Annotated in this window: 54 protein-coding genes and 1 other RNA gene (1 of these 55 running past the window's edge); 28 read left to right on the top strand and 27 right to left on the bottom strand. The window is 67.5% G+C overall.

Annotated features, from left to right (window positions below; all coding sequences use genetic code 11):
• The 7 genes from moeB to argC form a co-directional block, all read right to left on the bottom strand.
• Positions 1 to 784, bottom strand: the 5' portion of a protein-coding gene (gene moeB / locus KF709_07305) for a molybdopterin-synthase adenylyltransferase MoeB (protein MBX3174203.1). The gene continues 344 nt to the left of window position 1, outside the view; the window shows 784 of its 1128 coding nt (coding positions 1-784); the start codon lies at positions 782 to 784; the stop codon falls past the left edge of the window.
• Between the two features lie 141 nt (positions 785 to 925).
• Positions 926 to 3061 (bottom strand): M20/M25/M40 family metallo-hydrolase, encoded by a 2136-nt coding sequence (locus KF709_07300; protein MBX3174202.1) that lies wholly within the window; start codon positions 3059 to 3061, stop codon positions 926 to 928.
• A gap of 14 nt (positions 3062 to 3075) precedes the next feature.
• Complete coding sequence (locus tag KF709_07295; protein MBX3174201.1) at positions 3076 to 3978, bottom strand: aldo/keto reductase; 903 nt, start codon at positions 3976 to 3978, stop codon at positions 3076 to 3078.
• Complete coding sequence (locus KF709_07290; GenBank protein MBX3174200.1) at positions 3979 to 5559, bottom strand: alkaline phosphatase family protein; 1581 nt, start codon at positions 5557 to 5559, stop codon at positions 3979 to 3981.
• 113 nt (positions 5560 to 5672) lie between these two features.
• Entirely contained in the window at positions 5673 to 6833 is a 1161-nt protein-coding gene (locus KF709_07285; GenBank protein ID MBX3174199.1) for an acetylornithine transaminase, read from the bottom strand.
• A 17-nt stretch (positions 6834 to 6850) separates the two neighbouring features.
• On the bottom strand, positions 6851 to 7621 hold the full coding sequence (gene argB / locus KF709_07280; GenBank protein MBX3174198.1) for an acetylglutamate kinase: 771 nt from the start codon (positions 7619 to 7621) through the stop codon (positions 6851 to 6853).
• Positions 7618 to 8583 (bottom strand): N-acetyl-gamma-glutamyl-phosphate reductase, encoded by a 966-nt coding sequence (argC, locus tag KF709_07275; GenBank protein ID MBX3174197.1) that lies wholly within the window; start codon positions 8581 to 8583, stop codon positions 7618 to 7620. Before argC ends, argB begins: the two co-directional genes overlap by 4 nt.
• Before the next feature lie 200 nt (positions 8584 to 8783).
• On the opposite strand from argC, the gene KF709_07270 reads away from it, so the two are divergent.
• Both KF709_07270 and argH read left to right on the top strand, forming a co-directional pair.
• Positions 8784 to 9140: a hypothetical protein gene (locus tag KF709_07270; GenBank protein ID MBX3174196.1), complete on the top strand. Its 357-nt coding sequence runs from the start codon at positions 8784 to 8786 to the stop codon at positions 9138 to 9140.
• Between the two features lie 111 nt (positions 9141 to 9251).
• Entirely contained in the window at positions 9252 to 10637 is a 1386-nt protein-coding gene (argH, locus tag KF709_07265; protein MBX3174195.1) for an argininosuccinate lyase, read from the top strand.
• 835 nt (positions 10638 to 11472) lie between these two features.
• Here argH and KF709_07260 read toward each other — a convergent pair.
• Positions 11473 to 11682, bottom strand: a complete 210-nt coding sequence (locus KF709_07260; protein MBX3174194.1) for a cold-shock protein — start codon at positions 11680 to 11682, stop codon at positions 11473 to 11475.
• 152 nt (positions 11683 to 11834) lie between these two features.
• Between KF709_07260 and ispG the strand changes: the two genes are divergently transcribed.
• Positions 11835 to 13223 carry a flavodoxin-dependent (E)-4-hydroxy-3-methylbut-2-enyl-diphosphate synthase gene (ispG, locus tag KF709_07255; protein MBX3174193.1) on the top strand — a complete coding sequence of 463 codons (1389 nt, stop codon included), beginning with the start codon at positions 11835 to 11837 and terminating at the stop codon, positions 13221 to 13223.
• 15 nt (positions 13224 to 13238) lie between these two features.
• Here the strand turns inward: ispG and KF709_07250 are convergent, their stop codons facing one another.
• The 4 genes from KF709_07250 to KF709_07235 form a co-directional block, all read right to left on the bottom strand.
• On the bottom strand, positions 13239 to 13835 hold the full coding sequence (locus tag KF709_07250) for an HD domain-containing protein (GenBank protein ID MBX3174192.1): 597 nt from the start codon (positions 13833 to 13835) through the stop codon (positions 13239 to 13241).
• A 32-nt stretch (positions 13836 to 13867) separates the two neighbouring features.
• Entirely contained in the window at positions 13868 to 14305 is a 438-nt protein-coding gene (locus KF709_07245; GenBank protein MBX3174191.1) for a hypothetical protein, read from the bottom strand.
• Complete coding sequence (locus KF709_07240; protein ID MBX3174190.1) at positions 14305 to 15954, bottom strand: hypothetical protein; 1650 nt, start codon at positions 15952 to 15954, stop codon at positions 14305 to 14307. Before KF709_07240 ends, KF709_07245 begins: the two co-directional genes overlap by 1 nt.
• A 96-nt stretch (positions 15955 to 16050) precedes the next feature.
• Positions 16051 to 16554, bottom strand: coding sequence for a hypothetical protein (locus KF709_07235; GenBank protein MBX3174189.1), 504 nt, complete (start codon positions 16552 to 16554; stop codon positions 16051 to 16053).
• A 239-nt stretch (positions 16555 to 16793) separates the two neighbouring features.
• Here KF709_07235 and KF709_07230 point away from each other — a divergent pair, with 239 nt between their 5' ends.
• Both KF709_07230 and KF709_07225 read left to right on the top strand, forming a co-directional pair.
• The gene (locus KF709_07230) at positions 16794 to 17525 is read left to right on the top strand and encodes a 1-(5-phosphoribosyl)-5-((5-phosphoribosylamino)methylideneamino)imidazole-4-carboxamide isomerase (protein MBX3174188.1); all 732 of its coding nucleotides are present in this window, start codon (positions 16794 to 16796) and stop codon (positions 17523 to 17525) included.
• On the top strand, positions 17522 to 18283 hold the full coding sequence (locus KF709_07225; GenBank protein ID MBX3174187.1) for a histidinol phosphate phosphatase: 762 nt from the start codon (positions 17522 to 17524) through the stop codon (positions 18281 to 18283). The genes KF709_07230 and KF709_07225 overlap by 4 nt, the downstream gene beginning before the upstream one ends.
• 30 nt (positions 18284 to 18313) lie before the next feature.
• On the opposite strand, the gene KF709_07220 is transcribed toward KF709_07225, so the two are convergent.
• Positions 18314 to 19675 carry an insulinase family protein gene (locus tag KF709_07220; protein ID MBX3174186.1) on the bottom strand — a complete coding sequence of 454 codons (1362 nt, stop codon included), beginning with the start codon at positions 19673 to 19675 and terminating at the stop codon, positions 18314 to 18316.
• Positions 19675 to 21036 (bottom strand): insulinase family protein, encoded by a 1362-nt coding sequence (locus KF709_07215; GenBank protein MBX3174185.1) that lies wholly within the window; start codon positions 21034 to 21036, stop codon positions 19675 to 19677. Before KF709_07215 ends, KF709_07220 begins: the two co-directional genes overlap by 1 nt.
• Before the next feature lie 136 nt (positions 21037 to 21172).
• On the opposite strand from KF709_07215, the gene murB reads away from it, so the two are divergent.
• A complete protein-coding gene (murB, locus tag KF709_07210; GenBank protein ID MBX3174184.1) occupies positions 21173 to 22138 on the top strand; it encodes a UDP-N-acetylmuramate dehydrogenase in 966 nt (321 codons plus the stop codon).
• Here the strand turns inward: murB and KF709_07205 are convergent.
• Entirely contained in the window at positions 22125 to 22682 is a 558-nt protein-coding gene (locus tag KF709_07205; protein MBX3174183.1) for a hypothetical protein, read from the bottom strand. The two genes, murB and KF709_07205, sit on opposite strands and share 14 nt — an antisense overlap.
• An 8-nt stretch (positions 22683 to 22690) precedes the next feature.
• Positions 22691 to 24874, bottom strand: coding sequence for a hypothetical protein (locus tag KF709_07200; GenBank protein MBX3174182.1), 2184 nt, complete (start codon positions 24872 to 24874; stop codon positions 22691 to 22693).
• Between the two features lie 79 nt (positions 24875 to 24953).
• Here KF709_07200 and KF709_07195 point away from each other — a divergent pair, with 79 nt between their 5' ends.
• Genes KF709_07195 through KF709_07185 form a run of 3 tightly spaced genes read left to right on the top strand, consistent with a single transcriptional unit; the run spans position 24954 to position 27656 of the window.
• Complete coding sequence (locus KF709_07195) at positions 24954 to 26462, top strand: SLC13/DASS family transporter (GenBank protein ID MBX3174181.1); 1509 nt, start codon at positions 24954 to 24956, stop codon at positions 26460 to 26462.
• Positions 26463 to 26493: 31 nt separating this feature from the next.
• Positions 26494 to 27015 (top strand): hypothetical protein, encoded by a 522-nt coding sequence (locus tag KF709_07190; GenBank protein ID MBX3174180.1) that lies wholly within the window; start codon positions 26494 to 26496, stop codon positions 27013 to 27015.
• Positions 27012 to 27656, top strand: coding sequence for a DNA-3-methyladenine glycosylase I (locus KF709_07185; protein MBX3174179.1), 645 nt, complete (start codon positions 27012 to 27014; stop codon positions 27654 to 27656). The genes KF709_07190 and KF709_07185 overlap by 4 nt, the downstream gene beginning before the upstream one ends.
• 57 nt (positions 27657 to 27713) lie before the next feature.
• Here the strand turns inward: KF709_07185 and KF709_07180 are convergent, their stop codons facing one another.
• Both KF709_07180 and KF709_07175 read right to left on the bottom strand, forming a co-directional pair.
• Complete coding sequence (locus KF709_07180; protein ID MBX3174178.1) at positions 27714 to 28709, bottom strand: TerC/Alx family metal homeostasis membrane protein; 996 nt, start codon at positions 28707 to 28709, stop codon at positions 27714 to 27716.
• A complete protein-coding gene (locus KF709_07175; protein ID MBX3174177.1) occupies positions 28706 to 29065 on the bottom strand; it encodes a hypothetical protein in 360 nt (119 codons plus the stop codon). The genes KF709_07180 and KF709_07175 overlap by 4 nt, the downstream gene beginning before the upstream one ends.
• Before the next feature lie 83 nt (positions 29066 to 29148).
• On the opposite strand from KF709_07175, the gene KF709_07170 reads away from it, so the two are divergent.
• The 3 genes from KF709_07170 (at position 29149) to KF709_07160 (ending at position 32327) form a co-directional block, all read left to right on the top strand.
• Positions 29149 to 30129 carry an alpha/beta fold hydrolase gene (locus KF709_07170; protein MBX3174176.1) on the top strand — a complete coding sequence of 327 codons (981 nt, stop codon included), beginning with the start codon at positions 29149 to 29151 and terminating at the stop codon, positions 30127 to 30129.
• 71 nt (positions 30130 to 30200) lie between these two features.
• Positions 30201 to 31391: an acyl-CoA desaturase gene (locus KF709_07165; GenBank protein ID MBX3174175.1), complete on the top strand. Its 1191-nt coding sequence runs from the start codon at positions 30201 to 30203 to the stop codon at positions 31389 to 31391.
• Positions 31392 to 31481: 90 nt separating this feature from the next.
• Entirely contained in the window at positions 31482 to 32327 is an 846-nt protein-coding gene (locus tag KF709_07160; GenBank protein MBX3174174.1) for a dienelactone hydrolase family protein, read from the top strand.
• A 12-nt stretch (positions 32328 to 32339) separates the two neighbouring features.
• On the opposite strand, the gene KF709_07155 is transcribed toward KF709_07160, so the two are convergent.
• On the bottom strand, positions 32340 to 32630 hold the full coding sequence (locus KF709_07155) for a hypothetical protein (protein ID MBX3174173.1): 291 nt from the start codon (positions 32628 to 32630) through the stop codon (positions 32340 to 32342).
• A gap of 40 nt (positions 32631 to 32670) precedes the next feature.
• Between KF709_07155 and mnmG the strand changes: the two genes are divergently transcribed.
• The 12 genes from mnmG (at position 32671) to KF709_07095 (ending at position 45471) form a co-directional block, all read left to right on the top strand.
• Entirely contained in the window at positions 32671 to 34578 is a 1908-nt protein-coding gene (gene mnmG / locus KF709_07150) for a tRNA uridine-5-carboxymethylaminomethyl(34) synthesis enzyme MnmG (protein MBX3174172.1), read from the top strand.
• Complete coding sequence (locus KF709_07145) at positions 34563 to 36572, top strand: hypothetical protein (protein MBX3174171.1); 2010 nt, start codon at positions 34563 to 34565, stop codon at positions 36570 to 36572. Before mnmG ends, KF709_07145 begins: the two co-directional genes overlap by 16 nt.
• Positions 36573 to 36649: 77 nt before the next feature.
• Complete coding sequence (locus KF709_07140) at positions 36650 to 37369, top strand: SIMPL domain-containing protein (GenBank protein ID MBX3174170.1); 720 nt, start codon at positions 36650 to 36652, stop codon at positions 37367 to 37369.
• Positions 37370 to 37498: 129 nt separating this feature from the next.
• On the top strand, positions 37499 to 38266 hold the full coding sequence (locus tag KF709_07135; GenBank protein MBX3174169.1) for a ParA family protein: 768 nt from the start codon (positions 37499 to 37501) through the stop codon (positions 38264 to 38266).
• Between the two features lie 29 nt (positions 38267 to 38295).
• The gene (locus KF709_07130; protein MBX3174168.1) at positions 38296 to 39312 is read left to right on the top strand and encodes a ParB/RepB/Spo0J family partition protein; all 1017 of its coding nucleotides are present in this window, start codon (positions 38296 to 38298) and stop codon (positions 39310 to 39312) included.
• Positions 39309 to 39764: a hypothetical protein gene (locus KF709_07125; protein ID MBX3174167.1), complete on the top strand. Its 456-nt coding sequence runs from the start codon at positions 39309 to 39311 to the stop codon at positions 39762 to 39764. Before KF709_07130 ends, KF709_07125 begins: the two co-directional genes overlap by 4 nt.
• 37 nt (positions 39765 to 39801) lie before the next feature.
• A complete protein-coding gene (locus KF709_07120) occupies positions 39802 to 40242 on the top strand; it encodes a polymer-forming cytoskeletal protein (protein ID MBX3174166.1) in 441 nt (146 codons plus the stop codon).
• 106 nt (positions 40243 to 40348) lie between these two features.
• Entirely contained in the window at positions 40349 to 41371 is a 1023-nt protein-coding gene (locus KF709_07115; GenBank protein ID MBX3174165.1) for a BMP family protein, read from the top strand.
• Positions 41372 to 41391: 20 nt separating this feature from the next.
• Positions 41392 to 42165 (top strand): Nif3-like dinuclear metal center hexameric protein, encoded by a 774-nt coding sequence (locus tag KF709_07110; GenBank protein MBX3174164.1) that lies wholly within the window; start codon positions 41392 to 41394, stop codon positions 42163 to 42165.
• A complete protein-coding gene (locus KF709_07105; GenBank protein ID MBX3174163.1) occupies positions 42162 to 43616 on the top strand; it encodes an ATP-binding cassette domain-containing protein in 1455 nt (484 codons plus the stop codon). The genes KF709_07110 and KF709_07105 overlap by 4 nt, the downstream gene beginning before the upstream one ends.
• A 2-nt stretch (positions 43617 to 43618) precedes the next feature.
• Positions 43619 to 44569, top strand: coding sequence for an ABC transporter permease (locus tag KF709_07100; GenBank protein ID MBX3174162.1), 951 nt, complete (start codon positions 43619 to 43621; stop codon positions 44567 to 44569).
• Positions 44569 to 45471 carry an ABC transporter permease gene (locus KF709_07095; GenBank protein MBX3174161.1) on the top strand — a complete coding sequence of 301 codons (903 nt, stop codon included), beginning with the start codon at positions 44569 to 44571 and terminating at the stop codon, positions 45469 to 45471. The genes KF709_07100 and KF709_07095 overlap by 1 nt, the downstream gene beginning before the upstream one ends.
• 19 nt (positions 45472 to 45490) lie before the next feature.
• On the opposite strand, the gene KF709_07090 is transcribed toward KF709_07095, so the two are convergent.
• The 5 genes from KF709_07090 to KF709_07070 all read right to left on the bottom strand — a co-directional run bounded on the left by KF709_07090 (position 45491) and on the right by KF709_07070 (position 51353).
• Positions 45491 to 45823 (bottom strand): hypothetical protein, encoded by a 333-nt coding sequence (locus tag KF709_07090; GenBank protein MBX3174160.1) that lies wholly within the window; start codon positions 45821 to 45823, stop codon positions 45491 to 45493.
• 8 nt (positions 45824 to 45831) lie between these two features.
• A complete protein-coding gene (locus KF709_07085; GenBank protein ID MBX3174159.1) occupies positions 45832 to 46221 on the bottom strand; it encodes a prepilin-type N-terminal cleavage/methylation domain-containing protein in 390 nt (129 codons plus the stop codon).
• Between the two features lie 261 nt (positions 46222 to 46482).
• Positions 46483 to 49443, bottom strand: coding sequence for a DNA polymerase I (gene polA, locus KF709_07080; GenBank protein MBX3174158.1), 2961 nt, complete (start codon positions 49441 to 49443; stop codon positions 46483 to 46485).
• Positions 49444 to 49452: 9 nt separating this feature from the next.
• Positions 49453 to 50130 carry a hypothetical protein gene (locus KF709_07075; protein MBX3174157.1) on the bottom strand — a complete coding sequence of 226 codons (678 nt, stop codon included), beginning with the start codon at positions 50128 to 50130 and terminating at the stop codon, positions 49453 to 49455.
• Complete coding sequence (locus tag KF709_07070; protein ID MBX3174156.1) at positions 50067 to 51353, bottom strand: GWxTD domain-containing protein; 1287 nt, start codon at positions 51351 to 51353, stop codon at positions 50067 to 50069. Before KF709_07070 ends, KF709_07075 begins: the two co-directional genes overlap by 64 nt.
• Positions 51354 to 51562: 209 nt before the next feature.
• On the opposite strand from KF709_07070, the gene KF709_07065 reads away from it, so the two are divergent.
• Entirely contained in the window at positions 51563 to 52468 is a 906-nt protein-coding gene (locus KF709_07065) for a serine/threonine protein kinase (GenBank protein ID MBX3174155.1), read from the top strand.
• 40 nt (positions 52469 to 52508) lie between these two features.
• On the opposite strand, the gene KF709_07060 is transcribed toward KF709_07065, so the two are convergent.
• Complete coding sequence (locus tag KF709_07060) at positions 52509 to 53411, bottom strand: hypothetical protein (protein ID MBX3174154.1); 903 nt, start codon at positions 53409 to 53411, stop codon at positions 52509 to 52511.
• A 48-nt stretch (positions 53412 to 53459) separates the two neighbouring features.
• Between KF709_07060 and pyrE the strand changes: the two genes are divergently transcribed.
• Positions 53460 to 54011, top strand: a complete 552-nt coding sequence (pyrE, locus tag KF709_07055) for an orotate phosphoribosyltransferase (protein MBX3174153.1) — start codon at positions 53460 to 53462, stop codon at positions 54009 to 54011.
• Between the two features lie 37 nt (positions 54012 to 54048).
• Here the strand turns inward: pyrE and KF709_07050 are convergent, their stop codons facing one another.
• Positions 54049 to 54957, bottom strand: coding sequence for a helix-turn-helix domain-containing protein (locus KF709_07050; protein ID MBX3174152.1), 909 nt, complete (start codon positions 54955 to 54957; stop codon positions 54049 to 54051).
• 142 nt (positions 54958 to 55099) lie between these two features.
• On the opposite strand from KF709_07050, the gene rnpB reads away from it, so the two are divergent.
• Positions 55100 to 55482: RNase P RNA component class A (rnpB, locus tag KF709_07045), an RNA gene on the top strand.
• 66 nt (positions 55483 to 55548) lie between these two features.
• A complete protein-coding gene (locus KF709_07040) occupies positions 55549 to 56421 on the top strand; it encodes a hypothetical protein (GenBank protein ID MBX3174151.1) in 873 nt (290 codons plus the stop codon).
• 56 nt (positions 56422 to 56477) lie between these two features.
• On the opposite strand, the gene dnaN is transcribed toward KF709_07040, so the two are convergent.
• Complete coding sequence (gene dnaN, locus KF709_07035; GenBank protein MBX3174150.1) at positions 56478 to 57584, bottom strand: DNA polymerase III subunit beta; 1107 nt, start codon at positions 57582 to 57584, stop codon at positions 56478 to 56480.
• Positions 57585 to 57671: the final 87 nt, after the last annotated feature.

The raw sequence follows: 57671 nt of genomic DNA, 5'->3' as shown, positions 1-57671 counted from the left end.
AGAAGGCGGCGTAGTCGGCCAGCAACTCACGCTGGCTGCGCCTCGCGCACCACGGACAGTTTGGATCGCGTGCGACGGCGACCTCGCGCATACGCAACGAGAGCGCGTCGAGCACAATCAGACGTCCGCCCGCAGGCGTGCCGATCCCGAGAATGAGCTTGATGGCCTCGGCGGCTTGCAGCGTCCCCAGAATGCCGGGCACCACACCGAGCACGCCGCCCTCCGCGCAGCTCGGCACCGAGCCCGGCGGCGGCGGCTCCGGATGCAGACAGCGGTAGCAGGGTCCGTCGCCGTGGTGGAAGACGGAGAGCTGGCCCTCGAACCGGTGCACGCTCGCGTGCACCAACGGCTTGCCCTCCAGCACGCAGGCGTCGTTCACCAAGTAGCGCGTACTGAACACATCCGTGCCGTCGATCACGACGTCGTAGTCGGCGACGATGCCACGGGCGTTGTCGCGCGTCAACGCGAGCTCCCAGGTGTCGAGGCGCACGTCCGGGTTGAGCGCCTCCAGCCGCGCGCGCGCCGAGGCGGTCTTCGCCGTGCCGATCTCGGGCGTGCCGTGCAGGATCTGGCGCTGGAGGTTGTGCACGGCCACGCGATCGTGGTCGACCAGTCCAAGGCGACCGACACCGGTGGCTGCGAGATACAACGCCGCCGGCGACCCCAGTCCGCCCAACCCAATGATGAGTACCGAGGCCTCGTGCAGCCGACGCTGCCCATCCGCGCCGACCTGCGGAAGCGAGAGGTGGCGCGCGTAGCGCCCTGGGTCGAAGGCTTCGGTCATACGCGCGGAATATAGGCGAAGGGGCAACGCGGTCCTGTCGTCGCGTTGCCCCTTCGTTCCTGCGGGAGTGGTCCCGGAACCACCCCCGCATCTTCCCTTCGGACGCGCCAAGCGTCGCGAAGGGAACAACCGCCTGTGCCGCTACCGCCCGCCGCGCAGCGCTCGCGTGGCACGTTCGACTGCCGCCGTCGCCGCATCGAAACGCGTGACGAGATCCTGCAACTCCGCCGCAAAACTTTCCGCGCTGCCATACCGCAGCGCCTCGTTCAGCGAAGGGAAAACCATCGTGCCGTAGCCGTTATCGACATCTGACGCGTATATGAGATTCCTATACCACGCGCGCGAACGCAAGCCCTCCGGTCGCGTGAGCGCGCGCTCGACGTCGCGCAGCGCGGCGTTGGTGGCCACTTGTTGCGCGCGCGGCAGCGTGGTCTGCAACGCGGCATCACGTGCCGACGCGAAGCCGCGCGCCGCCGTTTCCATGCGATCGATCGCCGCCGCGAGTGGCGCCGGCGTGGCCGACCATCCGCGCGCCGCGAGCCCACGCTCGAGCGGCGCGAGGTAGCGGCGCATCGTCTGCGCGAACTCCACGTAGTCGTAGGGCAGGACGTCGGCGTTGGCGAGCCGCATCATCATCGCTGTGCCGATGCGCGCGGCCGTCGCGTGGTAGCGATACCCGGGATCGCCGAAGCGCTCCATGAACGTCCAGGAGTCGTAGTTCGAGTGGTAGATGCCGTTGCCGCCACCAAAGCCCCAGTCGCTGTGCGGGATCCCGAGGTGGTTGTAGAAGCCGGCGAAGTCCGAGCCACCGCCCGGGTCGCCCATCGCCGGCTCGGCCCCGTCCGCCACGCGCGCACGACGCCGCCACACTTCATAGACGGATCCATCACCGCTCGGATCGGCGACACTGCGCGCCACATCACGCAGAACGCCGCGCAGCGACGGACTACCACCGCCGCCGAATGACGGGCCGCTCGCGGCCACGTCCTGGTTGAGATACGCCACCGCTCCGCGCAGGAGGCGCAGCGAGTCGTCCTCCACGTACTCCGTGCTGCCGACCAGCCCCCACTCCTCGGCGTCCCAGGTCGCGAAGACCAGTGTGCGTCGTGGCCGCCAGCCGGCGCGCATCTGCGCGGCGACGGCGCGCGCGGCTTCCACCACGCTCACGGTGCCCGAGACGTTGTCCACCGCCCCGGGACTCCAGGCATCGCGGTGCGCGCCGATGATCACCATCTCATCCGGGAACTCGCTGCCCCGGATGATCCCGTAGGTGTTCCAGATCGGCTTGTAGGCAGCCGTTGCCGAGTCGCTGAAGACCTGCACACGTGCACGCACTGGGCCCGGGCCGGCGTGGTAGCGGAACGGGAGTCCGCCCTGCCACGACTGCGGGATGTCGGCACCGCGCACGTCGCGCAGCAGTTCGATCGCGTTGCCGTACGAGAGCGGCAGTACGGGAATCCGCGGCACCGGCAGCGACTCCAGCGGCTGCCGCAACGCGCCACGCACGGAGGCATAGCCCGGCGTGGTCGGGTCCCCGGCACCGTTCATCACGCTGCCGCGCTGCACGCCGCGCGAGTTGCGGTACGGGCCCTCGGGGTACACATCGCCGCGCGCGTAGCCGTCGTCCGCCGGATCCGAATACATGAGGAGCGCCAGCGCGCCGCGCCGTTCAGCCTCGCGCGCCTTGATGCCGCGGAACGACCGCCCATAGCGCGCAATCGCAATCTTGCCGCGCACGCTGACGCCGAGCGAGTCGAGCTGCGCGTAGTCCTCGATCAGCCCGTAGTTCACATACACGACCTCGCCCGTCACGTCGCCGGTGCCGCTGTAGCCGTTCACGGTCGGATACTCGGGATACGCAACTGTCGTCGGATCCTCCGGCACCGATCCCTCGCGTAGGTCGAGTTCGCGCGGATCCGGATGCACGCGCCACACCCCGTACTGCACCGTGTGCGGCAGCCACACCTCGTACTCGCGCACTTCCGTCTCCAGTCCTGCCTCACGCAGGGCGGCAATCACCAGGTCACGCGTGCGGGCCTGCGCCGCCGTGCCGGCGATGTGCGGTCGGTCGGCGAGCGCGCGCGCCAAGGCCTGTGCCCGTGCCGTGTCCGGTCTGGCAATCGCGGCGCGCTCAGCGGCGCGTTGCCGCGCGGCGTGGTCGCGCGCGTAGCCATTGAGATCCTGCGCCGCCGATGGGGTCGCGCCGAGAAACAGCACGCACGCGAGCGCCAGCAGGCGACGCGCCTGGCGCGACGCCAAAGATGTCTGCGAGGGCATATGCTCTGGAGTGATCAGTAACCGTGCGCGGCGAGACCCGCCGCCGTGTCGAATTCCTGTGTGGTCTTATAGCGCTCGAATCGCCCGTCGCCGGCCATCGCGCGTGCCTTCTGGCGCACGGCGTCCATGGTCCCGGCGTGCAGGGGCGTGTAGCCCGCCGCGAGCTTCACCGTCTTCTTCAGTGTGGCGAGGTCGTCGATACCACCGAGCACCGTGCTCACCGGCAACGACCAAACGTAGCGGTAGGCATCCTCGACCTTCACCACGCGACAACCAGGTATCGCGCCTCCGGCCAAGGGCTTGGTCCCGATCACCGCACCACCATTGCGAATCACCTCGGGCAGCACCTGTCGCTCAAACGAGCGGAACGAGCCGTCGAAGGGGTTCAGCGGCATCAGCACCACGTCCCAGGCGAATCCGCGGCTGAGCAGCTTGAGGGCGATGTGCGGCGACTTCTCTCCGTGGAAACCGATCCAGCGCGCCCTTCCCTGTTCCCGCGCTTCCTGTGCCGCATCGAGGCCGCCGTGGTCGTACATCCAGTCCGGATCGTTGTCGTAGATGACCTGGTGGAAGGACCACAGGTCAATCCGATCCGTCTTCAGCAACGCGAGCGTCGACTCCAGCTGCGCCATCGACGTCTTGTAGTCGCGCTGGTACGCGGCACACTGCCATACCAACTGCACGCGCTCGCGGTACCCGTCCTTGAGCGCCATCGCGACCCATCGCTCGGCACGCCCGTCGCCGAAGCCCGGTGAGAGCTCCAACACATTCACACCCAGGTCGATTGCCTCGCGAATTACCTTGATCGTTGCCTGTTGGCCCTTGTCCGCCAGCCGCCGCGTACCAAGGCCAAGGATGGTCGTGGCACCACCGTGGCGATCGATGGCTCGCTGCTCCAGCGGAGGCGGGGCGCGCATTCAGTCCTCGGGGATGAGGGGAAGCGGTCGCCCGTCGAGTCGCTCGCGGGCCCGGATGCCGAGGTGCACGGCCAGCGTGGGCGCGATGTCCACGACGCGCGCCTCGCCCGGCCGGATGCCGGCGGGAATGCCGGCGCCCCAGAAGATGATGGGCACCCGCGCATCGTACTCGTGCGGGGAGCCGTGCGTCGCGTAGGTGACCGACGCGTTGTACGAAAACGGCGTCAGCGTCACTACCGCCCGCACCGCGTCATCGGGCCCGAACATGTGCAACCAGCGTCGGGCCACACGGTCCTGCACGGTGTCGGCCGTGACGAGGCTGGACACCATGTCGGCGCGCTGGACGCCGTTGAAGCGGCGCATCTCCTCGACCCACATCTGCGCGTAGGTGTCCGGGTCGCGGCCCGTGCGCTGGAAGGCATCAGGATCCACGACGCGGAAGCCGTCGTCGTAGATGACCGCCATCGAGTCCACGCCGTCGCGCTGCATCGCCCGGCGCACCCACGACAGCGCGCGACTGAAGTCCACGCGCTGTGCGAGCATGTTGTCGTAGTACGACGAGCGCAGGTCTGGATAGGGCGCGATGCCGTGGTCTGCCGTCAGCACGACCAAGAGCTTTTCCGACCCGCGCAACGACGCCAACGAGTCGAGGAAGGTGCCAAGGTAGCCGTCGAGGCGCAGCAATTGGTCGTGGATCTCGCGGGAATCCGGCCCGTAGCGGTGTCCGACGGCATCCGTGGTCGACAGCGAGACCGCGAGGAGGTCCAGGCGGCGATTCGAGGTCCCGAGCGCCAGCTCGCGCACGCCGTCGAGGGCAAAGGCGAGCGTGAGGGAATCCATCCACGGGTACTCGACCAGCTGCGCCGCCGCGCGCGCCGGATCGGTGGACAGGCGGTGCGGGAACACAACGTCTGCACCATCCGCTTCACGCGGCACCGAGTCGGGCGCGGGATAACGCAGCGGCGACTCGAGCAGCAGCGGCCATTCGCGCCCGGCGAGTGCCTGCGGCGCGCGGCGCTGGTTGAAGTCGTTCACCCAGCCAGGCAGGGCGTCCCGATAGTACGTGCTGGTCGTGAACGTCCCGTTCGACGCGTACCAATAGACGTCGGTCTTCGCCCGCCCGATCGGGAGGATCGCCCCGCGGTCCTTGCGCGAGACGCTGAGCGCGCGGGATGACGCGTCGGCGGCTCGCATCCAGTCGTAGAACGCCGTGCCGCGAAAGCGGAAGGGGGATGCACCCAGGCTTGTCGCGCCCAGCAGCGGCGCCTCGGTGGTGTTCACGCCCTGCGAGTTGCTGGAGATGCCCGTGTGCACGGGGAAACGGCCGGAGAGAATGCTTGCGTGCCCCGGCGCCGTCTCGGTGATCGCGTGGTCGTGCACCCCTCGCGGCCACACGGCGCCCTCGTCGAGGAGCCGGCGGAATCCGTGCGTGAAGGTTCCGCCGTAGCGTTCGAGGTAATCGCTGCTCAACTGATCAACGGTGATCACCACCAGCAGCGCCGTGCCGCTGCCCTCGGCCGTCGGCCTGCCGCCCACCGCAACGCCGCCGCAGGCCTGCACGACCACACTCGCCACGAGCATCGCCAAAACCAGTGGCGACCGCGGCGAAGCGTGGAGCCTGCGTCGAATCATCGAGAGTGCTGGCATCGGGCCCTACGTTGCGCCGGGAACCCGAATCCCACCAGAGGGGCCATCTATCCGATTGCCGTCTCGAGCTTGGCGAGGCCTTCGGCGAGCTGCTCGCGGGTCATCACCAGCGGCGGCAGGAGGCGAACCGTGTGGTCGCCCGCGGCGACCACGATCAGCCCCTGCTCCAGCGCCATTGAGACCACGTCCTTGGCTGGCACGGTCACGTCCACGCCCCACATGAGGCCGCGTCCACGCACGGCACGCACCTTCGGCAGGCGCGCCTCCATCGAGGCCAGCTGGTCACCCAGCCACTGGCCTTCGCGCCGCACGTGTTCCAGCAGCGCGGGGTCGTGCAGCCGGTCGAAGACGTGGTTGGCCACATGGGCTACGAAGGGGCCACCACCGAAGGTCGTGCCGTGGTCGCCAGGCTGGATCGCGTCCGCCACGCGCTGCGTGGCGAGCACGGCGCCCATCGGCAGCCCGGCCGCCATCGGCTTGGCCACCGTCAGCAGGTCCGGCTCCACGCCGAACTGCTCGTACGCAAAGAACGTCCCCGTGCGACCATAGCCGCACTGAATCTCGTCGAGGATCAACAGCACGCCGCGTTCCTGGGTCAACGCCCGCAGCTCGCGCACGAAACCGGTATCCAGGACGCGCATGCCTCCCTCTCCCTGCACCGGCTCGGCAATCACCGCCGCCGTCTGCTCCTCGCCAATCACGCGCGAGAGCTCCTCGATGTCGCGCTCGTGGATGTGGATGCCACCGGCCAGCGGGCGGTACGGATTCCGATACTGCGGCCGATCCGTCGCCGCTACCGTCCCGAAGAGCCGACCGTGGAAGGCACCGCGCAGTGCGATGATTTCGTGCTTGGCCGGCCCACCGACCTGTCGCGCCCACTTGCGGGCAAACTTGAAGGCGCCTTCGTTGGCTTCGGCGCCCGAGTTGCAGAAGAACACCCGGTCCGCGAACGACGCGCGCACGAGCTTCTCCGCCAGCAGCTCGCCCGCCGATGTGCGGAAGAGGTTCGACGTGTGGACCAGTCCCGACTGCATGGCTTCCTGCATCGCCTGTCGCACGCCGGCGTCGTCATAGCCCAGGGCGTTGACCGCAATGCCCGACGCGAAGTCGAGGTAGGACTTCCCTTCACTGTCGTAGAGGCGCACGCCCTCGGCACGCACCAGCTCCATCGGGGCACGGCGATAGGTGGCGAAGAGGGCGTCGGTCATGGCAATCGTCGCGGTGGTCACGGGGTTTCCTGTTGGGCGGAGACAGCGGGGACGATGGTTGTTCCTGCGTTCGCGTCGGCGATGGCCTCGAGCGTGCCGATGCGCACGGCACCGACGCCCGCGTCGAGGGCGGCGAGAGCGGCCTCGAGCTTGGCGAGCATACCGCCCTGCACCACCCCGCGATCGCCGAGCACCTTGATGCTACCGTGGTCGAGTCGGGGCAGCACGGCACCATCTTCCAGTACGCCTGCCACGTCGGAGACGAAGAGCAGCTCGTCGGCGTGCAAAGCGACGGCGAGCGCCGTGGCGGCGTCATCGCCATTCACGTTGAGACCGACGCCGTCGGCCTGCTCGCGGTCGCGCGCGACAGGGGAGACGACTGGCAGCCAGCCGGCGTCTAGCAGCGTGCGCAACAGCGACGCGTCGGCGAGCACCTCGCGCCCGACGCGACCGAAGGTTGGGTCCACAACGCGTGCGGTAATGAGCCCACCGTCTTCACCGCTGATGCCGACCGCGCGGGCACCGACGCTGAGCAGCTGCGCGACAAGACGCTTGTTGACCGTACCGGAGAGCAGCATGCGCACGACCTCAAGGTCTGCGGGGCTCGTGACACGACGACCGCCGACGAATTGCGGCTCGAGCCCGAGGCGTCGCTGCATCGCGCTCACCTCATCCCCGCCGCCGTGCACCACAACCACCGCACTTGCGGCCGAAGCTGCGGTGAGCGCCGCCGGCAGCTTCGGATCCGCCTGCGCGCGGCCACCGAGCTTGATGACGCGCGTCCTCATGCGGGCAGCCCGGCGGACTCCTCGAGCCCGAGCATCAGGTTTGCGTTCTGCAGCGCCTGGCCTGCGGCGCCCTTTACGAGGTTGTCGATGGCGCTGAACACCTGGAGGGTTGGCACGCGCACATCCTGCACCGCGCGCACGGCAATACGTGCGACGTTGCGATGCTGGACCTGTCGCAGTTCTGGCAGCGCCTCAACGACTTCGATGAAGCGCTCGCCAGCGTAACGCTTGCGATACAGCGCCAGCGGATCTGGCAGTGCCGATGCCAGCGGCACCGTGATCGTGGCCAGGATGCCGCGAGCCGTCGGTAGCAGGTGCGGCGTGAACAGGAGGTCCACGTCGGCGCCTGCTTGCGCGACGGCAGCGCGCATCTCGTTGAGATGTCTGTGCGTGTTGCCTACGCCATAGGCGCGGAAGTTTTCGGTCACTTCTCCAAAGAGCAGGTCGAGGCGTGGCGTGAGGCCCGCTCCGGTGACGCCGCTGGCGGCGGAGATGTGCGCGGTGGCGCCGCTGGCGATCAGTCCATTCTCCAGCAGCGGCAGCAGTCCCAGCAGTGCAGCAGTCGGATAGCAGCCAGGGTTTGCGACGAGCTCGGCGTCTCGCACCGCGTTTCGCTTCCACTCAGTGAGGCCGTACGGCACACCGTCGCTTGCCCCGTTGCCGATGCGAAGGTCGGTGGAGAGATCGACCACGCGCGCGCCGGCCTCGCGCGCGCGCGCGACCCACGCGGCGCTGGCGCCGTGAGGCAGCGAGGAAAAAATCAGCTTGGCGTCGCCAAGCGCGCAGTCCTCGGCCGCCTGGAACGTGACCGAGCTTCCGCCCGGAAGTTCAAGGCGTTCACCACGTTGCGCGTTCGCCGAGGCAAAGGCGAGCGACAACGAGGGATGCTGCGCGACGAGGGCGCAGAGTTCGCGTCCCGCGTAGCCGGAGGCTCCGAGGACGCCGACTGGAATCTTATGCACATTTAATGCATACTAATGCGTAGGCGGAGTGTCAACGGCCAGCTTCCTTGCCTGTGCGGACGGCGCTACTCTCCGAGACTTCGACTCTTCCATTTGTGACCATCAGCAAGCGGCAGCGCCAACACGCCATCCTGGAGCTCATCGGCACCCGCGAGATCGGGAGCCAGGAGGAGCTTCGGCAGTTGTTGTTGAAGCGCGGCATGGACGTCACGCAGTCGACGCTCTCCCGTGACCTGCGCGACCTCCGCGTGGCCCGCGTGCCGACGCCCCACGGCTTGCGCTACGTCGTTGGCGAGAGTGCTGGCGACGACAGCGCGCGTGCCCCGCTTGCAGCGATCCTGCCGCAGCTGTTCAGCCGCCTCGACGGCGTGGGCCCACTGCTCGTGCTACGGACCGTCATCGGCGGCGCGCAGCCCGTCGCGTCGGCCATCGACGCGGAGTCCTCACCTGACGTGCTGGGCACCATCGCCGGTGACGACACCATCCTGATGATCTGCCGCTCCGAGCAGGCCCGCGAACGTGTCGCTCGACGCCTCGCAGGGCTCGCGAAACGGTGAGCCGTTTCGCGCTCTGACTGACCGCTTTATTCGCATACATATGCATACCGAGACCTTGATGACTCTCGCCTTCACGGGCGGCCTGACTCGCGTCCTGCGCCTGGAGCTGCGATGAGCGACCAGACTGGCGGCCACAAGCTCTGGGGCGGGCGCTTTAGTGGTGGCCCAGCACCGGAACTCGAAGCGGTGAACCGTTCGATCGGGACCGATATCCGTCTGTGGCCCTTCGACATACGCCTGTCGCAGGCTTGGGCACGCGGCTTGGTCTCGGCCGGTGTGTACTCCGCTGCGGAAGCTGATGAGGTGGTGGCTGGGCTGGAGCGTGTCGCTGCGCGCGTCGCGGCTGGCGAGCAGCCGCAGGCCGCGGACGAGGACGTGCACACGTTTGTGGACCGACTACTTCACGAGGAAGCGCCGGGGCCTGCGGGACGCCTGCACACGGGTCGCAGCCGGAACGACCAGGTAGCAACCGATACGCGGCTCTGGACGATGTCCGCGCTTGATCGGATCGCGGGAATGGTGCGCGACCTGCAGCGCACAATGCTCGAGCAGGCCGAGCCGCACCAAGGCGTGCTGATGCCGGCTTACACGCATCTGCAGCGTGCCCAGCCCGTATCCGTTGCACACTGGATGCTCTCGCATTTCTGGCCCCTGGTGCGTGACCGAGAGCGCTTGGACGCGGCGCGGCGCCGTACGGCGGTCATGCCGCTGGGATCTGGCGCCATCGCCGGGTCTGCCTTCCCCGTGCCGCGCGAGAAGATTGCGGCCGACCTCGGCTTCGATGCGATCTCGCAGAACTCGATCGACGCCGTTGGCGACCGCGACTTCGTCGCCGACTCGCTCTTTGCGCTCACTATGCTCGGCACGCATCTCTCCAGGCTCGCCGAGGACCTCATTCTGTTTGGCTCCAGCGAGTTTGGGTTTGTCCGCTATGGCGACGCCTTCTCGACTGGCTCGTCGATGATGCCCCAGAAACGGAACCCGGACGCGCTCGAGCTGGCCCGCGGGTCCGGCGCGCGGATGCTGGGCGACTTGGTCGGCCTTGTGGCCACCCTGAAGGCGCTCCCGAGTGGCTACAACAAGGATCTGCAGGAGGACAAGCGGGCGCTGTTCGATGCGGTGGACGGTATGGAGCTGTTGCTCCCGGCAGTTTCTGGCTCGTTGGCGACGCTGCGATTCGAGCCCGAGGCAATGCGCCGTGCACTAAGTGGAGCAATGATGGCGACGGATCTTGCAGACTACCTCGTACGCAAACAGGTGAGTTTTCGCGAGGCCCACGGTGCAGTTGGTCGCCTTGTGCGAGAAGCCGAAGAGCACGGCGTTGATCTTTCGGCCTTGCCGTTCGAGTCGTTTTCTGCTGCGCACGAGTCCTTTTCAGAGGATGTCATGGCCGAGCTGAGTGCGGGTCAGTCTGTTTCGCACCGAAACATCCCTGGAGGAACCGGTCCAAGCGCCGTTGTTGCTCAGCTGGAGGCAGCTCGAGTTGCGCTTCGCTAAAGTCAATATTTTCAAATAGATACGATTGTTTTTTTGTTTAAGGTTATTTACCGCGGTCTTGTTGAGGCGACCGGCCGCGCCGCGCTGTTCGTCTCCCACTCATCCTGTTGCTGCTAGCGATTCCCTGGGAGTCCGCTCACGCTAGTCTCAGAAACGATCCAGTCGTTTGATTCACGATGCCTGGTCGTAAGCTCAGCGCAATCCGAAACCCGAGGCAGTTGCGCGAGGATTCGCTGGATATTGGGAGACCTGGCCGCAAAGCTGGAATTATTTCGCCTCGACTACGATATTATGATATCCTTGACAAAGAGGATATTTGCGGGCGCTCACAACCGCGACTGCTGCGGTCGTTCTCGGACTCGAACGCAAGGCGTTCGATAATCTCATCGTTCGACTCGGACCAGATGTGCTTCCGCCAGGCCGTCAGGGCGTGGAGCGGCGGGTACCGGTGACTCTAGTTGAGGAGCTGATGCTCTGCCTCGAGCTGTCAGCGGGCCTCGGGATCCCCGCCAGAGCCGCACTCGCTATCGCTCAGCGCTTGATGGGGCGCCATTCTCAGGCTTCGGCCTCCGAAGGCTTCACCGGAAGTTTGGAGGTCGGCCCCTTTGTGCAACTTGGGGCGGACTTGGCGGCACTTCGGGCGGAGACGCAGCGGCGATGCGCCGTCGCCATCGAAAGTGTCGTTCGCCGCCCGCGCGGCCGGCCCGCCGCGCGGCGACCGGCCTTGCCTGACCTCGGCGATGCCTGAGCGCGGTGGCACTCACACCATCCTGAACGTCAAACGGGCGCCCAGAGCATTGCTCCGGGCGCCCGTCCGATTGTGCCGGCTCTGTGGTTACGAAACCTTGGAGACGTTCTCGGCAGCCGGACCCTTGGCCCCCTGCACGATGTCAAACTCGACGCTGTCACCCTCGGCCAGCGACTTGAAGCCGGTGCCCTGGATCGCGCTGTAGTGCACGAAGCAATCCTTGGTGCCGTTGTCGGGCGTGATGAACCCGAAGCCCTTCGCATCGTTGAACCACTTCACCTTGCCGGTCGTACGCATTCCCTACTCCTGATGATGTTGATTTATGCTGGGAGCGGAACGCGCCGCACCTGCACAATCGGACTCGCGAGACCATAGAGATCCCTCGCGTTGGATCACCCCTCGACATTCCGAGGGATGTACAAAGCTAGGGGGACCGGGGAAGTGCCGCAATGGTCCCCTCCCCGCCACCGGAAGCCTTTCCCCGCCCCCTGCTGGACCCGTCAGCGGTTCCGGGGCGTTGGGTCATCGTTCTGCGGCCGCTAGTTTCCCCTCGGTCGGGGGACGCGTCCCCCGGCCACATCCCCTGCCCCAACCGCGCCCCAACGCCCGTGTCCCCCTTCAAGCAGCGCCGCAGATCGGTCACCGCCGACGTGGGAGGAGTCCTCGTCGGCTCCGACCAGCCGATCGTCGTCCAGTCGATGACGAACACTGACACGGCCGATGCCGCCGCGACGGCAACCCAGGTCGCCGCCCTCTGGCGCGCGGGCTCGCAGATCGTGCGCGTGACCGTCAACAACGACGAGGCCGCGGCCGCTGTGCCCGAGCTCATGTCGCGCTTGGCTGACAAGGGCGTTCCCGTGCCCGTGGTCGGTGACTTCCACTACAACGGGCACCTCCTGCTGCGGAAGTATCCCAAGGCCGCGGAACTGCTCGCCAAGTACCGCATCAACCCCGGCAACGTCGGTACGCGACACCGCGATGACAACTTCCGGACGATTGTCCAGGTCGCCGTCGACAACGACAAGCCGGTGCGTATCGGCGTGAACTGGGGTTCGCTGGATCAGGACCTCCTGACGCAGCGCATGGACGAGAACGCCAAGCGCAGCGAGCCACTGGACGCGAAGGAGGTCTACTTCGAGGCGATGCTCGAGTCCGCGTTGCGCTCGGCGGCGCTCGCCGAGGAAACCGGACTACGGCACGACCAGATCCTGATCTCGGCGAAGATCTCGCAGGTGCAGGATCTCGTCACCGTGTATCGACGGCTGGCGACGCGCTGCGACTACCCGCTGCACCTCGGGCTGACGGAGGCCGGACTCGGCACCAAGGGCGTCGTCGCCAGCACGGCGGCGCTGGCCATCCTGCTGAGCGAAGGCATCGGCGACACGATTCGCGTCTCGCTGACACCGCGGCCCGGCGGCGACCGCACCGAGGAAGTGCTCGTCGCCCAGCAGATCCTGCAATCGCTCGAGCTGCGGTCGTTCACACCGCAGGTCACCGCCTGTCCCGGCTGCGGGCGTACGACATCCACCTTCTTCCAGAAGATGGCCGAGGACATCCAGGGATATCTGCGTGATCAGATGCCCATTTGGCGCGAGTCTCACCCCGGCGTCGAGGAGATGAAGGTCGCCGTCATGGGCTGCGTGGTGAACGGGCCGGGGGAGTCCAAGCACGCGAATCTTGGCATTTCCTTGCCCGGCACCTTCGAGGAGCCCAAGGCACCGGTCTACGTCGACGGCAAGCTGCGCGTGACGCTGAAAGGAGAGCGCATCGTCGAGGAGTTCCTCGAGATTCTGAACGAGTATGTGGAGCGCAGCTACCCGGCGGCGGCGGCTCACTAGTCCAGCGCGAGTCGCTCAGCGCGTCACGAGCTCGTCAACAAGTGTCGAAAGCTCCGCGAGGATCGGGGCGGTGAAGCCGAGCTCGCGAAGCCGGTCGCGCACACCGACGTACCACTGCAGCGTGCCGTCGCGACCACCGTTGAAGCGGCCCCATACACTGTCGGGGTCGATCGTACGCCGGAGATCGGCAAGCAAGCTTCCGGCGTTGTGGACCTTGTCGGCGGCACAAACCCAGCGCGCCGCCTCGCCCGCCTCGGAGAGCCGTGTGAGATAGTCCGCCTTGGCCTCGTCGCGCGAGAGCTCGACCCCGTCGTCATCGGTACGGCGCTTCGTGACGGCCAGGACGGTATCCAGCACCTCGGCCCCGAACTTCGTTGCGATGCGGTCCTCGAGCATCTCCTGTGTCCAGCCTTCGCGCACGCAGTCTTCGATGACGTCGTGGAGGATGCCCGCGATGATGGTGTCCTCGTCGCGACCGTAGCGCGTGAGGATGAGCGCCACGTTGGCGGGATGCGTGAGGTAGGGCAGGCGGGTGCCCTTGCGCACCTGCCGGTCGTGATGCTTCGCCGCGAAGGCGAAGGCGTGGTTGATGCGGTCGGAGTATCCAGTCATGGCGGCCGCCGGAATATGGGCATCGACCCGCACTAACGCACCAGCGCGCCAGCAAGTTGAAGGTCTAGGACGGCGAGCGCGATCCCTTGCACTGCAATGCCGAGCCCCGCGCCGACGAGCCCGAGGCGTCGCCCCAGCTTCCAGCCGCAGGCAGCCAGGGTCAGGCCGACCAGCAGGTATCCGAGATCGAGGCCGATGTTCAACCACAGCAGGCGGTCGAGCTGCGTCGCGCCGGCGAGGTCACGGAGCGCGAGTCGTTGCCACGACCAGCCCGCGATGAGGAGGACAAGGAGCCCCCACGCTGCCGTCTGTATCCCGAAGTGCTGGAGCATTGCCGACCTGAGTCTCCTCACCTGCAGCAGTGTGAGCAGCGCGGTGCCGGTGACAACGTTGAGCAGCGCCCAGACACCCAGTCTCAACAGGTGCAGCCGCTCGATCTCAAGCAGATCTGAAGCGTATTGATGCTCCATCAGTGTCCTGTTGATGTCTTTTTCGTGGCCGCTTCGACAGCCTTGAACGATCCGCCCGGCGTGCGGCCTTTGCGCTTCGACAGGTGCGCGGCGAGCTCCGCCCGAGACGGCAGGTTCGGAAGCGGCGCGTCCCAGAGCACGACGCTGTGCAGTCGGTCGCCGGTCGCCTCGAGTGAGCCACCGTCGCGAGCGAACACCTCTACGGGTGTGATCCCTACGACGCCGCAGAGCACTTGCGGCGCCGACGGTAGGAGTTCTCGCGCCCGCTCTGCGTCTGCCACCCCGACGGTGACGATCGTGAGCTCGTGACGCTCGCGGAAGTCTGCGAAGCCCTTCAGTGCCGTCGCACGCGCTGCCTCGGGGAGTTCGGCGTCGGGCGTAGAGCCTGCAGGAATCATCTGCATATTGAGCCCGTCGCTCGAACCCACCGGGCGAGCGACGTCGCGCCACGCAAATCGCCCGGCCAGTGCGTCGGTGAAGCCGGGTTCCGCGTGGTCGCGGAAAATGCGCGACAGCGCAATCACGTCGGCGTTGAGTTCCAGCACCAAGGTGCTGCGGTGGTCCGCCGCGGCTGCCACAGCCAGGCGCGCCGCCACCGCCGCAGACACGACCGGATCATGACCGGCGACAATCACGGATCGCGAGCGCGTGCCGGTCGACGTGAGGGCAAGGTAGAGAACGCGGAACGGATCCACGCCTCGCGGCCGGAAGCGTAGCGCGCCTTCCGGCAGGGGATCTCGCACGAGCGAGAGCACCGATGCGCCAACCGAGCGCTCTGCCTCCTCCACGCTGGCCAATGTCGGCGCGCGCATTTCGTGCAACAGTGCAGCGCCGACCCGTCCGAGCACCCCGAGAACCAACACCAGCAGCACCAATGGGGCAGGGGAGATCGGCGTGCTGGCTTCGCGCGCTCGATCCAGGCCTGCCGCGGCACGTGCCACGGCGCTTCGCGACAGCTCGTGCCGCGACGTCGCCGCGCGCACGGAGTCGGCCAGTCGGTCCCGCTCCGCACGAAGGGCCGCCGTGTCAGCGGCCGGCACCCGCAGCTCCGGCGCCGGCTCACGCGGCGCCGCGGACTCGAGCTCGGCACGCCGATAGTCCGCGATCGCCATCACGGTGCGCCCGATGCGTTGGCGCTCCGACTCCTCGCCCGTCGAGCGCAGTGAGTCGGCCAGCGCCAGCATCCGCGGTCCGTAGCGCACCGCCTCGGCGTCCGCCAACGCGAGGTACGCGGCGGCGCTGCGCTGCGCGCGTGCGGTAGCCAGCGCCTCCACCAACGCTCCCAGCACCGGGTCTAGCGGTCGCGAGGACGTCGCCGGCGCCATGCGCGACGCGTCCGTCCCGCGCCCGGCCTCGCGCAGAAGCGAGTCGGCCACCTCGGTCGCGCGTTCTGCCGCCTGCAATCGCGCCCAGCTGCGCAAGGAATCGGCCGCGGCGCGTTCCAACACCGCACGCGCCGTCGCGCCGGGGTCGTCGGTCGCGACCGGAATCAGCAGTACCGCGACGGCAATCGTGCCGCCGACCGCCAGCCACCAGCGGAGGAACCCTCGTGTCCGTCGTACTGCCAGCGACGCGCGCGCGTACCACCACGCGGCTCCGGTGAGTGGCCGTCGTGGCGGACGTTGGCGTGGGGCGGCGGGAGCTGTCATCGAGGATGGACGAGGCCTAAGAGGCGAACGGGCGGCGACGAGTCTCGCTCGCCGCCGCCCGTCGTGATCCTGCGGCGCGCCGTGGCGCGCGGCGACTTACTGGACCGTGATGACGCCCTTCATCCCCATCGCGAGGTGCGGCGTGCAGTTGTACTCGTACTTACCAGCCGGGATGTTGCCGAAGGACAGCGTGAAGCCCTCGTTCGGCATCATGTACATGTTCGACGACAGCTCGGCCATGCGCGCGGTGCCGAAGTTCATGTCGAGCTGCTTCTTCACGTCGGCCGACAGGCCCGTCGCGGTGAAGGCGACATTGTGCGGGAAGCCGGACACGGCGACGAACTTGATGGCGTCACCCGTCTTGATGGTCAGGTTCGCGGGCTCGAAGCGGAAGCCCTTCTCGTCACCAAGCATCTTGATCTCGTGCGTCGTGCCAGTGATCGGCGCGGCACCCATCATGTCACCCGCGGGCGCGGCGGCCGGGGCGGCGGCCGGAGCAGCGGCCGGCGTGGTCTCGGCAGCCGGCGCGGAATCAGCCGAGCCACCGCAAGCGGCGAACGAAAGGACAGCAGCGAACAGCGCCAGACGATTGAACTGCATTGCGAGTAGCCTCCAGGCCGTGCAAACGATTTGTGATGTGAGCTCTACGGCAGCTGATCCGTAGGTTGTGAAAAGTATCACAAGGCGGCGCGGCTGCCAATGGCGGCGGTCGTTGTTGGCCCTGTCGCTCACATTGAGTGCCGCAGCGCTTGGACCCCCGGGCCAAGGGGGTGCCTAGCCCTCAGGACGGCCCGCTCGCCAGTTTCCCTCGTTCCCACCCGCTCCCGAACCCCCTCGCGATGCTCGCCATCCCTAGCATTCGCCTTCGTGGCGGCCACACAGTGCCTTTGGACGAGGGCGACGCCGGCCGAGATGCCACCTGGCTGCACGACCCGCTCGAGACGGCGATGCAATGGGCAGCCGCGGGCTTCCGTCGACTCCACGTGCACGATGTCGACGCGGCCGCCGGGAGACCGAGTAGCCGCGAGGCCACGCGTGACCTGATTCAGCGTGCCGGCATTTCCGTGCAGATCGCTGGCGGCTTGCGGGACGAGGAGCTGATCGACGAGCTCGTCGCGGACGGTGCGAGCGCCGTGGTGCTGGACTCGCGCGCCTTCGACGACCCACGCAGGCTTGAAGATCAAGTTGACCGACAACCCGGCCGCATCCTGTTGGCTCTCGACGTGCGGGACCGCAACGTTGTCTCGCGCGTTCGCGCACGGGCGATCACGCGACCCGCGCTCTCAGTCATCGACGAGTTGCGAGACCTGCCGCTCGCTGGCCTTTTCGTCGCGACGCCAATGCGCGAGTCCGGGGTGCTGGGAAGCGAGCTTGCGTTTCTGGCCGATGTGGTCGACGAATCCCCGTGGCCGGTGATTGCCGCAGGTTCGATCACAACCCCGAACGACCTGCGCGTGCTTGAGGACCGCGGCCTATCCGCCGCCGTCTTCTCCTTGCCTTTCGCGACGGAAGGAATCGATTTCTCGGCGCTGGCCGAGGAGTTCGGCGATGCCATGGGGATTCGTTCATGAGTGCGACTCTGCTACGCTCCGCTGAGACGCTGGCCCGCCACATCGGCACGGTCGCGCTCCGCCACTATCGATCGATCTTGACCGTCGAGACCAAGGGCGATGGCTCACCCGTGACCGCTGCCGACCGAGAGGCAGAGACAGCCGCTCGCACCTGGCTGTCCCAGCACTTTCCGGAGGACGGAGTGCTTGGCGAGGAGCGTGGCGAGCAGGAAGGCCGCAGTGGGCGCCGCTGGATCATCGACCCCATCGACGGGACGAAGAGCTTCGTGCGCGGGGTCCCGCTTTGGGGTTCATTGGTCGCGCTCGTCGAAGGCGAGGAGGTGCTGGCCGGGGCGGCGTTCTTTCCGGCAGTCGACGAACTGGTGGCCGCAGCACCGGGCGAAGGCTGTTGGTGGAACGGCAACCGCGCATCCGTGAGTCGCTGCTCCACGCTGGCAGGCGCGACGATGCTCATCAACGACGAACGTGGATTCACGCGCGCCGCCTTGCGGGAGGGCTGGCGCACGCTGTCCGGTGAGGCGAACCTCGTCCGCGGATGGGGTGACTGCTTCGGCTACCTGCTCGTCGCGACCGGTCGCGCCGAAGTGATGGTGGATCCGGTGGTGAATCCCTGGGACACTGCGTGCTTCCAGCCCATCATCGAGGAGGCCGGTGGGGTGTTCACCGACCTCAAGGGACGTCGCACCGCGTTCGCTGGCTCGGCCATCGCCACCAACGCGAGTTTGGCCGAGCAGGTGCGGGAGTACTTCGAGGGCTGACGGTCTCGCGGACCGCCGGCGGGCGAGATCCTAGAACGCCATCAGCCGGAAGCGATTCACCGCCCTCGGGTCCCCGATGTACGCGAAGCGCACGCCCTTCATGTATTGGCCCACCACACGCCGGACGTCATCGCCCGTCACGGCCCGCAGGTCGGCGACAAACCGCTCCGCCGCGCGATAGTCGCCGCGATACAGCTCCGCACGGGCGAGGAAGTCGGCCTGCGCTCCCGATGTCTCGTTGTCGAGAAAGTATTCCGTGAGGAACTGCGAGATCAGCGGAGCCAGCGCCTCGGTAGGCAGCGTCACGGTGGAGAGGTTGCGAATCTCGTTTCGCATCAATGCCAGCGTCGTGTCGGGCCGCGTGGTGCTGACGTAGAGGCCACCAGACGTGACGGCACGGTCGCGGAACCTCGCCTCGACGGCGTACGTGAGATTGCGGCGCGACCGGATCTCCCCAAAGAGCCTGCCCGAGAGGATTGCCGAGGCCACCCGCAGCGCGGGCACGTCCGCGTGGTTGGCCGGTGGGCCCTCCCACCATCCGAGGATGTAGTTGGTCGGCAACCGGCGCGGCTCGATGACCACATTGGAACCCGGGCGCTCGGCTCCCGTCGACGGTGACGACCAGGTGTAGTCGCCAGCCGGCAGCGTGGCGAGACTCGTGCGCAGCATCCGCTCCAGCCTTTCCCGGCTGACGTCGCCGACGACCACGAGCAGCAGCCGTGACTTCACCAGGTGCTGTTTGTGGAACGCCGCAAGATGGGCCAGCGACAGGCCCGCGATGGACTGCTCCGTACCGACCGGCGAGAGGCCATACGGCTGGCCCACGAACGCGATGCTGTCGGCGAGGTACTCGAGTTGCGCCTCTGGACTGTCCACGCGCTGGCTCAGGCCAGACAGCAGGTTGTCGCGGACGAAGGTGAAATCCTCCTGCGCCAAGGTCGGCCGCAGCAGTCGGTCCGTGTACACGCTCCACGCCGAGTCGAGCTGCGTATTGGTCGTCCGGAGGGCGTAGACCGTCCAGTCCTCGTGCGGCACCACGCCGATTTCCGATCCGGTGCGGGCGAGTGCGCGCCGCAGTTGCTCCCCCGGATACTTCGCCGACCCGCGCTCGGTGACGCCGAGCAGCAAGGGTTCGAGTCCAGCGGTGGCCGGCGTCGCCAGCGACGTGCCACCGAGTAGGTACAGGTTCGCCACCACAAGTGCATTGGATGTCTGGCGATGGATGACGCGGATGCCGTCGACGTCAAAGCGCGTGGTCTCGGACGTCTCGGCCGCGGGCGCGCGACTGGCGGCGGGCGTCGCCGCTTGGCCTGTCACCACACGCGCCAGCGAACACAGTGCAAGGGCAGCGACGCAGACGTGTTTCGCTGCCAAGTCGCGGAAGGTGTGCATCAACGGGGCCCTCCGATCGCGGCCAGCTCCGACTCAGTGAGCTGCAGCGCGCGCATGGTCCCTCGCGGCAGCATGACGCCGGTCACGTGCGGCTTGCCCACGATGTATGTGCGCGCATAGCGCTGCAGGTCGGGCGGCGTCTGCTCGGCCATGGCGTCGATGTACCGGAAGTAGTAGTCCACGCCCACGACGCTCCACCAGAAGCCGATGGTGTGGGAGTTTTCCGAGGCGCGCTCCATCCCGAAGGCGGTGCTGACCGCGCGGTGCGCCTTGGTCGCCTCGAGCTCCTCGTCCGTGAAGTAGCCCGGCTCAAGCGTGGCACGCAGTTCACGGTGCAGCGCCACGAGCGCCTCGCGCAGTTGCTCGGGCGTCGTCTGCCCACTGACCGTGATGGGCCCCACGTGGTTCAGCGTGTAATAGTTGACGATGACGCCCTGCCAGAGACCGGACTCCACCAGGCGCTGCTGGAAGCGCGAGCTCGCCTGGTTCAACACGTCCGAGTAGACGTCCGCCGCAAACGTGGCGGCCTCGTCTTTCGAGGCGCTGGGCCCGTGCCACTGGATCTGCACGGTGACCGCATTCACGTCTTCCTCGACAATGATGCCCTGATTGCCATCAAGCGGCGGCACCGTCGGAATCGGTGCGCGGACGAAGGGATCCTCGCCGCGCGGCCAGCTTCCGAGTACCCGCTCCGCGAGCGCAAACATCGGCGCCGCCTCGACATCACCGGCAATGATCAGGGCCGAGTTGTTGGGCACGTAGTAGAGGTCCCGGATGCGCCGCATCTGCTCGGGCGTCACCGACTGGAGCACTGCGCGGTCGCCGATGGTGTTCTTCCGGCTCCAGAATGTCCCCCACAGTTTCCGGCCCACGGCTTCGTCGAGCCTGAACCACGGCGACGACTCCGCGCGGTCGTACTCGCCGAGGACTACCTGTTTCTCGCGGGCGAGCTCGTCCGCGCGGAACTGCGCACCGCGCAGGGCGGCATCCAGGAACCGCAGGCCACCCTCGACCGAGTCGGCGAGCACCGTGAGGTAGTAGCTCACAAGCTCCTCGCGCGTCGTGGCGTTGAAGAGTGCCCCGAGGTCCGCCGCGCGGTCGATGAACGCGTCGGGCTGCGGATAGCTGTCGTTCGCCTTGAAGAACATGTGCTCGAACAGGTGCGCCAGTCCCGCGTACTCCGGCGTCTGGGTGAACGCGCCGTTCTTCACCACGAGTTCGATCGTCGCGATCGGCACGCCGTGGCTCGGCGCCACGATCACCTCGAGACCGTTCGGCAGCACGCGCCGTTGGATCGTGCGCTCGAGCTCGGCGCGCAACTGCGCCTCGCTAGGGCGGGGCAGCAGGCCCGCAAGGACCATTGCGAGTGTCACGCCTGCGCGGAACAGTGCGCGGCCCGACAGGGCTTGAGGGACCCGCCGGCCCCTGTGCGCCGTCGTCCCGGTGTCCGCGCGGCTGGCGATGGACCGAGAGCGTGGATTGATTACGCGCATTCCTATGGTTGATTCGAGTTCACGGGTGTCAGACATCGTCGGAGCGTTGGCGCCGGCGCTTGGCGCCGACCGCCTGCGCCGGGGCGTGCCGCTCGCTCCGTACACCACCTTCAAGATTGGTGGTCCGGCCGACGTCCTGTACGATGCCACATCGGCGGACGAACTCGCCAGCGCCGTGACGGCGGCGCGACACGCCGGCGTGCCGCACTTCGTCCTCGGACTCGGGGCCAACATCCTTGTGGGTGATGGGGGCGTACGTGGACTCGTCATTCGCAACCGTGCGGAGCGCATCGCGGTGCGGGCTGACGGACGCGTGACCGCGGAGAGCGGTGCCACGGTTGCCGCACTAATCCGAGAGGCGGTCGCTGCGGGATGGTCGGGGCTTGAGCACTACGTTGGCATCCCCTCGACGGTGGGCGGCGCCGTGTGGCAGAACCTTCACTTCCTCTCGCCGGCGCCGGAACGCGAGCGCACGATGTTCATCGCGGAGGTCGTGCGCGAAGTCGAGTTGCTGTTGCCCGACGAAAGCCGGCAACGCGTTGACGCGGCGTCGATGCAGTTCGGATACGACACCTCGCGCCTACACGGCAGCGGCGAGGTGGCGCTCACGGTCGAGTTCGCGCTGGAGCGCGGGGAGCAATCGACGCTGCAGCGCATTCTCCAGGAGAACCTGGCCTGGCGCGGCGCGCGGCACCCGTGGCTGGAGTACCACCCCAGCGCCGGTTCGATCTTCAAGAAGATCGAAGGTGTCGGTGCGGGGCGACTGGTTGACCAATGCGGACTCAAGGGACACCGCATCGGGAACGCGCAAATCTCGCACATGCACGCGAACATCATCGTGAATCTCGGTGATGCCACCGCGGCTGATGTGCGGGCCTTGATAGCCCACGCGCAGGCGGCCGTTGCCGATCGCTTCGGGCAGCAACTCGAACCGGAGATCGGATTCGTCGGCGACTTCAGCGCCGCCTGAGTTCGTCGGGGTCCGCTGGGGGGTCGTTGCAGGGCACAGTGAACAACTGGCGCCCGAGCGAGCGAAGCGCCAACGGCACGGGCCCCCCGCGCGGAATCTCCCCACGCTCGGCGCGCCTCGACAACCCGCGCGAACCCTCACGCCACCAGCTCGAATACGTGCGGTTGCGCTCCGCATCCCACACCAAGCCGCGCTGTCCGCTCCCGACTGTGCGCCGAATGAACTCCACGCGGTCCAGCGCACCCGATCCGCGATCCGCGACGGCATAGAGCACCACCACCGCGCCATCGGACAGCCTCAGCTGCAGCCGCAGTCGCTGGAGGCCGGCGTCGGGAGAATCCAGTTCTCGACACTCGGCGAATGGCAGTTCGGCCCGCGCCTCGGGCGCCAGCAGCGGCCGCACGTCGAGCCAAGGGGCGAGCGCGGGGGGGAGGGTGGCGAAGGCCGCCGAGTCCGACGCGGCCGAGTCCAGCGCGAGCTGCTCAAAGGGGGTGCGCGCTGCCTCCGCGTGGCGAGGCCCCTCACAGGCGAGGCCGATTGCCACCGCGAGCGCTAGAACCGTTGCCCGAACTCGAAGACCCATCGCCATCCTTCAGGATAGTCCAGCGGGCGGGCGACGCCCACCCCGAGCGACTGCCCGAAGATGCGCAGGGTCAGCGCGACGGAGGAGCGCACGTGGCCCGTGGACTCGGAGCCCAGTGCCTGCACCGTGGCCAGCGCATCGGCCGTCGACGCGCGTGTGTATCCCGCCTGCACACCGAGGGCCAGACCCGGTGCTGCGGGCGGAAGCCAGAGCCGCGGCGTGAGCCGAATCGGCGCGCCGAGGACGCCGAACCCGTAGAACGCCTGTCCCCGAAGCACAGCCGCCTGGTCGCCCGCAAACTCCTTGTAGCCGTAGCCGGGAAGATTCTGGTTGGCCCCAAGCTCGAACAGCTGCTGGGGAGGCGCGTCGGGGTTCGTGATTCCGACGTCGAGGCGCGACCCAAAGGCGAACTTGCCGGCATTCGTGCGCCAGGTGAATCGGCCTTCGGCGCGTTGGTAGGAAAGCGCACCGTCCGCACGTTCATAGCTGAAGCGCAGGCCGAGTCCCGTGCGGAGGAACTCCAGGGTCACGTCGGGACTCCATTCGAGGATCGCTGCGTTCCGGTAGTAGCGACCGGACTGTAACGCGCGGTTGGCGCGGAACGGGCCGCCCCATCCGATCGGGCTTTCGTCCCAATGCTGCGCCGGCGCGGCGTCCTGCACGAAGCCCGACTCGAGTCGCAGGTTTCCCGCGTTCGCCATCCCGAGCCGCCGCACGAGCTGCAGTTGCAGGGATCGACGGTCCACGTAGTCGTAGTCGTCACTGCCGAGCAGCGCGGCGATGGTGGATCCCGAGTCGTATGGGTTCCTGAAGTCGTTCGTGAGGTCCAGCGAGCGCACCGCGCGCAGCGCAGTAGTCGTTCGCCCGCGGCGGTACTCCATGACGGCGCGTCCGCGCGCCGTTCGCTCGTGCCACGCGTAGCCCGCGGCCGTCCGGAAGGTCCACCCCGGCGCCGCATCACGAAATCGATAGACGGTACCAACGCCCGTGAACACGCCTTGAATGCGGTCCGCGCGCATCACGTCCAGGAGTCGCTCGGTCTCAACCGAGAATCGCGGCGGCCCATCGGCACGCCAAGCGCGAGGTGCGATGTCGTTGAAGTCCTCGGCGCTGACATCGGCGGTGGCGGCGCCCAGTTCGCTCTGCCAATCGCGATAGGCGGACACGGTGTCGGCCGGCAGCACGCGCAGCCTGAAGGGCTTCACGGCCAACGTGTCCGATGCCGATCCCACCAGCACGCCTTCCGGCGGTGGCAGGAACTCGCGATCGCGATACCGCGTGATGATGCGGAAGATCGCGCGGCCTTCACCCACGAGGTTGGAGGTGGCGTGCGCTTCGAAACGCTGGTAGGCCGGTAGCCAGAAGCTGCCGTCGATCTCGGCGTTCACGGCCTCGACGTAGGCCACGCCCTGCAGTCGCGCCTCGCGTAGCAGGTCGAACTTCGGCTTTGGTCCACCGACCACGGCAAAGTGTCCACGCAGGCGCACTAGCTGACGCCGCGAGGCGTCGAGATCCAGCTCGCCCACGAAAACGACGGTGCGGTCGGGCACGTCGTCGCGCAGCGTCACCCCGACGCGAACGATGGGGATCTGGCGACCGTCCACGTGCATTGTCACGACCGTGTCGCCGCCAGAGTAGCGGTAGAAGCCATCGCGATCATCCGCCAGCGGATGCACCGCATACATCGGATCGCCACCGCGGCGATCGCGCCGCCTCCTGACCGCCTCGGACGTGTCCCGCCCGAAGAGCAGGGCGAGCCGGTTGCCGTAGAGCGAGGGGATCGCCCATCCGACGCGGAAGAACCCAAGCGTCGCGAAGCTCGCGCCGATCGATTGTGAGCGATATCCCGTCACGACCTGCGTGTAGGCGCCACTGCGATCCCAGGTCAGTTCGCTGGCTATTTGCTCCAGCTGGACGGCCATCTCCATGCCTTCCGAGCGGCGATTGCCGATGGACACCTCGGACTCGAGCTGGGCGCGGTATCCACCCAGCTGCTCCGGCACGCGGCGGTTGATTGCCGCGGCCTCCTCAATCAGCGCACGCAACGCCGCGGTCTCGTACTGCAGCGTATCGGCGCGCGGCGCGGCGATGCCCTGGGCGGACGCCGACGAACGGGCGAGACAGCTGGCGAGCAGGAGGGCGCGAAAGACCAAGGCGAATCGTCGAAAGGCGTGGAGAGTGTGTGTCGGGGCGTGTCGTACCCTAACGACCAAACAGGCATTCTGGATTCTGATGCGCCTTGCTCCGCAGCGGCGGTCGGTGGATCTTGCCGCGATGCTGTCCGAGCCGAACTCCGCAACAGCGGGCGAACCGCGCCAGCGTCCCATGCCGCTGCTGCTCGGCCCGATCGCGTTTCTTGTGCTCCGAACGCTCGCGCCGGCGGGCTTGGAGCCCGCAGCGGCCTCGGTACTCGCGGTCGGTGTGTGGATGGCCATCTGGTGGATCAGCGAGTGTCTCCCGCTTGCCGTGACGGCGCTGCTACCGCTCGTGCTCTTCCCGCTTCTCGGGGTGTCGAGCACGCGGGAGGCCGCAGCCGCCTTCGCGAATGAGGTGGTGTTTCTCTACCTCGGTGGATTTCTGCTTGCGGCCGCACTGCAGCACTGGCACGCGCACCAGCGCATTGCGCTCGCCGTCATCGGGAAGGTCGGCACGGACTCGCGCCGCCTGGTCTTCGGCGTGATGCTGGCCACGGCGCTGGTCTCGATGTGGATCTCCAACACGGCCACCGCCGCGATGATGTATCCCATCGCACTCGCCATCGGTTCGCTGTTCGGCTCGGGGCCGGCCGCGCGCAGCCAGCGCGTGGCGATGCTCCTCGGTGTGGCCTTCGCCGCCAGCATCGGTGGCATGGCGACGCTGATCGGGACACCGCCGAACCTGATTCTCGCCGGCGCCGCGCGGGAGATGCTCGGGGTCAACCTCGACTTCTTCTACTTCCTGAAGTTCGGGTTGCCGATTGCGCTGATCATGCTCCCGGCCTGCTGGGCCATCCTCGTGTTTGGGTTTCATCGTGAGCGCCTCACGCTCGACGCCGCTGGACTGCAGGCCCTCGCCGACCGCCGCGCGGCCCTCGGCAAGATCACGCAGGGCGAACGGCGTGTGCTCCTCGTCTTCTCGTTGGTTGCGCTCGGCTGGCTCTTTCGGGAGCCAAAGGTCATCGGCAACCTCACCGTCTTCGGCCTGACCAGCGTGGTACCGGCGCTGACCGACGCCAGCATCGCCGTGATGGGGGGCATCCTCTTGTTCCTGCTGCCGGCGGACTCCGCGCGTGGCCGACGTCCACTGATCACCTGGCGTGAGGCCCGCGAGATCCCCTGGGACGTGCTGCTGCTGTTCGGCGGTGGACTCTCCCTCGCGGCAGCGATGGAATCCAGCGGACTCGCGGCGCGGATCGGCGAGTGGATGGGTGGCCTGAATGGCCTGCCGCTGCCCGCCGTGCTCGTTGGCGTGGCGGTCGTGACGGTCATCATCTCTGAGCTGGCGAGCAATGCCGCCACGGCCTCGATGGGAATGCCCATCGCCGTCTCGCTTGCCGCGGCGCTGGACCAACCGCCAATGCTGATGATGCTCGTCATCGGACTCAGCGCCTCGGTGGGCTTCGCGCTGCCGATGGCCACCCCGCCGAATGCGATCGTCTTCGGCTCTGGCGAACTGACGGTCAAGGAGATGGCGCGCGCCGGCCTCGCGCTGGACGTGGTCGGTATTGCTGTCGTCATCACCGTGCTGCGGCTCTTCTTCTAGGCGGCCGGCGGCGGTCCGCTAGATTTCCGGCGTGAGCGCGCTGCGGACCTACTCGTTCATCGCCGACACCGACTCCTTGGAGGCGCTGCGGCGGCTTCGGCGCGGCTGGGCCGGCTGGGAGATGGCCGAAGGCGAGTTCCGCGTGCGCCTGCGCGAGGGCGGCACGGTGCGCGCGCACGTGGACCGCGCCGAGATCGAAGAGGGCTTTGAGGTCTCCTGCCTCGTGGCCGATTTCCTGCCGGAGCAAGCCACGCTCCCCGCCCGCGACTCCGCGTTCTCGTCACACGGCAACGAGGTGGCCGTGTTTCGCGGCGTCACCTGGCTGGAGCCGCGTCCGGATCTCGGCCCGACGCACACCATCCAGTACAGCACCATCCCGGGCATCGAGCTGCCGGACACCGCCGTGGCCAAGTGCGACTTTACCGACGCCGTCGCGATTGTCGCCGAGGGAGGATCGATCGCGGTTCGCCTCGCACTTCGGCCGGGCTGGCTCGAGGTCGTTGAGGACGCCGAGGAAGTGGCCAAGTTCCTCTCGCTACGCGGCTACACGTGAGCGCTCGCGCCGACGCGCGCCGACAGGCGCCGCTTGCGGACGGACTACAGCGCGCGGCGGACGGCATCGTGCGCTGCTGGTGGTGCGGCGACCTCGAGGACTACGTGCGCTACCACGACCAGGAATGGGGCGTGCCGGTGGTGGATGAGCACCGGCTCTTCGAGAAGCTGGCGCTGGAGGGATTCCAGGCCGGACTCAGTTGGCTGACCATCCTCCGCAAGCGGGACAACTTCCGCGCCGCCTTCGCCGGCTTCGATCCCGCGCGCGTGGCACGCTTCGGCGCGCGCGATGTCGCGCGACTCTTGGCCGACGCCGGCATCGTGCGCCACCGCGGCAAGATCGAAGCGACCATCCAGAACGCGCGCGCGTATCTCGAGCTCTGCGAGCGCGAAGGCTCGCTGCGCGATTTCGTCTGGGGGTTTGCGCCTCAATCGGCGCCCGCACCGCGCCGCAAGCAGGATATCGTGAGCACGAGTGCGGAGTCCGCCGCGCTGTCGAAGGCGCTGAAGGCGCGCGGATGGCGTTTTGTCGGGCCGACGACGGTCTACGCCTTCTTCCAGGCGATGGGCTTGGTCAACGACCATCTCGAGGGTTGCCACAGGCGGGGCATCGTGGCGGCAATGCCGCGCCCCCAAGGCTGAGGCGCCGCCGAGCGAGCGTTTGACGCGAGCGTTAGACGCGAGCGTTGGGCGCAAGCACTAGGCGCGGGCCGCGGCGCGACGATCCGCCAGCCAGCTGGCGAGCCCGCCGCCCAAGAGGATTCCAAAGATCAGGGCGAGGAGCCAGAAGTTGGTGTCGTCCCCCAGCCAGCCCTTGATCCACTTCATGCCGAGCATCTTCACGCCAACCAAGCCCAGCACCAGGGCCAACGAGATGTTCAGGTAGCGGAACTTCTGGATGAGTCCGGCCAATCCGAAGTAGAGGGACCGCAGGCAAAGAATGGCGAACACGTTCGAGGTGAACACCAGGAACGGATCCGCCGTGATCGCGAAGATCGCCGGAATCGAATCCACCGCGAAGATGAGGTCCGTTGTCTCGACCAGCACCAGCGTCACGGCAAGCGGCGTGAGGAACTTGCGCCCATTGAGCTCGACGAGGAACGCGTGCTCGTGAAAACGATCCGTCACCGGGAAGTGTCGGCGTAGGAACCGCACCACCGCGCTCTCGACTTCCGCCTCCTCCTCCTCTTCCTTGCGCCACAGCATCCGAACCGCCGTGACGACCAGGAAGGCGCCGAAGAAGTAGAGGATCCAGTGATAGCGAGCCACGAGCTGCGCCCCGACGCCGATCATCGCGCCGCGCATGCCGAGCGCGCCGAGGATCCCCCAGAACAGGACGCGGTGCTGATAGATGTCCGGCACACGCAGGTGCTGGAAGATCAACGCGATCACGAACACGTTGTCCATCGACAGCGACAGCTCGACGACGTAGCCCGTGAGGAACTTCACTGCGGCGAGGCGACCGTCGTTCACTTGCTGGTCCACGGCGTCCACGCCCGCACCCAGTCCGAGCCAATGCCCGTTGTATGCGCCGTAGATGAACGACGCAAAGCCGAGGGCCAGGATCACCGTGCCCAGCGTGAACAGCAGTGCTTCCTTCAGTGACGGGGCATGCGGCGTCTTGTTGAACACACCAAGGTCCAGCGCCAGTATGACGCCGACAAACGCCAGGAAGCCCATCCAGATCAGGATCATCCGCTTCGCGCCGCCTCGACCCAGCCGCGCCACTCATCCTCGCGCACGCCGACGGTCAGCTTGGCCCCCCACCTCGTGAGGGGCTGCGCGAGCAGCAGGGGCTCATCGACCAACGTCTGCAGCCATCGCTCATCCGAAAGCCGGGCAACCGACAAACCGAGGTCCTGGTAGCGCCGGGAGGCTTTGTCGATCAACGGCGTGAGGCCGAACTTCTGCACGAAGCGCTGCAGCTCGCCCTTGCTGGCGGCGCGCTCCTGGAGGTTCACGAAGTGCACCCGCACCCGCCGCTCGCTCCAGAATCGAAGCGCCCGCCGCGTGTCCTGGCTCTTTTGGGTCCCGAAGACCTGCACTTCCACCCGTGCACCCCCCGATATTGCTCGCGTGCGGATGCCGTGTGGCTCCGCACGCGCGCCGACGCGTGGAATCTACCGAGTCACGAGTGACGCACCAATCCGACTTCCGGCCCGCGTGGTGGCTGCCCGGCCCCCACCTGCCCACCATCTACGGCAAGCTGCTCCGGCGCGTCCCGCCGGCCGGCGAGCGCATCGAGCGCTGGGACACACCCGACGGCGATTCGGTCAGTGTCGCCCGCGTGGACGCAGCGCGCGCTGAAGCCCCGATACTGGCGATCCTGCACGGGCTCGAGGGCACGGTTCGGTCCACCTATGCGCAGGCCCTCATGCACGAGGCGAGGCAGCGAGGCTGGGGCGCAGCGATGCTCATCTTCCGCACCTGCGACGGCCGCGTGCCGGCGGCCCCCCGGATGTATCACTCGGGAGAGACCACCGATACCGACCTCTTTCTGCGACGGCTGGCGGCGGAGCAGCCCGGGCGGCCTATCGTCGTGGTGGGGGTGTCGCTCGGCGCGAACGTCTTGCTCAAGTGGCTGGGCGAGCAGGGGACTGGCGTCCCACCCGAGTTGCGGGCGGCGGCCGCGGTCTCGACGCCGTTTGATCTCGCGGAGGGTTCGGCGCACCTGAATCATGGATTCTCCCGGGTCTACGTGCGCCATTTCGTGCGCCAACTGCAGGCGAAGGCGCTCAAGGCCCTCCAGCGGCATCCGACCCTTCCTGTAGTGGGTCCGCGGATGCTGGCGGCACGAAGCTTCTGGGAATTCGACGATGCGTTTACGGCCCCGGTGCACGGGTTTGCCGGCGCGGACGATTACTACGCCAGGAGCAGTTCCTTGCCGTTCCTGGACCGGGTTCGCGTTCCCACGCTTCTCTTCTCGGCAGAGAACGACCCCTTTCTGCCACGGCAGGTGCTCGACCGGGTCCGCACGGTAGCGGCCGCGAACCCCGCCCTGCACCCGAGCTTCACCGGCGCAGGCGGACACGTGGGCTGGGTCGGCGGCAGCCCGTTCGGCCCTACCTATTTCATGGAATCCCACGTGACGTCATGGTTGTCCGCTTTCGCGTGACACGGATTTGGCCCAAACCGTCTTAGATTGTCTAGACGTTCGCTCCCCATCGCTTTTCAGCTGACTGCCCCGTGAGCCAGACCGCCGAGTACCACGACGACATCATCTATCCGAACACGATCGCCTTCGTGTTCGTCCACCTTGCCCCGTTGGCGGCATTCTGGAGCGGCGTCACGATGACGTCCGTGATCATGGCGATCACGCTTTATGTGGTGCGGATGTTCGGTGTCACGGCCGGCTACCACCGCTACTTCTCGCACCGCTCCTTCAAGACGTCGCGGCTCGGCCAGTTCCTGTTTGCCTTCCTCGCCCAGAGTTCGGCGCAGAAGTCCGTCCTCTGGTGGGCCGCATTGCATCGGCACCACCACCGCCACTCGGATCAGGAAGAGGATGTGCATTCGCCGCTGCACCGCGGCTTCTGGTACTCGCACCTCGGCTGGATCTTCGACGCCAAGCACGACAGCACGCGCGTCGAGGACGTGCCGGACCTCGTGAAGTATCCCGAGCTGCGCTTCCTCGACAAGCACCAGCTCCTGCCCGCCATCGTGCTGGCGATTGGCTGCTTTCTGATCGACGGCTGGCCGGGTCTGTTCATCGGGTTCTTCCTCAGCACCGTCGTGTTGTACCACGGCACCTTCTTCATCAACTCGCTGGCGCACGTGCACGGCTCGCAGCGCTACGTCACCGGCGACACCTCGCGCAACAACTGGTGGCTCGCGGTCATCACGCTGGGCGAGGGCTGGCACAACAACCATCACGCGTATCAGCGGTCGACCCGTCAGGGGTTCCGTTGGTACGAGATCGACCCGACCTACTACGTGCTGAAGGCGCTGTCGTGGTGCGGTGTCGTGTGGGATCTCGGCGAGCCACCGGCGGAGGTCGTGCGCAACGAGCGCCGCGTCGGCGCGGCCGTCCTGGAGCGTGTCTCCCGACAGCTCGCCGAGCAGTATGCGGCCAAGCGCGCCGAGGCCGCCTCTGCGGTCGCACACGCACGCGAGGCGTTTGACGCGCACCCGAAGGTGCGCGAGTTGCGGGCGCGTCTTGCCGCGAAGCAGGCGCGCGCCGAGGAAGCCTGGCACGAACTGCAGGAGCATCTGCCACAGCTCCCGCATTTGCCGAGCGCCGCGGAAATTCGAACACAGGTACTTCGCGTGTATGCCGACTCGCCGTCGACGGATGAGATTGTCGCCCGCGTTCGCCAGATGCTGGCCGAACGCATGAGCATCGAGCTCTTCCCAGAGCTGCAGGCCTCGCCCGCGTAGGCGCGAACACCAACGGGGCGCAGTGCGTTCTACGGGGGGCGGCCGCGGCCGTCCCCCGTCTTTCGTTCCCGACTCCCAGGAGCTGCTGCGATGCGCCGTGACACCGCCACCGTCCTGTTCCCGCTGTTGATCGCTACCACTGCTTGCGTCGTGCAGAGCGCGACCGCCGGCCAGCAAGGCAGCGGCGTCCCCGCTGGCGCCGCCACCGTGGCCGAGCGCCTGCAGAGCAGCCCGCGGCACGCGGAGTGGGCGATGGTTCCCACCTCCGCCGGAGCCGCAGATTCCATCGCCACGTGGGTGGTCTATCCCGAGCGTCGGGACAACGCACCGGTCGTCGTGGTGATTCACGAGATATTCGGCCTCTCGGGCTGGGTGCGTGGCGTCGCCGACCAGCTCGCCGCCGATGGCTACATCGCTGTCGCGCCGGACCTGCTGTCGGCGGAACGAGGCGGCGCCACCACGGACTCGCTGCCATGGGACCAGGCGCGCACGATGATCCGCAACGTCACGCCTGAAAAGATGAACGCGATGGTGGCGGCAGTGGCGGCCTACGGGATGAGTCTTCCCGCGGCGAAGAAGGCCTACGGCGTGGTCGGCTACTGCTGGGGCGGCAGCGCTTCGTTCAATCACGCGGTCTTCGATGCGCCGGGACTCAAGGCCGCCGTCGTGTATTACGGCTCCTCACCGGACGCTGCGGACCTTGCCAAGGTGCGCGTACCCGTGCTCGGGCTTTATGGCGAGAACGACCAGCGCGTGAATGCCACGATTGCGCGTGCTGATTCCACGCTGCGCGCGACGGGCGGCACATTCGCCCAGCACGTGTACGCCGGCGCCGGGCACGGCTTCCTTCGAGCGCAGGAGCAGGCGGCGAACGCGGATGCTGCGCGGAAGGCCTGGCCCGAGACGATCGGTTGGTTCCGGAAGTACCTGAACTAGCGCGGACGCGAACTAGCCGCGCGCACCCATCGCGTGGAGATGCAGCCACGCGGGCCAGTTGCCGGGCAGCTCGAAGAAGTCATCGAAGTACTCCAGGCCCTTGTCTTCCAGCGCGTTGACGAGGGCCTGAAGTGCGTCCGCGTCGTAGATCGGACCGATCGCCAGTAGCACACCCTCCACGCGAAACTCCTCGTCGGTGAGGTTCAACCATTGGTCGATCGCCGCGCGCGTGAGCTGGGCGCGTTCGAACGCCTCCTTGCGGATGAACAGCGTCGGGGCGTCGGCAACGAGGGCGAGCGGCATCCAGGGACTCCGGTGATTGGCGTCCCAGTAGATTAGGCGGATGCCTTCGCAGGCGCACGACACAGACGTCATCGTCATCGGCGGTGGCCACGCGGGATGCGAGGCGGCCACGGCCGCGGCGCGCCGCGGGGCACGCGTCGTGCTCCTGACCACGTCGCTCGAGACCATCGGTCAGCTGAGCTGCAATCCGGCCATGGGCGGCATTGCCAAGGGCACGGTCATCCGCGAGATCGATGCGCTCGGCGGCGTGATGGCGCAGGCCACCGACCTGGCCACCATTCAGTTCCGGATGCTGAACCGCGGAAAGGGGCCGGCCGTGTGGGCACCGCGATCGCAGGCCGACCGCGGCCTGTATCGCCGCGCAATGCGACGGTTGCTGGAGCAGGTGCCGCGGCTCCGCCTCGTGCAGGGGAGCGCGGCGCGACTGCTTCTTGGCGCAGGCGGCGAGATGGCGGGTGTCGAGACTACCGAGGGTACGCGCATCTCCGCGCGCGCGGTTGTGATCACCACCGGCACCTTTTTGCGCGGGCGCATCCATATCGGGACGACCCACGCCGTCAGCGGCGGCCGCGCGGGCGAGGCGGCAACCACGGTACTGGCGGAGCAGTTCGCGGAGCTGGGCGTCGAGACCGCACGCTTCAAGACGGGGACTCCCCCACGCATCGACGGTCGCAGCGTGGACTACGCGCAGCTCGAACGGCAGGACAGTGAAGTCGAGCTGTTCGACTTCTCCTGGTCGGCACGCTGGGACCGCCCGCGGCGCGACGGGTCGCACACACGCCATCCGGCGCAGCTTCCCTGTTGGATTACCTACGCGGAGGAGGCCGCCAAGGCCGTGGTGCGTGAGCGCCTCGAGGACTCCGCGATGTATGGCGGTGCCATCGGCACACGCGGGCCTCGCTACTGCCCCAGCATCGAAGACAAGATCGTGCGCTTCCCGGACGCCGAGCGGCACCAAGTGTTCCTGGAGCCCGAGGGACTCGACACCCCGGAGCTCTATGTGAACGGGCTCTCGACGTCGCTGCCGGTCGACGCCCAGTTGGCGATGCTGCGGCGAGTGCCTGGCCTCGAGGCGGTCGAGATGACCCGGGCGGGCTACGCCATTGAGTACGACTTCGTCCCACCCACGCAGTTGGATCGCCGCCTCGCGGTTCGCACGGTGCCGGGCCTGTTCCTCGCGGGCCAGATCAATGGAACCACCGGCTACGAGGAGGCGGGCGGGCAAGGGGTCGTCGCCGGACTGAACGCCGGCGCCTACGCGCTAGACGCGGACCCTGTGGTGTTCGGTCGCGAGACGTCCTACATCGGCGTGCTCGTGGATGATCTGGTGACGCGGGGAGTCGACGAGCCATATCGGCTGTTCACGTCGCGTTCCGAGTTCCGGCTCACGGTGCGGCAGGACAATGCCGTCCAGCGGCTCGCACCGACCGCCCTCGACCTGGACCTGTTCGATGGGCCCGAGCGTCGAGTCATCGAGCGACGCCTTGGAGACGAGGCACGGGCGCGCGCGCTCGCGGAGTCTACCAGCATCACCCCCGACCAGGCCGCCGACGCGCTGCTGGTCGCGGGGGAGCGGGCCCTCGCGCACGCTGTGCCGATCATCGAGGTGGCCCGACGGCAAAAAGTCTCGATGCGCGACTTATTCGCTGCTGCGGGCGTGGGCGGCAGCCTTAGCCCCGAAGCCGTGCTCAGCGCCGACCTCGAGATCAAGTACGCGGGCTACTTCCGGCGCGAGCGCGTGGCCGCCGAACGCCTGCAGCGGATGGGCGCGCACCGGCTTCCCGCGGACGCGCCGTACGAGCGGCTGCGCTCCGTCAGCGTCGAGGCGCGGCAGAAGCTCGCGCTGCGCCGGCCCGCAACGCTCGCCGAGGCGGCCAGCATCCCTGGCGTGAGCCCGGCCGACCTCCAGAATCTCGTGTTCGAGCTGGGCCAGTGGTCTCGAGACTAGTCGCGGCGCTCTTTGTCCTGCTCGGCGTGCTGCCGCTGGCCGAGTGGATTCCCGGCGGCGAGCGTGACCCGGAGTTCTTCGCCCGGTGGTTGGACTGGGGATCTGGCTTTGGCCTTTGTGCCGGCTTGGGCGCCCTCGGGTGGTATCTGTCCGCCCGTCGAGAGGCCGGGGCTCCGGTTGCAGAGGCCAGTCCGCCGGAGCTGTCCGGGGTCGCGCCGTCTGGAGACAACGCGCGCGACTGGCGGTTCGCGGCAATCCTGGCCGGGGCTGCACTGGTTCTCTACGCCGGTATCGCCCTGGTCGTGTTTGACGGACGACCGCTCTTGATCGACGAGATCGTGCACGTGCTGCAGGCCCGGGATTACGCGGCCGGACACCTGTTCCAGCCAGTCCGAGAACCGCGCGAGTTCTACTCGATTTTCCACTGGGTCGACGTCGGGGCCAAATCCTACGGGCAGTATCCACCTGGCGGGCCAGCGATGTTGGTGCCGGGTGTGTGGCTCGGCGCCGAGTGGATCGTCGGTCCCGTCGCCGGCGCCCTGTGTGTGCTGCTGTTCCACGCGCTGCTCCTGGCCGTCGAACCGGATGCATCGCAGAGATTTCGCCGCTGGAGTCTCGTGTTGTTCGCGACGGCACCGTTCGGGGCGTTCATGTTCGGCTCGCACATGAACCACGCCACCTCGCTGGTTTGGCTCCTGGCGGCCGCGGTGGCCTTGGCGCAGGCGACGCGCCCGGGCGCGAGCCCGTGGTGGGGCTTGGCGACGGGCTTGGCGCTGGGTGTCGCGGCCACGATCCGGCCGCTGGATGCGGGCGCGTTCGCGCTGCCTGCAGGCGCCTGGCTGGCGTGGCGCGCGCGGGCCGGCAGGCAGGAGTTTGCAGGCTGGCTCCTCTCGGGCGTTGGCGTCGCACTCCCGATGGCGCTGATGTTCTGGGTCAACGTGCAGACCACGGGCCACCCGCTGCAGTTTGGCTATGACCTCCTCTGGGGCACTGGCCACGCCATCGGGTTCCACGAGGCGCCTTGGGGCGACGCACACACTCCCGCGCGCGGCGTTGAGCTGCTCGCGCTCTACGTCACGCAGCTCGGCACCTACCTGTTTGAGTCGCCGTTTCCCTCGACCCTTTTCGCCGTCCTCGGCCTCTGGTTCGCGGCGCCGCCGCGCGCCGCGGATCGCTATCTCCTGTCCTCGGTTGGGCTGCTCGCGCTCGGGTACTGGGCGTACTGGCACGACGGATACTATCTCGGACCGCGGTTCCTCTTCGCGGCCTACCCGGCCTTGATCCTGTGGAGTTCGCGAGGGCTTCGTGAGCTGCTGCGCCGAACGGCACAGCGCCGGCACGCAAGGCGGGGCGTGGTCGTGTTCCTTGGCGCAACCCTGGCGTTGTCCGCGCTCTCGATCGTCGCCGTCCGTCTCCCGGCCTACTCGAACCATATGTACTCGATGCGGCTCGATCCCGACGAGGCCTCAGCGCGCGCAGGCGTGCGTGACGCGCTGGTGCTGGTGCAGGAGAGCTGGGGCGCGCGCATTGTGGTGCAGCTCTGGGCGGCGGGTGTCCCGCGGCCCTCAGTGGAGCGTCTGTACCGACGCGTCGATACCTGCCGGCTGTCGTTGGCCCTTGATTACGGTTTGTCGCAAGACTTGCAGGGCGCGGCGCTCGAGTCGCAGTTGCTGCCGCTGGTGGCCGACTCGGCCTTCGTCGAGCTAAGTGGTCGCTCGCCGGATCACACAGAGCGAGTGGATGCTCGCCTAAGGTATCCACCCTCCTGCGAGCGGGAGATCGCCGAGGACGTTGGCGGCTACACGCTGTACGCGCCGTGGCGCGTCTCGGGTGACGGCAACGTCTACCTTCGCTGGATGCCGGGGCGCGAGGCAGAGGCCTCGCGGGCGTTTCCTGGTCGTCCGGTGTATCGGGTGCGCCGGGCGGGCCCGGCGTTTGACGCGCCGCTGGTCTGGACGCGCATTAGTGTAGACTCGACATCCGGCGCGCCCTGATAGCGGGTGTCCCCGACGGCCGTCGTCGCCAGCGGTGGTCAGTATTTAGTTGCAAGTTGACACTTAATGGAGAATGGATGCGGAGAGCTTTTTTCCGTCTGTTGCTCGGACTCATCGCGGCGGCGCCGGTGGTATCGGCCCAGGCGGGAGGCGTGCAGCCGCCTCAGATTGTCGTGACGGCGACGGACGAGGTTGAGGTGGCGCCTGATCGGGCACGACTGCTCGTCAGCATCGAGACGCGTGGCCGGACGCCACAGCTTGCCACGGGAGACAACGCGAAGATCGCGACGGATGTACTCGCTGCGCTACGACGTGCCGGAATTGCTGCTGAGCAGATCCGAACACAGGGGTTGGTGGTGTCCCCTGAGTACCAGTATCCCAGGGAGGGGGGACGCCCTACCGTCACGGGCTATCAGGGCCGGAATTCGATTTCGGTCGAGGTCCGCGACCTCGCGCGCCTCAGCAGTGCGTTTGATGCGGCGATTGCCGCGGGCGCGACGCGTGTCGAGGGGCCAAGCTTCTTTCTCGCGAATCCGGATTCCGCGCGCCGCGTGGCACTCGCCGCGGCGGTCCGGCGCGCACGGGCGGACGCCGAGGTTATGGCTCTGGCGGCCGCGGTCCAGTTGGGAGGCACACTGGAGCTGACGACGTCCTCGTTCGAGGGTCAGCCGATGTTTCGGGCGGCGCCGATGGCGATGGTAGGAGCGGATCGAAGTGAGGCCACGCCTGTGAGCGCCGGCCTCATCACCGTGCGAGTGGATGTCACGATGCGATTGGCAATCGTCCCGCGACCGTAGGTGGCGCACGTTTCACGTGAAACGTGCAGGGCCAGCAACGCCTGCGGTTCCACGTGAAACAGTCGCGCTGGTATGAGAGGGGGTGAGTCGGTATATTCGCCGGCTCACCCCCGAATCTCATCCAGGCACGTGGCCAGAATCATCGCAATCGCCAACCAGAAGGGTGGCGTTGGAAAGACAACAACCGCCGTGAACCTGGCGGCATCGCTGGCCGCCGCAGAGCAGCGCACGCTGCTGGTGGACGGCGATCCGCAAGGAAACGCGTCGAGCGGCATCGGCATCGCACGCGAGGACATCAAGGAGACGGTCTATGACGCACTCCTCGGTGCTGGCAGCACGGGGGCGGCAATCCACCGCCACGTGCAGTTCAAGCACCTCGACGTGCTTCCTGCGACTCCAGATCTTGCCGGAGCCGAGATCGAGCTCGTGGACCAGGACGAGCGCGAGCTCGCAATGCGACGCGCTCTCGAGTCAGTCAAGGATCAGTACGACTTCATTCTGATTGACTGCCCTCCATCGCTCGGTCTCATCACGATCAACATGCTGGCCGCTGCGGATGCGCTGCTGATTCCCCTTCAGTGCGAATACTACGCGCTTGAGGGGCTGTCCCAGCTTCTCAATACCGTACATCTCGTACAACAGGGTGTGAATCCGTCACTCGGCATCGATGGCGTGCTACTCACGATGTTTGATGCACGCCTGAACCTCTCGCGCCAAGTCGCGGCAGACGCGAGAGAGTACTTCGGATCGAAGGTCTTCGAGTCTGTCATCCCAAGAAACGTCAGACTTGCTGAGGCGCCGTCGTTCGGGAAACCCATCATCTTGTACGACGTCGCGTCCGTTGGCGCGCAGGCGTATATGGGAGTCGCGAAGGAGCTTCTTGACAAGTTTCGCTAAGTTGTTGCACCGCAACAACTTATGAGATTGTGGTCGGTTGTGTAGCGGTAAGATGTTGCCCGTCAACGAGTTACAATAATTCCGTGGTAGAAGAATTTATGAACACAGAAAAGGGACGCAGGTTGGGCCGTGGTCTAGAGGCGCTAATTGCCAAGGCGCCCACCAGAAACGCGGCCGCCGACTCAACATCGCGCCCTGGCTCCTCAGCCGCTGCCGGCTTGGAGTCGGAATCGTCGTCCCCGTACCGAGCGCTACGTGTCGCGCAAATCAGGCCGAACCCACTGCAGCCTCGCAAGGAGTTTCGCGAAGAGGAGCTCGCAGACCTCGAGTCCTCTCTCCGCGTGTCCGGCCTGCTTCAGCCCATCACGGTGCGCCCGGCGCCAAAGGGTGACGGATACGAGCTCATAGCGGGTGAGCGGCGGTTTCGCGCCGCCCAGCGGCTCGGTTGGACCGAGATCCCTGCGGTCATCCGCGATGTCGACGACAAGTTGCTGTTGTCGCTGGCGATGGTCGAGAACCTACAGCGCGCCGATCTGAATCCCATCGAAGAAGCCGAGGGATACGAACTGCTGATCCGCGACTTCTCGCTCACGCAGCAAGAAGTCGCGGATGTCGTGGGCAAGGATCGCTCGACGGTCGCCAACACACTCCGGCTGCTGGCGCTTCCCGCCTCGGTACGGCGACTGGTGTGGGATGGGGCGCTGACAGTCGGGCACGCGCGCGCCCTGCTTGGCCTGGGTGACCCTTCGCGCATTGCTGATCTTGCGCGCGAGACAATTGCCGAAGGGCTGTCCGTGCGCGACGTCGAGCGGCGGGTGCGCGAGGATGGCAAGTCGAGAAAGCGCAGCGGCAGCCCGCCACCGGCCGATGCCCGCAGCGCTGAGCTGCGCCGTCTCGAGGAAAGGCTCCGCCAGCGACTCGGAACTGACGCGCGCATCGTGCAGGCAGGCAAGACAGACAAGGGTGAGTTGCGAATCCCCTTCTATAGCGTCGAGGATTTTGAACGCCTGCTCGAACTTGTCCTAGGCCCGGAGTCCGAGGCGTGAGAAACGCCAACCCAACGCCGCGCGAGGTGCGCGCCACCGGCGCGCGCCACGCCCACGGTCGCATCTTCGATGCGGACGGCGGCGCGATGTACGTACACGTGCATCGCGAGGTCGGGCTGGCGCACCGGCACTATGTACTGAGGCCTTGGCAAGTGCGCACACTGGGTGTCGCAATGTCGCGACCGGCGTTGCTGCTGTACTTGGTGGCGCTACTGACCTGGGGATGGATGGCGTCCCAGGCCGCCCGCGTTCCGTTGCTCCAGCAGCGCGTGACGACGCTCGAGGCCGACGCCTTGCGACTCGACTCACTCTCGGCAACACTGACACAGTTGCAGGCGCGATACGAACAGGTGCAGCGCATGCTTGGGGCAGCCACGTCACAGCAGGCCGCCGCAGGTCGCGATTCGTCTGGCACGACGGCACGGCCGCCCGCTGGCATCGGTGGCCGCTGACGCGACTCCCATCGTTTCTCCAACCACCCGACCCGCCATGTTCAACAAGGAATCCTCGGACGCGCGACGCAGCGGCAAGACCGCCGCCGGCGAGACCACGCTGACCATCGTCGCCGCCGGTACGGTCATCGCCGGTGACATCAGCTGCCCCGGTGCGCTCAAGGTCGAAGGTCAGATCGACGGGGCGGTACTGAAGGCCCGCCAGGTGATGCTGGCGCGCGAAGGCTCCATTCGCGGCGACGTCACGGCCGACGAAGTCGTCGTTGGCGGCGTGATCGATGGAAACGTCTCTGCCACAGATCGCCTCGAGTTACAGACCACCGCGGTGATCAATGGAGACATCGCCACCAAGTCGATCGTGGTGATGGAAGGCGCCCGCATCAACGGCGGCGTGCGAATGACCGAGCTGGCCTTGGTCGGGCGCGCCGGCGACGGTCGCGAGGGCCCGGACCACCGCGAAAGCCGGTCGGCGCGATAACGCGCCACAATCGCTCCAGTACCTCGCCAGTTGAAGAGACGGAATCGCCAAATTTCCACAGAAATTGTGGGGATTACTCATCTGTTTACAAACTGAGTGTAAGAGTATAGAAAACAGTGATTTACAAGTGAGTCTCACTCGCAGCTTCGCCCGAGCCGTCATATTTTTCCACAGCACGCTGTGGGCCCTCTCAGCATGCGGCTCCAAGGACGCGAAAGTCCAAGACCCACAAGACTTTCGGGTCGCACTGCTAACCCCCGGGCCCATCTCGGATCAGTCCTGGAACGCGGCCGCCTATGAAGGTCTGACCGCGATTCGCGACTCGCTCTCGGCAGACATCGCACACGTGCAGACCCGCACTCCTGCAGAGTTCGAAGAGAACTTCCGGCAGTACGCAGCCAGCGGCTTTCACTTGGTCTTTGGACACGGCTTTGAATTTCAGGATGCCGCGCAAAGGGTCGGCCCCGAGTATCCAACGACAACGTTCGTGACAACGGGGGGCTCTGGGACCGGGCCCAACATCGCGGCGATATCATTCGCCTTCGACGAGCCGTCCTATCTAGCGGGAGTCGCCGCGGCGGCGGCCTCACGCACGGGCGTGATTGCGAGCATCGGTGGCACCGAGTTGCCGCCGGTAAGAGAGAGTTTCGACGCGTTTGCGGCCGGTGCACGGGCCCAGAATCCCGACGTCGTCGTGTTGACCGCCTACCTCGGCAATTGGGAGGACGCAGGCGCCGGCAAGGAACAGGCGCTGGCCATGCTGGCGCGACGGGCCGACGTCATCTTCCAAAACGCCGACGCCGCCGGACTCGGGGTCTTTCAGGCGGTTCGGGAGAATGGGCGCGCCTGGATTATCGGTTCGAACGCCAATCAGAACGACATCGCCCCCAGCGTCACGCTCGGATCGGTCGTGATCGACATCCCGCGGGCGTTCCTCCTGGTGGGCCGCGACGTAAAGTCCGGCACCTTCGAGCCGCGCGTCATCCGCTTCCGGACCGCATCCGGCGTGGTGCAGTGGGTGCCGAACTCCGCGATTGATGCCGTGCCCGAGGGTGCGCGCCGCGCCATCGACAGCCTTCGCAGTGCGTTCGCTGCAGGGCAGGGGCCGTCGCTTGCGTCCGCCCCGTGAAGCACCGTCCAATGCCGACCATGCCGACCATTTCCGACATCGCCGCGTTCCTGGACGCCGAGCTGTGCGTTGCGTCCACACCGGACTACCCACCCGCCCTGAACGGCGTGCAGGTCGGACACTGCGGGCCCGTGCGCAAGGTCGCGGCAGCCGTGGACGCATCCCTGCGCAGCATCACAATGGCCGCAGAGGCTGGCGCGAACCTCCTGCTCGTGCATCACGGGCTGTTCTGGAATGGACTGCGCCCGGTCACGGGGCCTGCGGAGCAACGGATGCGCGCCCTGTTTGAGCACGACATCGCCGTGTACTCGGCGCATCTGCCGCTCGACGCGCACGAGACTCTTGGTAACTCCGCGCTGCTGGCGCGGGAGCTCGGGCTGGTGCGCAGCGCGCCCTTCGCACGCTACCAGCACATCCACTGCGGCGTGCGTGGCGAGAGCGACGAGGACACCACTGGCCTGGTCGCTCGGGTGACCGAGTGGGCCCGCCCCCACGGCCACCACTGCGTCGCCTCGGCGATCCCTGCCGGCCACCGCACGCGTCGCTGGGCGATTTGCTCTGGCTCGGGCGCGCAGGTTGAGACGCTTCGCGAGGCGTATGAGACGGGCGTCGACACGCTGATCGTCGGCGAGGGTCCGCACTGGAGCGCGGTCGACGCGCCCGAACGCGGCCTGGTGATCATCTACGCCGGCCACTACGCGACAGAGACGCTCGGTGTGCGCGCCGTGGCGGCTCTGCTTGAAGAGCGATTCGGCTTGCCATGGACCTTCCTCCACGCACCGACGGGACTGTGAGCGACGCGACCGCGCTCTCGCTGCGCGCGGTCGAGAAGCGCTTCGGCGCGACCATCGCCCTCGACGGCGCAACCATCGTTGTGCGGCCAGGCAGCATCCACGCCCTGCTCGGGGAGAATGGCGCGGGGAAATCCACGCTGATGCGCATCGCCTATGGCCTTGAGCAGGCCGACGCCGGCGTCGTCGAGTTGGATGGTCGGACGCAGCGATTTGCCTCGCCGCGAGAGGCCCGCGCCGCGGGGCTGGGGATGGTCCAACAGCATTTCAGCCTCGTCCCCGCCTTCACGGTGGCGGAGAATGTCGCGCTCGGCGGATACGGCCGTTTCAGCGGGACCGAAGCCCGCGCGCGCGCGCTCCGCATTGCCGAGGAGACGGGACTCGACGTGAACCCCGATGCTCTCGTGCGCGAGCTTCCCGTCTCCGCGCAGCAGCGGGCCGAGCTTGTGCGCGCCTTGGCTGAAGAGCCAAGCGTGTTGGTGCTTGACGAACCCACGGCCGTGCTTACGCCGACCGAGAGCGAGGAGCTGTACAGCTGGATGCGTCGGTTCGCAGCTCGCGGGGGCAGCGTCGTCTTGATCACACACCGGTTGCGCGAGGCGCTCGGGGTCGCGGACGACGTCACCGTGCTACGGCGTGGCCGAAGCGTACTTCGCGGCAGCTGTGCCCAGCTCAGTGAAGCGGAGTTGGTGGAGGCGGTCGTTGGCGATTACCGTCGCGAGGCGGGTGCGGTGACATCCGTTGCACCCGGAAACGCAGACGTGGTATTTGCGCTGGAGGACGCTTCGTTCCGAGATGCGCGCGGAGTCCAGAGGCTAGCTCCGACCAACTTGGTAGTTCGCGCCGGAGAAATCCTTGGCGTACTGGGTGTGGATGGATCCGGGCAGGCCGAGATGCTTCGGCTACTGGCAGGCAGGCTCGCCGCGTCCTCCGGCCGCGTGCGTCGCCCGGCACGCGTCGGATTCATTCCCGGAGACAGACTCCGCGACGGCGTCATTCCGACGATGAGTGTGGCCGAGAACCACGCGCTCGCGGGAGCCGCTGAACGACGCGGTCGAATCGATTGGTCCGCAGTGCGGCGCGAGACGCAGGCGCTGCTCGACGACTTCGATGTCCGCGCTGAAGGGCCGACTGCCCGCCTCGCCACGCTGTCGGGAGGCAACCAGCAGAGGTTCGTCGTCGGGCGCGAGCGTCGTTTTGCGCCGCAGGCGCTCGTCGCCGAACAGCCGACGCGCGGGCTGGATGTCCGGGCAACGGCGCGCGTGCACGCCGAGATACGCAGCGCGGCGGCCGAAGGAAGTGCCGTGGTCCTGCACTCGGCTGACCTTGAGGAAGTGCTCGCGCTGTCCACGCGCGTCGTCGCATGCTTTGGTGGAACGGTGCGAGAGGTCGCAGCCCCCGCGGATCCGACGGACCGGCGTCCGTACGCACGCGCGCTATTGGGGGCGAGCTAGGCGTGGACGCCCTGCTGGCCTTCTGGGACGGTGCCTTTGGATCCAGCTTTGCGCTCTGGTCGGCGACCTTCGTGCGCGCCACGCCGCTGCTCTTCGTGGGACTTGCGGTGGCGTTGGCATTCCGCGCCGGCGTGTTGAACATCGGAGCTGAGGGCCAGCTGCTGATCGGTGCGCTGGCGGCGAGTGTCGTCGCACTCTCACTCGGTACGGCGGGCAGGTTGGTGGTGCTGCCTTCATTGCTGGCGGCGGGCGCGCTGGGCGGGGCGTTCTGGGCTGCAATCGCCGCGCTTTTGCGGCGTCGGTTCGGGGTGCTCGAGGTCATCAGCACCATCATGCTCAACTTCGTCGCTGCCGCGGTGCTGTCGTGGGCGGTTCGCGGACCCTTGCAGGAGCCAACGCGTGTGTATCCGCAGTCGCTCACGTTTGCCGAGGCTGCGCGCCTTCCCTTCCTGATTCCCGGGCAGCGCCTCCATTTCGGATTTGTCCTCGCCCTCCTCGCCGCCGCTGCTCTCTGGTTCGTCCTGGCACGCACGGCGGTCGGATTCCGTCTGCGCGCGGTCGGGGCAAGTCCCAGCGCCGCGGCCAGCGCCGGTGGAGTGGACGCCGAGCGCCTCGCGGCGCGGGCCTTCGTGGTCAGTGGCGCACTCGCGGGACTCGCCGGCGCATCGCAGGTCGCAGGAGTGACCTGGGCTCTCTACGAAGGGATTTCACCCGGGCACGGCTACACGGCCATCGCGGTCGCGTTGTTGGCGCGTCTTGACCCCCGCTGGGTGGTTGCAAGCGCGCTCTTCTTCGGTGCACTCGAGGCGGGCGGCGCCGCGATGCAGCGCGAAGCGGGCATTCCGTTGGTCGCCGTCCAGGTGGTGACTGCGGTCGTCCTGCTCGCGGTGTTGGCGGCGGATCGTTGGCGGCGCGGCAAGTTCATGCCAGGCTTGGAAGGGGACGGCGCGTAATGGAGTCGGTCCTCGCGCCCTTCCTCGAAGCCGCGGTGCGTACCGCGACGCCGCTTGCGTTTGCGGCGCTTGGCGAGCTCTTGGCGGAACGCAGTGGCGTCATCAACCTCGGGCTCGAAGGCACGATCATCGCGGGCTGCCTCGGTGCAGCGGTCGCAGCATCGTCTGGTGGAGTTGCGCTTGGATTTGTTGGCGCGGCCGCGGCGGGCCTCGCGATGGCACTGCTGTTCGCGCTGTTCGTCGTGCACTGGCGCACCGACCAGATCATCACCGGAACAGCGTTCACTTTGCTGGGGCTTGGTGTCACCGGCACGGTGCATCGGATGTGGCCCAGCATTGCCGGCGAAGGGCTCTCGCTGCCGACGCTGGCACCACAGCCACTGGGTCCGCTGGCGCAGCTGCCGCTCGTTGGCCCGGCGTTGTTCCGGCAACCACTGCCGACGTACGCCCTCTATCTGCTCATTCCCACCATTGCGTTCTGGATGGCACGCAGTCACGCCGGGCTGGCGCTGCGCGCCGTCGGGGAAGCGCCAGAGGCGGCGCGGTCAGCCGGCGTGTCCGTGCGGAAAGTCCGATGGGCAGCGCTCGCCGCGAGCGGCGTGCTCGGAGGACTCTGCGGCGCCACGCTCGTGCTCGCGCAGGTCGGGGCCTTCACGGAAGGCATGAGTGCCGGCCGCGGATTCATCGCGATTGCCATCGTCGTGCTTGGACGCTGGACGGTGTGGGGCACCGCCGCCGCTGCGGCTGTCTTCGGTGCGGCGTTCGCCCTCCAGTATCTCGCGCAGTCCTTGGGCCTTGGGCTGCCGTACCAGATCTTCCTGGCGCTGCCGTACGTGCTGACCCTTGTGCTGTTGGCCGCGATGCGCGGCCGCAGCCGCGCACCGGAGCATCTCGCGCGCTAGTTCTTCGCGCGGCTCGCGCCTACGTCGACGGGCGGCGGGGCGCGGGAAGGTAGGGGCCCGCCAAATCCCAATGCCAGGCATCGTAGCGCAGCGTGCTGCGCGGATCCTTGAGCGGATGGAACTGCAGTCGCTCACGTGGCAGGCCGACGCGGTCACCCCAGCGCAGCAGGCGCTCACGGTCGGTCGAGACCAGGTGTGCCATCGGTCGGCCGAACCACACATGGCGATGCAACCATAGCCCGCCGTCCATTGCGTGGATCATGCCGTCACGGCGCTTCGCGAACTCTTCCCACTCGGCGTGAAGCGCAGCGGCATCCTTGGGTGGCGGGATCGGCGGAAAGCGCCGATCCACTGCATCACTCACTGGCAGGCAACCAGGCCGTCGACGGTCGCGGGGATGGGCGGGGAACCGACGGTGCCCGCAAACATCGCGCAGGTGAGTGGATACGACTGCGGGTGCGTCACGCGCGCTGCCCAGCCCATGCCTGTCGCGTCGACAATCGTGAGCACCACACCGGGCGACGTCTGGATCTTGAGCTTCGAGACATCGTCGGCGTAGACCGAGTGTTCGAAGAAATAGGCTTCCTGCGCCGTGGCCAGGCTGCGGAGATCCGAGCGCAATGCCGCGGCGTTCGCCTTGCCCTTCGTGTTCTGGAACTTCGGGATGGCGATGGCTGCCAAAATCCCGATGATCACGACCACGATGAGCAACTCGATCAGCGTGAATCCACGGCGCGCGCTGCGGGTCATCGATTCCATTCTAGGGAGATGGGGCGATGCGGCAAGGATGGTGACGGGGCGCACACTTCCAGCGACAGTCTGTCAGAGGACTGCACAACCCAATGATTGGTAAGAAGCAATCGCTGGGCCGCCGCCGTGCCATCTCCCGTAAACTGTTGCCCCGCCGCGCGTTATGCAAACGCGACCCTCCTTGCGCGCCGAGACACAGAAGCAGACAACCGCCGCAAACTGACGCGAAACGCAAGACAGGCGTCCGCGGCCTTCCTGTGCTCAGGCCTTGGCTTCGAGCCAGTTCACGCCGCTGCCGATATCGACCACCAGCGGCACGTGCAGCGAGACCGCGCCAGTCATTTCCTGCTCGACAAGCGTGCGCAGCGCTGCCTCTTCGGGCGAGGGGAACTCGAACACCAGTTCGTCGTGGACCTGCAGCAGCATTCGCGAGTCGAGCTTCTCCCGCTCCAAGCGCGCCTGCACCCTCAGCATCGCCACCTTGATGAGGTCCGCCGCGGATCCCTGGATCGGGGAGTTCTGCGCCAGGCGTTCGCCGAAGGCGCGCGTGTTGAAGTTGCGGTCGTGAATCTCCGGGATGTAGCGCCGCCGGTGGAACAGCGTCTCCACGTAGCCGCGCTCGCGCGCCTCGGCGACCGAGCCGTCCAGCCATTGCCGCACGCCGGCAAAGCGTTCGAAGTACGTCTCGATAAACGCCTTCGCCTCGGCGTGTTCGATCTTGAGTTGTCGCGACAGCGCGAACGCGCCCTGCCCGTAAATCGTGGCGAAGTTGATGGTCTTCGCCCGCGCGCGCATCTCGCCCGTGACATCCTCGAGCGCGACGCCGAAGATCACGCTGGCCGTCTGCCGGTGAATGTCGCCGCCGGCCTTGAAGGCCTGCACGAAGGCATCGTCGCCCGAGAGATGCGCGAGCAGACGCAGCTCGATCTGCGAATAGTCCGCGGCCAGGAAGCGCCAGCCCTCGCGCGGAATGAATCCGCGGCGGATGTCCTTTCCGAGCTCACGGCGGATGGGGATGTTCTGGAGGTTCGGGTCGCTGCTCGAGAGCCGGCCAGTGCTCGCCACCGTCTGGTTGAACGAGGTGTGCAGCCGACCGGTGTGCGGGTTTACCAGCGCCGGCAGCGTATCGAGATAGGTGTTCTCGAGCTTCGAGAGCTCGCGATACTCCATCAGGAGCGTCGGCAGCAAGTGGCCCTCGTCCGCGAGTTCCTGCAGGACGCTGGCATCGGTGCTCGGGCCGGTGGCGGTCTTCTTCTTGATCGGCAGGCCGAGCTTCTCGAACAGGATGACGCGAAGCTGCGGATTGCTGTTGATGTTGAACTCTTCGCCGGCTTCCGCGTGGATCTGCTTCTCAAGCTCCAGGCGGGCCGCCTCGAAGCGCGACTTGAGCGAGTGGAACCACGGCACGTCGATGGTGACGCCCGTCCATTCCATCTCGGCGAGCACGGCGACCAGCGGCAGCTCGATCTCACGCAGCAGGGACTCGACCTTCTGCTGGGCGAGCCGCGGCTCAAGCAGGGCGCGCAGGCGCAGGGCGATATCGCTGTCGGCGCAGGAGTAGTCGCGCGCCGCCGTGATCGGCACCTCGGCGTACGGGATCTCCTGCTTGCCCTTGCCGCAGAGCTCGTCGTATCCGGTCATTGCGACGCCGAGGAACTCGACGGCCAGCGCATCGATGGCGTGCGAGCGGCGGCCGGGGTCGAGCACGTAGCTGGCGAGCATCGAATCGAAGTCGAGGCCGCGCAGCGTGATGCCCGCGCGGCGCAGCACGAGCAGGTCGTACTTCGCGTTGTGCGCGGTCTTGCGGACCGTCGGATCCTCGAGCAACGCGCGCAGCGGCTCCATCTCGTCGCTGTGCAGCGCCGGCAGGTTCACCACCGGATGCGGTCCCTCGGCGAGCAGTCGTGCGGCGATGGACGCGGGCGCGCTCGACGCGCGCGGCTTGGGCGGTGCCGGTGAATCACCGAGCGCTAGGCCGCCCTGCGCACTGCCGGGTTCACGGTGCGCGAAGGGCAGGTACCAGGCGCGCCCCGGCGCCGTCCCTACGGAGATGGCGACCAGGTTGGCGCGCAGTGGCGTGATGATCGGCGGCGCGCCGGCATCGAGCACGGTCTCGGTGTCCACCGCGATCATCCCTGCCGCGCGCGCCTCGGCGATCATCTCCATCACCAGCCCGACCGAATCCGCCACGCGGTAGTTGGTCTCGACGGCTTCAGGCGTTCCGGGTACCGCCGCGCGCGCCTTGCGCGCGCTGACCATATGCGCGTCTGCATCGGATGGTTCGGTCGCGGCGGCCGGTGGCGCGCCCTGCGCCTCCGCCTGCACCGCGGCGGCGCGCGCCTGCGTATTGAACTCCAGCTCGATGAACAAGTCGCGCAGCGTGGCCCAGTCGGGCGTGTCGAGCTTCAGTTGTTCGAGATCGAGCGCAATCGCGAGGTTCTCCTGCAGCGTGACGAGCTGCTTGGAGAGCCGCGCATCGTCGGCGTGTTTGAGCAGTGCGTTCCGCGCGCGGGTCGGCTCCACCTCATCGACATGCGCGAGCATCTCCTCGACCGTGCCCCAGCGCTCGATCAAGGCCAGTGCGCCCTTGTCGCCGATGCCCTTCACGCCGGGCACGTTGTCCGCCGTGTCGCCGACGAGCGCGAGATAGTCGACCACGCGCTCGGGCGGCACACCCAGTCGCTCGTGTGCATTCTCGACGCCGTACCATTTCTCGGTCGTGCGGCCTGGCGGACCGTGCCAGGGATTCAGCACCCACACGCTCGGCTTCACCATCTGCAGAAGGTCCTTGTCGCCGGAGACCACGCAGACCTCGAGTCCCGCCGCGACCCCTTGCGGTGCGAGTGTGGCAATGACGTCGTCGGCCTCAAAGCCTTCGAGCTCAAGCGTCGGGATGCGATAAGCCGCGAGCAGCTCCTGCACGCGCTCCACACCGGTGTCGAAGTCCTGTTGCTCCTCGTCGGGGAGCGCGACGCGATTCGCCTTGTAGCTCTCGAGCATCTCCTCTCGGCCCGAGGAACCTGCGTCACTGACCCAGCCGAGGTACTCGGGCTTGTGCTTCTCGATGAGGCGGCGAATGAACTCGCTGACGCCCTTGATCATCCCGGTGTTCTCGCCGCGCGCATTGCGCAGCGGCGCGCCGCCACCAAGGGCGTGGAAGGCGCGGAAGATCAGTGCGTAGCCGTCAATCAGATAGAGTCGTGGGCGCCCTGGCGTACTCATGGCCGAAAGCTAGCCCACGCCCACGAGCATCGCCGCAAGCGCCACGGCGAGCGCGACTCGCAGGTTGTCGTCGAGCGGACGTCGCGGTCGCTCGGCCACTGCTGCGACCGCTCCGAGCACGGCGGCTATCGCGGGAGTGAGCCCCGCGAGCCACAGCGCGCCGGCGGCGGTGGCCACGCCGACCGCGAGAGTTCCCGTCAGCGACTTGCCCGCGCCCCTTCCACGCCAGGCCTGGACACTGCGACCAACAAGTGCGCCGCTGGCATCGCCGACCGCAGCAGCCCACAGCGCGACGAGCGCGCTGCGCATCGGGACGGCCCAGACGACGAGGCACATGGCGGCCGCAAGCCAGGTCGCCCCCGTAAGCTCTCGCTGCTCCCTTCCGCGCAGGAGCCCGCCGACTGCTCGGGTGAATGCCGCTTCAAGGCGAGGCAGCCTGAATCGGGCGAGCTCGACGCAGATTGCGACGGCGAGCGCCGCCGAGAGCAGCATGCGGAGGGTCGCGGTGTCGATCCACCCGAAGGCCCATCCGACGGGGAGCGCGGCCGTGCCAAGGTGGATCGCCTTGCGCGCGAGCTCGGCGCGCAGCGGCGTGGTGCTCTCCGGCGAAGCCGCGCCGGCGGCTAGCGTAGCCGACGCCGGAACTCGTTCTCGAAGCGGACTTCGCTGCTCTGCGTCAGTCGCCACAGGCCCGACCCGGTCTGATCGTAGAACACAAGCTGGAGGCCAAGATTGCGATACTCCCACAGCTGCTGCCGGTTGCGCGAGTAGTCAGTAAAGGTCGGCTCGAGGATTTGGTCCGGTTCCCCGAGCACCACGAAGACCTTCCCGCGATCCGTCATCCAGCCTGTCAGGCCTTCCTCGGTGAACCGACCGTTGGCGCGCACCAGTCGCGAGAAGTAGTCCCGCAGGTCCTCGTGGACGGTGGTGTTCGGCTGCGAGTCCGTCTCTGCCAGGAAGCGCGCCCAGGCTGCAGGGCGGTCCTCTTCCGGCGCCTGACGCATCGCGTCGAGCCGGGACTGCGTGGCGAAGTAGCGCAGGAACTGCAGCATGTCGTCGAAGCGGGCCACCGGCAGTTCGTCGCCGAAGCCGACGAACACGTAGGCGCTGGTGGTGTCGCGGCCCGCCTCGCGCACGAGCGATAGCTGCGAAACCCCAATGCCCAGTCGCGAGACCGGCACCTCGATGATGCCGGCGGAGAATCCGTTCATTGGCTGGATGCTCACGGCGTCCGACCACATCAGCCGGCCGTTCTCGTTGCGCGCGAGAAGCAGGAGCGCGTCATCGCCCTCGTTATACGACTCCACGTAGAGCGGCAGCACGCTATCGCGACCGAAGACGGCCGTCGCGCGCGGCTGGAGCAGGATGAACGGCAGTGAGTCCCGTACGACTCGCGGCAAGACCTGGATGATCGGGATCGGCGTCGAGAGGCCGCCGGCGGCGTAGCTCGGAACCGTCATCTCGACGATCTCCTCGATGCCACGCTGACTCGCGAGATCCCGGATGGCCAGGTTCAGCGTGTACGGCCCTGGCGGGAGATCCACGATTTCCTGAAACAGGAGGTTTTCGTCCGTCCGCCCCGTCTCGCGGTAGGAGCCAACCAACACGGACTCGGTGGTCTCGACCGTCTTGACCCGCCGGCCGTCGCGGCTGAAACCGATGCTCACGCTGTAGTTCGCGCGGTAGCGGTTGTCGGCCTCACGCGAGAAGCTCAGCGACGTGGCCGAGAACGAAAGCGCCAGCAGCACATGGGTGCTGTCTGGCTGCGACGTCGCGAGATATCCGACCCGCGCCACGATGGGAAATGGAAGCCCGCGGGCAATCATCCCCATCTGCCGGTAGAGGGGCGCCGGATCGAACGAGATGTTGCGCGTGTCGCGCTGCAGGCCCGGGCCGGCCGGCGCCGGCATGCGCGCTTCCTGGGTCCGAGAGGAGCAACCCGCGGCGACAAGACTGAGCAGCGCCAACAGGACCAGGCGGCGCGAAGGGCACGAGCAGGACACGGGCGCGGTGGTTCGGGTCAAAGGTGGTTCAGAGGCGTAATCTACACCGGGGTCACGGAGAGGGTCGCGGAAATCGCTTGCACCCCCTTGGTCCGCTCGGTAGCTTCGCTCGCCATATGCGAGACGCCCTCGTGGGAACCACCATTGCCGGCTATACCCTGCTGGATCGCGTGGGTGAGGGCGGCACTGCTACCGTGTATCGGGCCAGCCACCCCGAGCACGGCACCGTGGCCTTCAAGGTCCTGCGCGAGAAGCTACGCCAGGACCGCACGGCCATCGCCCGCTTCACGCGCGAGGCGAACTTCGGCACGCGGGTCACGCACCCGAACGTCATCCGCACGCTACAGACCGGCGAGGAGAACGGGCTGCCGTTCCTGGTCATCGAATGGGCGGCCGGTGAGCTGCTCGAGACCTACGCGAAGCGGCACGCGCCGTTTCCGCCCGACGAGGTCGCCAGCGTCGTGCGCCAGATCGCGAGCGCAGTGTTTGCCGCGCACAGCGCCGGCATCGTGCATCGCGACCTGAAGCCCGATAACGTGATGTACGATCACGACAGCCGCACGGTGAAGCTGCTCGACTTCGGCATCGCGACGTCGACGGACACGACGCCCGACCAGCGCCTCACGCGCGCCGGATTCTTCGTCGGCACCCTGATGTACGTGGCCCCGGAGGCCCTCTCCGGCGAGATCGTGTCGCCCGCCGCGGACCAGTACTCGCTGGCGACGATGTCATACCTGTTTCTGACGGGTACGCTGCCGTACACGGCCCGCAGTCCGCGCGACATGTTCACGCAGCTGCTGTCGCAGCCACCGATTGCGCTCAACAAGGCGAAGGGCGAACTCCAGTACTCGGAGGGCGTCGAGGCGGTCGTGATGCGGGGCCTCGCCAAGCTGCCCAAGGACCGCTACGCCGACGTCGTGGCTTTCGCCGACGCGCTGGCCGAGTCGCTGACGGACCCCTTCCCAGCAGAAAGCCCGTCGGCGCGATTGATCTCGCGCGTGAAGGGGCTGTTCGGCCGCTAGTCCTCGCGCGCCCGGCGCCGCTGCACCACCGCGGCAGCGTCTAGCGCGGCGTCGACTCTACGGGTAGCCAACAGGTGAAGGTGCTTCCGCGCCCCGGCGTGCTCTCGACCGTGATGTCGCCGTCGAGCAGTCGCGCGAGTCGCCGCGTGATGGTGAGGCCGAGCCCAGTCCCGCGCCGCGGCGAATCCGCCCGCGAGCCGGGATCCACCTGCTCGAACTCATCGAAAATCCGCTGTTGATCCTTCTCGGCGATCCCGATGCCGCTGTCCGCTACCTGCAGCGCAATCCAAGTCCCGCCCACCGCGAGCATGGGCCGCTGCTGCACGGCACGCCCCTCGAACGCACGCGCGGGGTCAGCAACCAACGCCGCGCGCACCGCGATGGACCCCTGCGCCGTGAACTTGATGGCGTTGCCAAGCAGGTTGACGAGGATCTGGCGCAGGTGCGTCGGGTCGGTACTCAGCCGCGGCAGCGAGGCCGGCACCTGGATGGAGAGTGCCAGGCCCTTCTCGATGATCAGCGGCTCGACCTCGCTCACCACGTCGATCACGAAGGCACGCAGCGACAGGGGCTCACGCTGGAGCTCGAGCCGTCCCGCCGAGAGGCGCGCGAGGTCGAGGATCTGGTCCACCAACCCCTGCAGGTGCTCGGCGGACACCGCGATCCGCTCGACAGGACCGACCATGCGCGGTCCGAGCTCGCCGTACGAGCCGTCGCGCAGCAGGTCCACGAACCCGACGATCGCGGCCAGCGGCGTGCGCAGTTCGTGCGACACGTTGGCGAGGAACTCGGACTTGGCGCGGTTCGCGCGCGCCAGCTCGAACGAGAGGTGTTCGAGCTCCAAGCTCCGCTCGCGCAGGCGTCGGCGACGCGCGCGCTCGTAGACGACGAACGCGACGGCACCGACCACGGCCGCGAGACCGACGCCCCAGGTCAGCAGCATGCGTGCCGCCTCATTGACCCACCACCGCCATCCACGTAGGCTCCCGCCATGGACCTCCGCACCCGCCTGCTCGACCTCCTCGCGACGCGCAGCGCGCGCCGTGGCTCCTTCACGCTGGCCTCCGGCCGCCAGTCCGACCTCTACATCGACTGCCGTCCGACGACGATGCATCCCGAGGGGCTGACGTCCATCGGCCCGCTTGGACTCGCCGCCATTGGCGCGCGCGGCTGGCGGGCCGACTCCGTCGGCGGCCTCACCCTTGGTGCCGACCCCGTGAGCTACGCCATTGCCTACGCGAGCCAGGTGGCCGGCACGCCCCTGCGCGCCTTCACGGTGCGGAAGGAAGCCAAAACACACGGCACGGGCAAGCTGATCGAGGGCGCCTTCGAGGCAACCGACCGCGTCGTTGTCATCGAGGACGTGATCACGACCGGCGGCTCCGCGCTCAAGGCGGTCGAGGCGGTGCGCGCGGCCGGCGCCCAGGTTGTTGGGGTCCTCGCGGTGGTGGACCGCGAGGAAGGCGGACGCGAAGCCATCGAAGCCACGGGGGTGGCGGTCGAAGCCCTCGTGCGCGCCGCGGAGATCACCGCGAGGATGTAGTGCAGCGCGGGCCGCGGAGGGCCTTTGGGCCGGCGGCTCACGGGCGCCTCGTGTGAAAGGCCGGGCCGCGACCTGCGAGCGTTGGCGGGAGTGCCCGCATGCCCGGCTTGATGACGATGGCCCGTAGGCGGCGCAGGCTCTCGCGGTGCGGCCGGATCAACTCGTCGAGGAAGCGTTCCAACATTCGGTCGGCGCCGTGGGTGCGCCGGAACTCGCCGGCGCTGATGCCGAGGAAAGTCTGGATGTGACGGCCGAACGACTGCGGCGACGAGAAGTCCAGCGCGTTGGCCACGTCGGCGATCGAATGCCCGGAATCCTCGAAGAGCCGCGCGGCGCGCAGCAGTCGCGCGTAGGCGAGGTAGCGCTTCGGTGCGGGAAGGCGCGCGCGGAAGAAGCGGCTCATCAGCGTGCTCGGCAGCACCTGCAGGCGCAGTGAAAGATCCTGCACGGTTCCGCTGCGTTCGCTGGCCGCGAACAGCGCCTCGAAGAACTGCCAAGTGTCGTCTGGAATCGGCGCGAGTTCCGTGCGCACGCGAGCCAGCGCGGACTGGTCGGCGCCACGGGCCGCTTCGCTCGCGAGGATGCGGCGCAGCTGGCTCCAGCCGGCCGGCACGCGTACGTCCACCAGTCGCGTGACCCCTGCATTTCCAATCCGCAGCAGCGCCTCGGCGCTTGGCGGTTGGGTGCCGAGCAGGGCCACCGTAGGCACGGTCGGAAACTCGCGCACCACGGAGGCGATGCGCCGATCCACCTGATGACCGCAGCGCACAACACCCAGGAGCACCGCACCGACACGACGGTGCTTCAGGTCGGCGATGGCGTCGGCGAGATTCTCGCGGTGGATGGTGTGGTAGAGGCCTTCGCCGGCGGCGTCCACGCGGGCGCGCTCATCGGGGTCAAGCACGGTGACGACGGGGGCCTGGAGGGCAGGCAGCGAAGCGGACATGGCGACCTCGACGACGGGGGTGGGAACGCGCCCGGCACGCAGAACGCGGGCAGCTTCGCGCCTAACGGTCACGCTCCCGTCATCGCGGCACAGCGCCCCATTGCAGGTCGTCACCTTCCCGGGGACCGCTATATTGAATGCGTGGTCCCGCCGGACGATCGCGTCGCAGGTTTTCGATGCGCCGAGGAAAGTCCGGGCTCCTTGGACACGCTGCCAGGTAACGCCTGGGCGCGCACCGGGCACACCCCGATGCGCGACGGACAGTGCCACAGAAAACAGACCGCCGGCGCTTCGGCGCCGGTAAGGGTGAAACGGTGGGGTAAGAGCCCACCGCGTCCACGGCAACGGGGACGGCACGGCAAACCCCAGCGGGAGCAAGGCCAAATAAGCGGCGAGTTGCAGTCCTCAGCGATGAAGACGCCGCGGGTTGGCTGCTAGAGCACACGGGCGACCGTGCGCCGAGAGAAATGATCGTCCGGTGTCGCGAGGCACCGACAGAACCCGGCTTACAGGCGGGGCCCACGCAGGAACGGCGGCAGGTGGCTGGGGTCGAATCCCCACCACCTGCCGTCGTGCGTTATCGTGCGTCCTATGCCCCCACGCCTTTCGTTTTGCCCGCGGCTGTTGCCCGCTGTGCTGCTGACGCTCGTGGCGGCCTGTGCGGGCAGCGCCGGCACGCCGCGCCCGCCTGAGACGTCGCGGGTCCCGATGGTTCGTGATCCGTCCGCGCCACCGTGGGAGATTCGCGAGCCGGGACGCCGTCGCAGCCAGCGCATTCGGATCTCCGCCGAGCTGGTGTCGCGCCTGGACTCTACCGCGCGGCGCGATTCGCTCGAGAGCACACTTGAGGTGGCTTGGGGTGACGTGCCGGATGCCCTGCCGGCCAGGCTGGCGGGGATGGTCACGCAGTTCGAGATACGCGTGCCGCCGCTGACGCAGTGGCAGCGCCCGCAGGGGATCTCGCTGCCGTTCTCATTTGTTGCTGAGCAGGTGCCCGGCGAAATGCCGCGTTTCCGCACGCCAGACGGAGCGAGCTGCACGGACTTGCACGCGACCGTCGTGCAGGGTTTCCGCGAGGCGTGGATGGCCCTCCCGCTGCGGCTTGAGCCAGGTCAGGCCTGGCAGGACTCGTCGCGCTACGTGATGTGCCGCGACGGCATCCCGTTGAACGTTGAAACCGTGCGGCGCTTCGTCGCGGACAGCGCGGCGGAGCGCGCGGGGGCGCTTGTGCTGTTCCTGCGCCGCCGCACGAGCACGACGCTGCGCGGCGAAGGCCTGCAGTTCGGCGAACGCATCACCCTGACGGGTGAAGGCGAGGGCGAGATGGCCCTCCTGGTCTCGCTCGACGGCGGTGCAATCGTGGCGGCGGAGGGGCGCTCGGTCCTGCACGTGCGGATGGACGGCCGGCGCCGCCAGCAGCAGCTCCTGCAGACGAGCGCCATCGAGATTTCAGAGCCGCAGTAGCCGCTGTCGGCGCGGCGGCGCCCGGCGTGCTCAGCGCAGGCGCCTAGACTCGCAGGTCAATCGACCAGGCGCAGCGGCATCAGGAGGCAGAGATACTTGCCTGGCTCCGACCAGCCTTCGGGCTCGACCGTTGACGCGCGTTCCGGCGCACGGAAGGTCATGCGCACCTCGTCGGTGGGCATGTAGCGCAGGATCTCGAGCAGGTAGGCCGCGTTGAATCCGATGTCGAGCGGATCGCCGTCGTAGCGGATCGGCAACTCGTCCTGGGCCTCGCCGAGGTCCGGGGTCGAGACCGAGAACTTGAGCATGCCGGCATTGAAGGACAGCCGGATGCGGTGCGTCTGGTCGGAGGCGACCACGCTCATGCGCTTCAGCGTGCTGGTGAACGCCGCGCGGTCGAGGATGGCGTACTTGTCGTTGTCCTTCGGGATGACCTGCTCGTAGCCGGGATACGGTCCCTCGATGAGGCGCGTGTAGACCGACGTGAACGGCGAGCGAAATCCCAGGTGGTTTTCGCCCTGCGCCACCTCCAGCTCCTCCTCGGCGGGGAAGAGGCGACGAATCTGCTCGAGGGCCTTGGGCGGAATGATGAGATCTGCCTTCTGTCCGCCCCGCACCGGGATCTCCATCTTCGCCAGGCGGTGGCCATTCGTGGCGACCATCCGCATCAGGTCGCTGCGCAGTTCCCAAAGCACGCCGTTGAGGATCGGACGGCTCTCCTCCGTGCTGGCGGCGAAGGCCGTGTGGCCAATGAGCTTCTGGAGATCTCCAGAGGGAATGCGCACCGCCTTGTCGAACTGCACGGCCGGGAAGCTTGGGAACTCGGACTTCGGGAGTCCAAGCAACTTGAACTTCGAGCGACCGCACTCGAGCGTGATGCGCTGATCCCCCGTGGTCGAGATGCGCACCGGTGAGGGCGGCAACTCGCGGGCGATTTCGGAAAGCTTGCGAGCAGGGATCGTGATGGCGCCCGCGCTCTCGACGTCAGCGGTCACTTCGGTGCTGACCGCGATGTCGAGGTCGGTGCCCGAGATCCGAATGCCCTTGTCCGTGGTCTGCACCAGAAGGTTGGCCAACACCGGCAGCGTCGTCTTGTTGGGGACGGCGGGTGTGACGGCAGCGAGGCCTTCCTGGAGCTTCTCGCGAGTGATGGTGAAACGCATCTGGCGTGGGAGCGGGTGTGGATGGGCGCGCGGAGCTGCTGTTACTCTCTACTGAATTTCTTTACTAGTAGAAGTAGTAGAAAGGTG

This window comes from Gemmatimonadaceae bacterium, from assembly GCA_019637445.1.
Taxonomy (GTDB): domain Bacteria; phylum Gemmatimonadota; class Gemmatimonadetes; order Gemmatimonadales; family Gemmatimonadaceae; genus Pseudogemmatithrix.
The sequence above is the reverse complement of the archived record's forward strand: the minus strand, read 5'-3'. Positions and strand labels throughout refer to the sequence as shown.

Coding starts and splice junctions, on each gene's coding strand:
- dnaN (MBX3174150.1), bottom strand. CDS start 57,584: ATGCGTTTCACCATCACTCGCGAGAAGCTCCAGGAAGGCCTCGCTGCC.
- argB (MBX3174198.1), bottom strand. CDS start 7,621: ATGAGGACGCGCGTCATCAAGCTCGGTGGCCGCGCGCAGGCGGATCCG.
- argH (MBX3174195.1), top strand. CDS start 9,252: ATGAGCGACCAGACTGGCGGCCACAAGCTCTGGGGCGGGCGCTTTAGT.
- KF709_07065 (MBX3174155.1), top strand. CDS start 51,563: ATGCGAGACGCCCTCGTGGGAACCACCATTGCCGGCTATACCCTGCTG.
- KF709_07235 (MBX3174189.1), bottom strand. CDS start 16,554: ATGCAGTTCAATCGTCTGGCGCTGTTCGCTGCTGTCCTTTCGTTCGCC.
- KF709_07285 (MBX3174199.1), bottom strand. CDS start 6,833: ATGACCGACGCCCTCTTCGCCACCTATCGCCGTGCCCCGATGGAGCTG.
- KF709_07290 (MBX3174200.1), bottom strand. CDS start 5,559: ATGCTCGTGGCGAGTGTGGTCGTGCAGGCCTGCGGCGGCGTTGCGGTG.
- ispG (MBX3174193.1), top strand. CDS start 11,835: ATGGTCCCCTCCCCGCCACCGGAAGCCTTTCCCCGCCCCCTGCTGGAC.
- KF709_07070 (MBX3174156.1), bottom strand. CDS start 51,353: ATGCCGGCGCCGGCCGGCCCGGGCCTGCAGCGCGACACGCGCAACATC.
- KF709_07120 (MBX3174166.1), top strand. CDS start 39,802: ATGTTCAACAAGGAATCCTCGGACGCGCGACGCAGCGGCAAGACCGCC.
- KF709_07240 (MBX3174190.1), bottom strand. CDS start 15,954: ATGACAGCTCCCGCCGCCCCACGCCAACGTCCGCCACGACGGCCACTC.
- KF709_07295 (MBX3174201.1), bottom strand. CDS start 3,978: ATGCGCGCCCCGCCTCCGCTGGAGCAGCGAGCCATCGATCGCCACGGT.
- KF709_07230 (MBX3174188.1), top strand. CDS start 16,794: ATGCTCGCCATCCCTAGCATTCGCCTTCGTGGCGGCCACACAGTGCCT.
- KF709_07180 (MBX3174178.1), bottom strand. CDS start 28,709: ATGATCCTGATCTGGATGGGCTTCCTGGCGTTTGTCGGCGTCATACTG.
- KF709_07245 (MBX3174191.1), bottom strand. CDS start 14,305: ATGGAGCATCAATACGCTTCAGATCTGCTTGAGATCGAGCGGCTGCAC.
- KF709_07270 (MBX3174196.1), top strand. CDS start 8,784: ATGGACGTCACGCAGTCGACGCTCTCCCGTGACCTGCGCGACCTCCGC.
- KF709_07140 (MBX3174170.1), top strand. CDS start 36,650: ATGCGGAGAGCTTTTTTCCGTCTGTTGCTCGGACTCATCGCGGCGGCG.
- KF709_07155 (MBX3174173.1), bottom strand. CDS start 32,630: ATGCCGCTCGCCCTCGTTGCCGACGCCCCGACGCTGTTCATCCGCAAG.
- KF709_07250 (MBX3174192.1), bottom strand. CDS start 13,835: ATGACTGGATACTCCGACCGCATCAACCACGCCTTCGCCTTCGCGGCG.
- KF709_07160 (MBX3174174.1), top strand. CDS start 31,482: ATGCGCCGTGACACCGCCACCGTCCTGTTCCCGCTGTTGATCGCTACC.
- polA (MBX3174158.1), bottom strand. CDS start 49,443: ATGAGTACGCCAGGGCGCCCACGACTCTATCTGATTGACGGCTACGCA.
- pyrE (MBX3174153.1), top strand. CDS start 53,460: ATGGACCTCCGCACCCGCCTGCTCGACCTCCTCGCGACGCGCAGCGCG.
- KF709_07195 (MBX3174181.1), top strand. CDS start 24,954: ATGCGCCTTGCTCCGCAGCGGCGGTCGGTGGATCTTGCCGCGATGCTG.
- KF709_07300 (MBX3174202.1), bottom strand. CDS start 3,061: ATGCCCTCGCAGACATCTTTGGCGTCGCGCCAGGCGCGTCGCCTGCTG.
- KF709_07225 (MBX3174187.1), top strand. CDS start 17,522: ATGAGTGCGACTCTGCTACGCTCCGCTGAGACGCTGGCCCGCCACATC.
- KF709_07095 (MBX3174161.1), top strand. CDS start 44,569: ATGGAGTCGGTCCTCGCGCCCTTCCTCGAAGCCGCGGTGCGTACCGCG.
- KF709_07220 (MBX3174186.1), bottom strand. CDS start 19,675: ATGCACACCTTCCGCGACTTGGCAGCGAAACACGTCTGCGTCGCTGCC.
- mnmG (MBX3174172.1), top strand. CDS start 32,671: ATGCCTTCGCAGGCGCACGACACAGACGTCATCGTCATCGGCGGTGGC.
- KF709_07085 (MBX3174159.1), bottom strand. CDS start 46,221: ATGACCCGCAGCGCGCGCCGTGGATTCACGCTGATCGAGTTGCTCATC.
- KF709_07215 (MBX3174185.1), bottom strand. CDS start 21,036: ATGGTCCTTGCGGGCCTGCTGCCCCGCCCTAGCGAGGCGCAGTTGCGC.
- KF709_07060 (MBX3174154.1), bottom strand. CDS start 53,411: ATGCTGCTGACCTGGGGCGTCGGTCTCGCGGCCGTGGTCGGTGCCGTC.
- KF709_07050 (MBX3174152.1), bottom strand. CDS start 54,957: ATGTCCGCTTCGCTGCCTGCCCTCCAGGCCCCCGTCGTCACCGTGCTT.
- murB (MBX3174184.1), top strand. CDS start 21,173: ATGGTTGATTCGAGTTCACGGGTGTCAGACATCGTCGGAGCGTTGGCG.
- KF709_07040 (MBX3174151.1), top strand. CDS start 55,549: ATGCCCCCACGCCTTTCGTTTTGCCCGCGGCTGTTGCCCGCTGTGCTG.
- KF709_07260 (MBX3174194.1), bottom strand. CDS start 11,682: ATGCGTACGACCGGCAAGGTGAAGTGGTTCAACGATGCGAAGGGCTTC.
- KF709_07110 (MBX3174164.1), top strand. CDS start 41,392: ATGCCGACCATTTCCGACATCGCCGCGTTCCTGGACGCCGAGCTGTGC.